Here is a 45,239-nt window from a genome sequence, read left to right as displayed (position 1 = left end):
CGCGGCCGAGCTCCTCGGCGGTGCGCCGAGCCCCCACGACGACCGCGCGCACCGCGTCGGACCCGCACCGCGCGCATCGCAGCGCCGGTTCGGCGCGGCCACACCAGCGGCACACGGCACCCAACCCGCGTTCCTGCAACGACAGCGGACCCGTGCAGTGCCGGCAACGGGCGATGGTGCGGCAGCGCCCGCAGGCGAGCGAGGGGACGTACCCGCGCCGCGGCACCTGAACGAGCACCGGCGCACCGGCCTCCAGCGACGCGCGGGCCGCGCCCAGCGCGATGGACGGTATGCGTGCGGTGCGGGCCGCCGGGTCGCGCTCGTCGGCGTAGCCGCTGTCGTCCAGGGCCACCACCCGGGGAGTGCGGGCGCGCACCACCGGCCGGGCCGCCACGATGTCGTGCGCCCATCCGCTGCGCACCAGCGCCTGCGCCTCGGCGGTGCGGGCATAGCCCCCGATTAGCGCCGCGCATCGCGCCTGATGCGCGCGCAGCATCGCCACCTCGCGCGCATGCGGGTACGGCGCCCGCGGCTCGGCCAGGCTGTCGTCGGCGTCGGCCCAGACCATGACCAGGCCCAGGTCGGACAGGGGTGCGAACACCGCGCTGCGGGTGCCGATCACCAGCCGGGCGCTGCCCCGCAACGCGGCGAGCCAGCGCCGGTAGCGCGCGGCCGGCCCGAGGCCCGCCGACAGCGCGACCACGCAGTGTTCGTCGATCCGGGCCGTCGCGGATCGCCACAGCGCGTCCAGATCGCCCTGGTCGGGCACGATCGCCAGCACCGCGCGCCCGGCGCGGATGGTCTGCGCGGCGGCCTCGGCGAACCGGTCCGACCACGACTCGCCCGGCAACGCCTGCCACACCGCGCGCGCCGCACGCGACTCGGCCAGGGCCGCCAGGAATTGCCCGCCGCGGGCGTAGAGCTCCCACCCCGACGGGTCGACCGGTGCCGGGGGCGCCGGGTGCGGGGGCGCCGCGGTTTCCCGCTCCACCCTGGCGTGCCTGGCCGGAATGGCCAGGCGCAGCACGTCCGGCCGGGTGCCGGCGTACCGCGCGGCCACCGCGTCGACCAAGCGACGGATCTCCGCGGTCAGCACCGGCTCGGGCGACACGACACGATCGAGCCAACCCAGCTTGCCGGCGTGATCGGTGTCGTTGCGGCGCTCGAGCAGGAACGCGTCGACCAGCCGGCCGTGAAAACGCCCCCGCACCCGGACCCCCGGCTGCGCATCGTCGGACTGCTCGGCCGAGACCAGGTAGTCGAATTCGCGATCCAGGTGCGGGACCGACAGCATCGGCAGCACCCTGGCGATGGGCTCCACCTCGACGGGTGTGCGCGGTTTGGCAGTCACGCTGCCTCGCGAGACGTGTTGCTACCCTTGGCTTTCAAGGTCCTCGGGGCTGTCATCGGCGGGTTGTTCTCGACCGAAAAAGAAACCGGCGGTGATCAGGATCTGGGCCGCGGCGTACGCCCACCAGATCGGCACCGCGAGCGCCTCGTTGCCCAGGATGAACCGGCCGATGCCGATCATCGCGTCCGACACGGCGAAACACACGGCCCCCACTGCGGTCCATATCGTCGGCAGCTCCGCCAGCAGTGCCGCGCACACCATGGCGGTCAGCACGACGATGTAGGCCGTGACCGCAAGCTTGTCCTTGCCCAGATGCGGCCACAGCCATGCCAGCAGTGACGTCGCCGCCACGCACATCACCGCGGCGGCGGCGAGGCGCGGCCGTGATCGTGCGCGCGCCAGTGGAAGCAGCGCGCCCAGAAAACACAGGTGCGCCAACAGGAACGCGGCCAGCCCGCCGACGAAGGACGGCCCCCACCACGGGATCGCGAGCAGCCAGTCGCCGACGGCCGACAGCAGCAGCGCCGGCATCAGCCAGCGCCGCTCGCGCACGATGGCGTGAACCACCGCGGCGACCGTCAGCAACAGCGCCATCGATGCCTTGAACGGCGGCTGCAGCACCCAATGACCGGTCAGCTCGATGCCCGGGGGCGAGCGCAATGCGATCACCGTCAGGTAGATGCCGTAGGCCAGTCCCGCCCAGCCGGCCACCACCCAACACCCGGCCACCAGGCGGGATGCGTACGGTACCTCCATGCCCGACTTGGAGAAAAAAGCCGACGAGATCGACCCCATCCTGCTGAAGGTACTGGATGCGGTTCCGTTCCGGCTATCGACCGACGACGGCATCGATGCTGCGCGCCAGCGGTTCCGCGACCTGCCGCGCCGCTCCTTCCATCCCGAATTGCGGGTCGAGGACCGGACCATCGACGGCCCGGCGGGCCCCGTCGGCATCCGGATCTATTGGCCGCCAACCGATTCCGAAGCCACCCCGCCGAGCATCGGCTGGCCGGTCGTCGTGTTTTTTCATGGCGGCGGCTTCGTCGTGGGCGACCTCGACACCCACGACGGCGAGTGCCGGCAGCACGCGGTGGGCGCGGACGCGATCGTGGTGTCCGTCGACTACCGGTTGGCGCCCGAGCACCCGTACCCGGCCGCGATCGAAGACGCTTGGGCCGCAACGCTTTGGGTCGCCGAGCACGGCACCGAGATCGGCGCCGACCGTGCCCGGATGGCGGTGGCCGGCGATTCGGCGGGCGGCACCATCTCGGCGGTGATGGCCCAACGCGCCCGCGCCGGCAAGGGCGGACCGGCGTTGGTTTTTCAGCTGCTGTGGTATCCGTCCGCGATGTGGGACCCCTCGCTGCCGTCGTTCACCGAGAACGCCTCGGCGCCAATACTCGACACCCGCGCCGTCGCCGCGTTCTCCCGGTGGTACGCCGGCGAAATCGACCTGTCCGATCCGCCTCCCGGGGTAGCGCCGGGCCGGGCGAAAGACCTGACCGGCGTGGCGCCCGCCTACATCGGTGTCGCCGGCCACGATCCGCTGCGCGACGACGGCATCCGGTACGGCGAGCTGCTGGCCGCCGCCGGTGTGCCCGTGGAGGTGCACAACGCCGAGACGATGGTGCACGGCTACCTCGGCTACGCCGGCGTGGTCCCCGCGGCCACCGCCGCGCTGGAGCGCGGCCTCGCGGCGCTGCGCAATGCGCTGTACAGGTAAATCCCTGGCGTATGTTGTACCAATGATTGAGCCCACCATCGCCCGACCAGGCATCGATCCGACGTTCAAGGCGCTGCTCGACGCCTACCCGATGACCTTCAAGGCAACCGACGGCGTGGAGGTCGCCCGCGCGCGGCTCAAGCAGCTTCAGGTGCCGGTGGAAATGCTTCCGCAGCTGCGGGTCGAGGAGCGGACGGTCGGGCACGGCGAGCTCGGCGACATTCCCGTTCGGATCTACTGGCCGGCCGGGGTGGATACGCCGTCGCCGATCGTCGTCTTCTATCACGGCGGCGGATTCGCGCTGGGCGACCTGGACACCCACGAGCCCGTCGCCCGCGCGCACGCCGTCGGCGCCGACGCCATCGTGGTGTCCGTCGACTACCGGCTCGCGCCGGAACATCCGTTCCCCGCCGCCGTCAACGATTCCTGGGCCGCGCTGCAGTGGGTCGCCGAGCACGCCGCCGAGCTGGGCGGCGACCCGGACCGAATCGCCGTCGCCGGCGACTCGGCGGGCGGCAACCTCGCCGCGGTCATGGCGCACCTCGCGCGCGAGAACGCCGGGCCCCAGCTGGCGTTCCAGCTGCTGTGGTACCCCGTTGTCACCGCCGACCTGTCACTGCCGTCGTACACCGAGAACGCCACCGCGCCGATCCTGGACCGCGACGTCATCGACGCCTTTCTGCCCTGGTACCTGCCCGGCATCGATATCAGCGACCCCACGACGCTGCCGGTAACCCTCGCCCCGGCCAACGCCCCCGACCTGTCCGGTCTGCCGCCCGCCTACATCGGGACCGCCGAACACGATCCGCTGCGCGACGACGGCGCCCGCTACGCGCAGCTGCTCAACGCCGCGGGCGTGCCCGCCGAACTGAGCAACGAGCCGACCCTGGTGCACGGCTACGCCAGCTTCGCCCTCGTGATCCCCGCGGCCGCCGAGGCCACCAACCGCGGGCTGGCGGCGCTGAAGAAGGCGCTGCACCCCTAAGGCGCTTAGCCCTGGCGTGAATACGCGCTGGGCGCAACGCCATACCAGCGTTTGAACGCGTGCGAAAACGTCGAGACTTCGGTGTAACCCAGCCGGGTGGACACCTCCTCGACCGTCAGCCCGACATTGCGCAGCAAGTCCACGGCCACGGTGGATCTCGCTTCGTTGAGCAGCGCGCGGAACGACGTTCCTTCCTCGGCGAGCCGCCGGCGCAGCGTTCGCGGGTGCACGTCGAGCTCCTCGGCGACGTCGGGAAGCGTTGGGAACACACCGGAATCGCGGAACAGCTTGCTGCGCACGAGCGCGGTGATCCCTCGCCGGCCCTGGCTGTTCTGCATCAGCACGTCGCACTGCGCCATGCACATTTCCAGCGTGTGCCGGTCCGCCTGCGGCAGCGGCTCGTCGAACATGGCGCGCGGAATGCGCACCCGGTTGTGCGCCCGGCCGAACGCGACGTCGTGCACGGGGACGACGTCGAGCAGCGGCCGCAGCAGTTCCTCGTCGACCGCCAGTTCGGCTGATACCTGGTCGGCGTATTTCTCCGCGACCGGCAGCACGAAAGTGTTTGTGGTCGCTAGGATTCCAGCGATGTCGCGCTCGATGAAGAAGCCCCGCACATCCGCGGGCAGGTGGCCGGCGTCAAGCTCGATCACGCACTCCTCGGCGGTTTCGAACAACGCGAGGTTGATCTGCATCGTGGTCAGCGCGAAATAGCGCATCGCGATGGAAAACAGTTCCCGAAGGGTGCCGCACGACATGACGGCAAACCCGAACAATCCCAAATGGGTAAGCGTGGACCGGCTGCCCACATCGACGCCGATGCCGGCCTCGCCCGGAAGTCGGGCGAGCACGCGGCGCACCGCCTCGATCTCGTCGAGGGCGCTGACCATGGTGTCGGGGTTGTTCAGGTCGGCAGGGCCGATGGCGGTGCCCGCCAGCACCTCGCTGGTCGGCACCCCGTGTTCGTTGGCCACCTCGCACAGCACCCGGGTCGCGTGCACGGTGTGACTCAGCGTCGGCGGCTGGTCCATGCGATGTCCTAAACTCCCAACTCCTTGTCCGATAATCTCATTACTCGGCGCCGGCGTCACCCCTACAGTTGAGTCATGGCGACCCTCACCGCTGAGCGGCCGCTGGCGGGCCCCGCCAGACGCCTGAGCTTTTGGACGATGACGCGCGAGGCCCTCACCGTCGGATTCGACGTGGGCGACGGATTCATGAGCCGGATATCCGGCAGCGATATCGTTCGATTCCGCTGCGCCAGTAGGCGTTTCGTCTCGATCAGTCACCCCGACTACGTCGATCACGTGCTACACGAGGCGCGGCTGAAATACGTCAAGTCATCCGAATACGAGCCGATACGCGCCACCGCCGGCATCAACCTGCTCACCGACGAGGGCGATTCCTGGGCGGCGCACCGCGGCCAGCTGAACCCGACCTTCGCCCGGCGCCACCTGAACGGCATCGTCGACCTGATGATCGACCCCATCGCGGCCGTCACCGACGAGCTGCCGACGGGCACCCGCTTCGACATCCACCAGACGATGGTCGAGGCGACGCTGCGCGTGGTCGCCAATTCCCTGTTCAGCCAGGACTTCGGGCCGCTGGTGGAAGGCATGAACGACCTGGCGAGGCGCGGGCTGCGGCATGCCGAGCGGCTGCAACGACTCGGGCTGTGGGGCCTGATGCCGCCCCCCGTCTACGACGCGCTGCACTGGCTGGCCTTCTCCGGCGTCCGCATGCCGCCGCCGCTGCGCGACATGCAGGACATCACGCTGACCCTCGACCGCGCGGTCAACGCCGTGATCGATCACCGGATGCTGCACCCGACCGACTCCGCGGACCTGCTCAACGTGCTGCTGCGCGCCGACGGTGGGCGCTGGCCCCGTCAGCGGATCCGCGACGAGGCCCTGACGTTCATGCTCGCCGGCCACGAGACCACCGCCAACGCCATGTCCTGGTTCTGGTATCTGATGGCGCAGCACCCCGACGCCCGCGACCGGATGCTCGCCGAGATCGACGACGTGCTCGGCGCTCGCCGACCTACTGCCGACGACCTGGGCAGGCTGCCGTGGACCACCGCGTGCCTGCAGGAATCGCAGCGCTACTACTCGGCAGTGTGGACCATCTCGCGGCGGGCCATCGAGGAGGACGTGATCGGCGGCCACCACATCCGTCGCGGCACCACCGTCCTCATCCCGATCCATCACATTCACCACGACCCGCGCTGGTGGCCCGACCCAGAGACGTTCGATCCCAACCGTTTTTGCACACCATCCGACCGGCCCCGCTCGGCGTACCTGCCGTTCGGCGGCGGCCGGCGCATCTGCATCGGGCAGAGTTTCGCGATGATGGAGATGGTGCTGATGGCGGCGATCATGAGTCAGCGCTTTACCTTTGACCTCGCGCCAGGCCCGCCCGTCGAACTCGAGGCGACGCTGACGCTACGACCGAAGGACGGAGTGCACGTGATCGGAAAGCCACGCGCATGAACCTCGACTACGATGCCCTGATCGTCGGCGCCGGGTTCTCCGGTATCGGCGCCGCGATCAAGCTCGACAAGGCCCGGCTGCCCAATTACCTCGTGGTCGAGGCCGGCGACGGTGTCGGCGGCACCTGGCACTGGAACACCTATCCCGGTATCGCCGTGGACATTCCGTCGTTTTCCTACCAGTACTCGTTCGAGCAGAGCCCGCGCTGGTCGCGAACCTACGCCCCGGGCCACGAGCTGAAGGCCTACGCCGAACACTGCGTGGACAAGTACGACATCCGGTCGCGGATCCGGTTCAACACCAAGGTGCTTTCCGCCGAGTTCGACGACGAGCGATCGCTGTGGCGGGTGCAGACCGACCCCGGCGGCGAAATCACCGCCAGGTTCTTGATCAGCGCCAGCGGCGTGCTGACCGTGCCGAATCTGCCCGATATCGACGGCGTGGACTCGTTCGCCGGCATCACCATGCACACCGCGCGGTGGGATCACGCGCAGGACCTCACGGGCAAGCGCGTTGCGATCATCGGCACCGGCGCGTCGGCGGTGCAAGTCATCCCCGAGATCGCCCCAATCGTCAAGCAGCTCACCGTGTTTCAGCGCACCCCGATCTGGTGCTTCCCGAAGTTCGACGTCCCGCTGCCCGCACCGGCGCGCTGGGCGATGCGCATCCCCGGCGGCAAAGTCGTGCAGCGGCTGATCACCCAGGCTTTCGTCGAGGTGACCTTCCCGATCGCGGTGCAGTACTTCACCGTGTTTCCGGTGGCCAAGAGGATGGAGTCGGCCGGGCTGCGCTACCTGCGTCAGCAGGTCCACGACCCGGCGGTGCGCGAGCAACTCACGCCGCGCTACGCCGTGGGCTGTAAACGGCCGGGCTTCCACAACACGTATCTGGCCACCTTCAACCGCGACAACGTTCGGCTGGTCACCGAACCGATCGACAAGATCACCCCTGCGGCGGTGGCCACCACCGACGGCGAAAACCACGAGGTCGACGTGCTGATCCTGGCGACGGGCTTCAAGGTGATGGACACCGACAACGTCCCGACCTTCGCGGTCACCGGAAGCGGCGGCCGGTCGTTGAGCCGCTTCTGGGACGAGCATCGCCTGCAGGCCTACGAGGGCGTCAGCATTCCCGGTTTCCCCAACATGTTCACCGTATTCGGCCCCTACGGCTACGTCGGCTCGTCGTATTTCGCGCTGATCGAGACCCAGACCCACCACATCGTGCGGTGCCTGAAGCACGCGCGGCGCAAGGGCGCGACGCGGGTCGAGGTCACCGAGGAGGCCAACGACCGCTACTTCGCCGAGATGATGCGCAAGCGACACCGGCAGATCTTCTGGCAGGACAGCTGCCGGCAGGCCAACAGCTACTACTTCGACAAGAACGGCGACGTGCCGCTGCGCCCGGCCACCACGTTGCAGACCTACTGGCGCAGCCGGCGTTTCGACCTCGACGACTACCGATTCACCGGCTAGACCGCAAATTCGGTTGCGGCCTTGCATTAAGCTTCGACGCGTGGCGAAAGAGTTTTCGCGTATCGACGAGTCGCTGCGGGAGTTCATCGGCGAGCAGGCCGTGTTCTTCGTGGCCACCGCTCCGTCCGAAGGCGGCCGAATCAACCTCTCCCCCAAGGGGTATCGGGACACGTTCGCGGTGCTGGACGACCACACCGTGGCCTACCTGGACATGTTCGGCAGCGGCGTGGAAACCATCGCCCACCTGCGCGACAACGGCCGCATCACCATCATGTTCTGCTCGTTCACCCGCAACTCGCGGATCCTGCGATTGTTCGGCACCGGCCGCGCGATCCGGCCCGATGACGCCGAATTCGAGGGCCTGCGAACGCATTTCGATGGCGAACATCCCGGCGTGCGGGCCATCATCGTGATCGACCTCGAGCGCATCGCCGACGCCTGCGGGTTCGCGGTGCCCTACTACGACCTGGTCGACGAGCGGCCGGTGCTCGACGCGCATCACGCCAAGGCGCCCGCCGAGTCCTATGTTCGCCTGGTCGAACGCAATCGGCGCAGCATCGACGGCCTGCCCGCGTTAGAGCCCGACCACCCGCTGCCTAGATAGCGCGCTTGAGCTCGTCGACCATGTTCAGCTGCTCCCACGGCAGCTCGACGTCGGTGCGGCCGAAGTGCCCGTAGGCGGCGGTCTGCGCGTAGATCGGGCGCAGCAGGTCCAGGTCGCGGATGATCGCGCCGGGCCGCAGGTCGAACACCTCGGGCACGATCTTCTCGATCTTGACCGGGTCGACGATCGCGGTGCCGAACGTCTCGATGAACAGCCCGACCGGGGCGGCCTTGCCGATGGCGTAGGCCACCTGCACCTCGACCCGCTCCGCCAAGCCGGCGGCGACGATGTTCTTTGCCACCCAGCGCATCGCGTACGCCGCCGAACGGTCCACCTTGGACGGATCCTTGCCGGAGAAGGCGCCGCCGCCGTGGCGGGCCCAGCCGCCGTAGGTGTCGACGATGATCTTGCGGCCGGTCAGGCCGGCGTCCCCCATCGGGCCGCCGAGGACGAACTTCCCCGTCGGGTTGACCAGCACCCGGGTCGCCGACGAGTCCAGCGTCTCGTGTGCAAGGTCCGCCAGCACGGTCTTCAGCACGTGCTCCCGGATGTCGGGATCCAGCTTCTTCTCCAGGTCGATGCCGTCGGCGTGCTGGGTGGACACGACCACGGTGTCCAGCCGGACCGGCACGTCGTCCTCGTACTCGATGGTGACCTGCGTCTTGCCGTCCGGCCGCAGGTAGGGCAGCGTGCCGTTCTTGCGGACCTCGGTCAGCCGCCGCGACAGGCGGTGCGCCAACGCGATGGGCAGCGGCATCAGCTCCGGGGTGTCGTTGATCGCGTAGCCGAACATCAGGCCCTGGTCGCCGGCCCCCTGGAGGTCCAGCGGATCCTGCTCGCCCTCGACGCGGGCCTCGTAGGCGGTGTCGACGCCCTGCGCGATGTCGGGCGACTGCGCGCCGATGCCGATGTTCACGCCGCACGACGCGCCGTCGAAGCCCTTGTCCGACGAGTCGTAGCCGATCTCCAGGATGCGCGCGCGCACCGTGTTCGTGATGTCCGCGAACGCCTCTTTCGCCGTCGTCGTCACCTCGCCCACGACGTGCACCTGCCCGGTGGTCACCAGGGTCTCGACCGCGACACGTGAGCGGGGGTCCTCCGCCAAAAGCGCGTCGAGGACCGAGTCGCTGATCGCGTCACAGATTTTGTCGGGATGTCCCTCGGTCACCGACTCACTGGTAAACAGCCGACCCTTCTCGCTCACTCTGTCATCCTTCCAGTCACCCTCACCCAAAACTTAGTTAGACAAATTATTTTAACGCCCTAGGCTCAACCGGCCCAGCCGGGCGCATGCAACCGTATCGCTAGCCCGTGTGGTGCAGAAACGCCACGATCGCATCAACGATACGACTGGCCATCAGCGTCTTGGAACCGTGCTGCAGCGCGGACTCGGCGCCGTCGGACGCCAGCAGCCAGCCGTCGTTGCTGTCCACCTCGAACGCCCTGCCGTCGCCCACGGCGTTGACGACCAACAGGTCACAGCCCTTGCGCCGCAACTTCTCTCGGGCATGAAAGAGCACATCGCCGTTGGCGTCGCCGGTCTCGGCGGCGAACCCCACGATGGCCCGCATGTTGGGCAGCTCGCCGTGGGCGCGCGCGCGCACCGCGCCGGCCAGCACGTCGTCGTTGCGCACCAGCTCGATCGTGGGCGGGTCGTCGCCACCCTTTTTGATCTTGGCGGCGGCAACCTGCGCGGGCCGGAAGTCGGCCACCGCGGCCGCCATCACCAGCACGTCGGCGTCGGGGGCGTGCTTGGACACCGCCTCCCCGAGCTGCTGCGCCGAACTGACGTGGACGACGTGGACGCCGGCGGGGTCGATGAGGCCGGCGGTGTGCCCGGCGATCAGGGTGACCTCGGCGCCGCGCTGCGCGGCGACCCGGGCGACTGCGTAGCCCTGCTTGCCGGAGCTGCGGTTGCCGACGAAACGGACGGGATCGATCGGTTCGCGGGTGCCACCGGCGGTCACCAGCAGCTTGCAGCCGGCGAGGTCGTAGGGCAACGCGTCGTGGCGCTCCAGCAGCAGGTGGGCAAGTGTGGTGATCTCCTCGGCCTCGGGCAGCCGTCCGGCCCCGCTGTCGGCGCCGGTGAGGCGCCCGGATGCGGGTTCCAGCACAACTGCCCCGCGGCGGCGCAAAGTCGCCACGTTGTCGACGGTGGCCGGGTGCAACCACATCTCGGTGTGCATCGCGGGTGCGAACAGCACCGGACATCGCGCCGTGAGCAGCGTCGCGGTCAGCAGGTCGTCGGCGCGGCCGTGCACGGCCCGGGCCAGCAGGTCGGCGGTGGCGGGTGCGACGACGACCAGGTCGGCCTGCTGCCCCAGCCGCACATGCGGCACCTCGGGAACGTCGGAGAAGACGCCGGTGTGGACCGGCTGTCCGGAAAGCGCCTCGAAAGTGGCGGCCCCGACGAAGCGCAACGCGGATTCGGTGGGGATGACGCGGACCTCATGACCGGCCTCGGCGAGCTGACGAACGACGGTGCACGCCTTGTAGGCGGCGATGCCACCGGAGACGCCGACGACGATCCGCTTGCGGTCCACAGCGCGCCCGGCCTGTTACTCGCCCTCGGTGTGTTCGAGCAGGTCGGCGTGGATCTCGCGCATCGCGATGGACAGCGGCTTTTCCTGCAGCCCGGGCTCTACCAGCGGACCCACGTACTCGAGGATGCCTTCGCCGAGCTGGTTGTAGTAGTCGTTGATCTGCCGGGCCCGTTTGGCCGCGTAGATCACCAGCGCGTACTTGCTCGAGACGCGGTCCAGCAATTCGTCGATGGGCGGGTTGGTGATGCCCAACGGGGTGTCGTAGGCGCCCTGCCCAGTTGACGACGGATCGAACTGATCCAGGGCGGGCACGGCGGCTAGCGACGCGTCGGACTGCGGAATGCTCACTTAAGAAAATCTCCTGGCGGCGTAGAAGCGGTGGGAAACTCGATGCGTGATCGGTTTGGGTCCGGCGCTGACCAGGCGGCTCAATCCGGGCCAGGCGCGGTTGCCACCAGCAAGGATACCAATTCCGCGCACGCAGACTCCAATCGACTGTTGACCACGACCTCGTCGAAGTCGTCCTGTGCCGCCAGCTCGACGCGGGCGGTGTCCAGCCGGCGCTGGATCACCTCGGGCGTCTCGGTGCCGCGGCCCACGAGCCTGGACTCCAGGTCCTCCCAGCTGGGTGGCGCCAGAAACACCGCAATCGCTTCGGGCATCGCCCGCTTGACGGCCCTGGCCCCGGCCAGATCGACCTCGATGAGCACCGGGCGCCCGGACGCCGCGGCGGCGCGCACCGGCTCGGCCAAGGTGCCCGATCGGTGCAGCCCGCCGTGGATCTCGGCCCACTCCAGCAGGGCGCCCTCGTCGATGAGTTCTTGAAAGCGGGCGGGGCTCACGAAGTGGTAGTCGACGCCGTCGACCTCCCCGGGCCGCGGCGCCCGCGTCGTGGCGGAAACGCTGAAATGCAGGTTGGGGATCCGCTCACGCAGGCAGCGGACCACCGTGGACTTGCCGACCGCGGAGGGACCGGACAGCACGACCACGCGTCCGTTGCCGATCGGCTCGGGACGCGCCCCGTACTCGACGTCCGGTCCCCCGCTCGCGCTCATCGGCGCTCCTGGGTCGGTGCCCGCACAGGCCGTTCGGCCTGCATCGCGCGGCCGGGTTAGGAGCCGAACTTTTCCAGCAGGGCCTTGCGCTGACGGTCGCCGAGACCACGCAGACGGCGAGTCGGCGCGATTTCCAGCTCGGTCATGATTTCCTGCGCCTTGACCTTGCCCACCTTCGGCAAAGCCTCCAACAGCGCAGAAACCTTCATCTTGCCCAAGACTTCGTTGGTCTCGGCGTCCTTGAGCACCTGGGTCAGGCTGGTGCCACCGCGCTTCAGCCGGTCCTTGAGCTCTGCTCGCGCTCGACGTGCGGCAGCCGCCTTCTCCAACGCGGCCGCGCGCTGCTCGTCGGTCAACTGGGGAAGGGCCACGATTCCTCCGTATCTGATCAATCTCTCGATCTTGTGTCTCTGCCGGGTACTTCAGCCAGCGGAGACGACCGTACTCAGGCTTCCTGACGAAATCTAACCCGACCCCCCTGGTTATTGGGGTAAATGGGCAGGTCGACCCGCCGTGCGGGTCAGGCCGGGGGTCCCTTTGGGGGCCCGGAAACCGGCTGGACACGGCGCCATTTCGGGGCCATCGGCCCGGCGATTTTGCGCCATTTTCGGCCCTCTACCTGGGATTTTGTGGCGCCGCACCGCCGTCGGGCGCCGAGCCGCCGGGACTCGCGGCCGGCGGCGCCGACGGTCGCGAGAACTCGTGCGGCGGATCTCGCAATTTCGCATGGCGTGTCGCGCGTGTCGCGCCACGGTCAGCGGCAGGTCGGCGACCCCGCGACGGCGATTTCGGCCGCGTTTCCGCCCGCCGAAGCGCCGGTGGCCCGGCCCGGAATCGCTGCTTTCGCGGCCCTTCGGCCGCCTTCCCGGGCGCGCCGGGCGCACCCCGACCCGCCCGACCGCGCGATCGAAATGCCGGGACCCCGGCCCGAGGGCCGGCCGCGGCGGCAGCCGCATTCGTCGCCGGCCACCGGGCCGGGCCGCGGCTTTGCGCCTCGGACCCAGCAAACAAACTTGGGGCCGGTTGATACGATCGGGCCGTGCCGAGTCTGCGCATCCGTCAGGCGGCCGAGCTGCTGGGAGTCAGCGACGACACCGTCCGGCGATGGATCAACAACGGCACGCTGGCGGTGGGTCTGGACGCGGCCGGGCGCAAGGTGATCGCCAGCGAGGACCTCGCCGAGTTTGCCCGGACCAACGCGCCGACGCCGCCGCCGGATCCGCTGAGCATCGGCAGCTCCGCCCGCAACCGGTTCGTCGGCCTGGTCACCGAGGTCACCCGCGACAAGGTCATGACCCAGGTCGAAATGCAGTGCGGTCCCTTCACCGTCGTGTCGCTGATGAGCACCGCTGCCGCCGACGAGTTGAAGCTGCAGCCGGGCAGCGTCGCCGTGGCCGTCGTCAAGGCCACGACAGTCATCGTCGAAACCGCGAGACCCGGCACGGCGGTGGCGTCGGACTGAGGCAGCGCCTACAGCGTGGACAGGTACGCGACGGCGTCGAGCATCCGTTCGCCCGCCGCCCGCAGGTCCCCCACGCTCGGTCCGGCCCGCAGCACCTCGCGCGCGACCGCGGGCAGCAGCTGGCCGGGCGCCGCCCCGCCCAGGCCGGCGAGCGCCTCGGGGCGCCCGCCCTGCGCCCCTAGCCCGGGCACCAGCACCGGTCCGCCCAGCTCGCTGACGTCGGGCGCCTCGAACACTGTCGCGCCGAGCACCACGCCGACGTATCCGGGCTCGGGCACCGTGGCGGAACGGTTGACCACCGCCGCCTGGTCGACGATCAGCTGCGCCACCGTCCGGCCGTCGAAGGTGGCGCGCTGCACCGTGCCGCCCTCCGGGTTGGAGGTTGCCGCCAGCACGAACACCCCGCGGTCGTGCGCCGCGGCGGCTTCCAGCAGCGGCCGCAGCGAGCCGAAGCCCAGGTACGGCGAGGCCGTCACGGCGTCGGCGGCCAGCGGCGAATCGCCCGCCCACGCCTCGGCGTAGGCGGCCATCGTCGTCCCGATGTCGCCGCGCTTGGCGTCGGCCAGCACCAGCACTCCCGCGGAGCGCAGCGCTGCGATGGTGCGCTCGAGGACCGCGAATCCCGCGGCGCCGTAGGCCTCGAAGAACGCCACCTGCGGCTTGACGACGGCGAAGCCGGCGTAGGCCTCGATGCAGATGTCGCAGAACGCGGCCAGCCCGTCGGCGGTGGTCGGCAGGTCCCAGGCCCGCAGCAGCTCGGGATGGGGGTCGATGCCCAGGCACAGCGGCCCGCGGGCCAGCTTGGCCGCGGCCAGCCGGGCGCCGAACCCCGTCACTTTGCGCCACCCGGACCGATGACGCTGTGCAGTTCCTGCAGCGACCGCACGCCGATGTCGCCACGGATCCCCGCTTCGATGCCCTGCACGGCGGCCGACGCGCCCTGCACCGTCGTGACGCACGGGATGTTCACGGCCACCGCGGCCGAGCGGATTTCGTAACCGTCGATGCGCGGGCCGGAGTTGCCGTAGGGGGTGTTGATCACCATGTCGACCTCGCCGGCCTTGATCGCGTCGACGGCGGACGCCGCGGGCCGGTCCGGCTGCGGCGGCTCGAAGTGCTTTCGAACCTCGTCGCAAGGAATCCCGTTGCGGCGCAACATCTCCGCGGTGCCTTCGGTGGCGAGAACGCGGAAGCCCAGATCGGCCAGCCGCTTGACGGGAAACACCAGCGACCGCTTGTCGCGGTTGGCGACCGAGACGAACACGGTGCCCTCGGCCGGTAGCGATCCATAGGCGGCGGTTTGGCTCTTGGCGAAGGCGCTGCCGAAGTCGCGGTCGATCCCCATCACCTCGCCCGTCGACTTCATCTCCGGGCCCAGCAGCGAATCGATGGCCGCCCCGTCCGCGCGGCGGAACCGGTGGAACGGCAACACCGCCTCCTTGACCGCGATCGGCGCGTTCAGCGCCGCGTGGGCACCGTCCCCGTCCGGCACCAGCATTCCCTCGTCGCGCAGCTGGGAAATGGTGGCGCCCAGCATGATCCGGGCGCACGCCTTCGCGAGTGGAATCGCCGTGGCCTTCGACACGAACGGAACCGTGCGGCTGGCACGCGGGTTGGCCTCCAGGACGTAGAGCACGTCGTCCTTGAGGGCGTACTGCACGTTGAGCAGACCCACCACGCCGATGCCGTGCGCGATGGCCTCGGTGGCGCGGCGGACCTTCTCGATGTCGCTGCGGCCCAACGTCACCGGCGGCAGCGCGCAGGCCGAGTCCCCGGAGTGGATGCCGGCCTCCTCGATGTGCTCCATGATGCCGCCGATGTAGACCTCGGCGCCGTCGCACAGCGCGTCGACGTCGATCTCCACCGCGTCCTCCAGGAAACGGTCGACGAGCACCGGGTGCTCGGGCGACAGCTCGGTGGCGCGGGTGATGTAGCCGCGCAGCGTCTCCTCGTCGTAGACGATCTCCATGCCGCGCCCGCCCAGCACGTACGACGGCCGCACCAGCACCGGGTAGCCGATGTCCGCGGCGATCCGGCGGGCCTGGTCGAAAGTCGTTGCGGTGCCGTATTTCGGCGCGGGCAGCCCGGCGGTACGCAGCACGTCACCGAACGCGCCGCGGTCCTCGGCCAGGTCGATGGCCTCCGGCGGGGTGCCCACGATGGGAACCCCGGCGTCGAAGAGCCGCTGGGCCAGTCCCAGCGGCGTCTGCCCGCCGAGTTGCACGATGACCCCGACCACCCCGGGGCCGCCCGCCGCGGACTGGGATTCCGCACGGAATACTTCCAGCACGTCCTCGAAGGTCAGCGGCTCGAAGTACAGCCGGTCGGCCGTGTCGTAGTCGGTGGACACCGTCTCCGGGTTGCAGTTGACCATCACCGTTTCAAAACCGGCCTGGCTCAACGTGGTTGCCGCGTGCACACAGCTGTAGTCGAATTCGATGCCCTGGCCGATCCGGTTCGGCCCCGAACCCAGGATCAGCACCTTGGGCCTCTCGGCCTGCGGCGCCACCTCGGTCTCGGCGGCCGGGTCCAGTTCGTAGCTGCTGTAGTGGTAGGGCGTCTTGGCCTCGAACTCCGCGGCGCAGGTGTCGACCGTTTTGTACACCGGGTGGATGTCGAGGCGCTCGCGCAGGGACCGGACACCGTCCTCGCCGGCCAATTCCGGTCTCAGGGCCGCGATCTGGCGGTCGGACAGCCCGCTGTGCTTGGCCCGCCGCAGCAGGTCGACATCGAGCACCGGGGCGGCGACCAGCTCGGCGCGCAGCGTTCCCAGCTCGCCGATCTGCGCGACGAACCACGGGTCGACGCCGCTGGCCTCGGCGACCTGCTCGACCGACGCGCCCAGCCGCAGCGCCAGTTCGATGTCGTAGAGCCGGCCTTCGGTCGGAGTCTGCAGGCGGGCCAGCACCTCGGCCACTGTTCCTTCTGGGCCGTCGGGATCGGGTTTCGTCCAGAAGCCGGCACGGCCCGTTTCCAGCGACCGCATCACCTTGCCCAGCGCCTCGATGAAGTTGCGGCCCAGCGACATTGCCTCGCCGACGGATTTCATCGTCGTGGTCAGCGTTGGATCTGCGCCGGGGAATTTCTCGAACGCGAACCGCGGCGCCTTGACCACGACGTAGTCCAGTGTCGGCTCGAAGCAGGCGGGCGTTTCCTTGGTGATGTCGTTGACGATCTCGTCGAGGGTGTAGCCGATGGCCAGCTTGGCCGCGATCTTGGCGATCGGAAAGCCGGTGGCCTTGGAGGCCAGCGCACTCGATCGGGAAACCCGCGGATTCATCTCGACGACGATCAGCCGGCCGTCGCGCGGGTTGACCGCGAATTGGATGTTGCACCCGCCGGTGTCCACCCCGACCTCGCGCAGGATCGCGATGCCCAGATCGCGCATCCGCTGGTATTCGCGGTCGGTCAGCGTCATCGCCGGCGCGACGGTGACCGAGTCGCCGGTGTGCACGCCCATCGGGTCGACGTTCTCGATGGAGCACACCACCACGACGTTGTCGTGGCCGTCGCGCATCAGCTCGAGCTCGAATTCCTTCCAGCCGTAGATCGATTCCTCGATCAGCACGTTGGCGCTCGGGCTCGCGGCCAGCCCGGCACCGGCCATCCGGTCGACCTCTTCGGCCGAATGCGCCATGCCCGAGCCCAGGCCGCCCATCGTGAAGCTGGGCCGCACCACCACCGGCAGGCCGAGATCCTCGACGGTCTCGCGGACCTCGTCCATCGTGAAACACACTCGGCTGCGGGCGGATTCGCCGCCGACCTTGGCGACGATGTCCTTGAACCGCTGCCGGTCCTCGCCGCGCTGGATCGCCTCGAAATCCGCGCCGATCAGTTCGACGCCGTAGCGCTCCAGCACGCCGTTCTCGTAAAGGGCGACGGCCGTGTTGAGCGCGGTCTGCCCGCCGAGGGTGGCCAGCAGCGCGTCGATCTTGTTGCCGCGCTCGGCCTGCTGGGCGATCACCCGCTCCACGAACGACGGGGTGATCGGTTCGACGTAGGTGTGATCGGCGTACTCCGGGTCGGTCATGATGGTGGCCGGGTTGGAGTTGACGAGGCTGACCTGCAGCCCGTCGGCGCGCAGCACCCGGCAGGCCTGGGTGCCGGAGTAGTCGAATTCGCAGGCCTGCCCGATGACGATCGGCCCCGAGCCGATCACCAGCACGTGGTTGAGGTCAGTCCGCCGCGGCACTAGCGGCTTCCTTCCATGAGGTCGACGAATTGGTCGAACAGATAATTCGCGTCGTGGGGACCCGCGGCGGCCTCCGGGTGGTATTGCACCGAAAATGCCTTTCCGTCGGCGAGTTTGACGCCCTCGACCACCCCGTCGTTGGCGCAGGTGTGGCTGACGACCGCGGGCCCGAACGGCGTGTCGAACGACTGGCCCGCCTCGCCTTCCAGCGCGAACCCGTGGTTCTGCGCGGTCACCGCGACCCGGCCGGTGGCGTGGTCGATGACGGGGACGTTGATGCCGCGGTGACCGAACACCATCTTGTAGGTGGACAGGCCCAGCGCCCGGCCCAGGATCTGGTTGCCGAAACAGATTCCGAACAAAGGGATTCCGGCGCCGATCACCTCCCGGGTGAGCCCGACGACGTGGTCGGCCGTGGCCGGGTCGCCGGGCCCGTTGGACAGGAACACGCCGTCCGGCTTGAGCTCGGCGATCTGCTCGAAGGTCGCCGATGCGGGCAGCACATGGCTGCGGATGCCGCGACGGGCGAAGTTGCGTGGGGTGTTGGTCTTGATGCCGAGGTCCAGCGCGGCCACGGTAAACCGCTGCGGCCCTTCGGGTTCGACGATGTAGGTGCCGTCGGTGCTGACCTCGCCGGCCAGATCGGCGCCCAGCATCGACCGCTGGCCCCGCACCCGCTCCAGCAGTTCGGCGGGCTCGGCGAGCGCGTCACCGGAGAACACCCCGGCCTTCATCGAGCCGCGGCTGCGCAGGTGCCGCACCACCGCGCGGGTGTCGATGCCGGCGATCCCGACGATGTTCTGCCGGACCAGCTCGTCGTCCAGCGTGCCGGTGGCGCGCCAGTTTGACGCACGCGGCGACGGGTCGCGCACCGCGTAGCCGGCGACCCAGATCTTGTCGCCGCGGCTCTCGGCGTCCTCCTCGTTCCAGCCGGTGTTGCCGATCTGCGGCGCCGTGGCCACCACGATCTGCCGGTGATAGCTGGGGTCGGTGAGCGTCTCCTGATAGCCGGACATGCCGGTGGAAAACACCGCCTCCCCGAGGGTTTGGCCGATCGCGCCGAACGGCGTGCCGGTGAAGACGCGGCCGTCCTCGAGCACCAGTAGGGCCTTGCTCACGCGGCTCCCTCCTGCGGGTCTGACAGCCAGGCGTCGTAGTCGGCGCGGTGGTCCGCGCGGAATCCGGTGTCGATCTCGCCGCCCGACGGCAGCCGCCAACGGATCGCCAGTATCCCAATGCGCGCCACCACCTTGGCTCCGATGGCGCGCTCCATGCGGATGGCCACGATCGACTCGTCCGGAATCCAAATCGGTTTGGCGCGAACGCGTTCCAACAGGATCCCCTCGGGGTAGCGGGTCAGCACCGCCTTGCTCCGATAGCCGAGATCGCCGGCGACGATGCGCTCGTTCCAGGCCGGTGCGACCGCGCAGCCGCAGTAGAGGCCGCGGGTCGTCAGGGTCGCGGAGCTCACCTCGTCGGGCATGTCGGGCAACTCCCCGATCACCGCCTGCTGCCGTTGCGCGCGGCGCTGCCAGGAACGCATCATCACCTGAATCACCACGGCGATCACCACCACCAGCACGGCCGCGAAGATCAGCGACCCCACCAGCGTTCCCGAATTCATGCCGGACTCTTCCCGTCGCGGGCAGTGATCTTGCCGCGCAGCAGGGTCGCAGTCACGGTGGCGGGCAAGGTCATCGCCTCGTATGGCGTGTTGGCCGACCGGCTGGCCAGGTCGCCGCCGGCGACCGTCCAGGTGGCGTCCGGGTCCACCACGGTCAGGTTCGCCGGCTCCCCCACCTCGAGTGGCCGGCCGTGGTCGGGCAGGCCGACGATGCGCGCCGGGTTCTCGCTCATCACCCGGGCGACGTCGCGCCAGGTCAACAACCCGGGCGTCACCATCGTGCTCGCCACCACGGACAGGGCCGTCTGCAGCCCCAGCATGCCGGGGCGCGCCGCGGAGAACTCGACGCACTTTTCGTGCTCGGCGTGCGGGGCGTGATCGGTGGCCACACAGTCGATTACCCCGTCGGCGAGCGCCTGACGCAGCGCGACCGCGTCGGCGGCCTCGCGCAGCGGCGGGTTGACCCGGTTGACCCCGTCGTAGCTGGCCAGTCTTGCGTCGTCGAGGAGCAGATGATGCGGCGTGACCTCGGCGGTGATCGAAATGCCCTGCGCCTTGGCCCATTTCAGGATTTCGACGGTTCCCGCGGTGGAGGCGTGGCAGATGTGCACCCGGGCGCCGGCGTCGCGGGCCAGCAGCGCGTCGCGGGCGACGATCGATTCCTCGGCGGCCCGCGGCCATCCCGCGAGTCCCAGCAGCGCGGCCGTGGGCCCCTCGTGGGCGACCGCGCCGACCGTCAGCCGGGGCTCCTCGGCGTGCTGGGCGATCAGCACCCCCAGCCCGGTCGCATACTCCAGGGCGCGGCGCATGATCAGCGGGTCGTGCACGCAGATGCCGTCGTCGGAGAACATGCGCACCTGCGCGGCGCCGGCGGCCATCATGCCCATCTCGGTGAGCTCGGCCCCGGCCAGCCCGACGGTGACGGCGCCGACGGGATGCACGTCGACGAGGCCGACCTGCTGGCCGCGGTGCCACACGTGGTCGGTGACCACCGGGCTGTCGGCGACGGGGTTGGTGTTGGCCATCGCGAACACGGCCGTGTAGCCGCCCAAAGCCGCGGCCGCCGAACCGGTTTCGATGTCCTCGGCGTATTCGCGGCCGGGCTCGCGCAGGTGGGTGTGCAGGTCGACGAACCCGGGCAGCAGCACGTGGTCGGTGGCGTCGATGACGTCGGCGGTGTCCGGAATGGCAAGACCCGGCCCGATCTCGGCGATCTGGCCGTCATCGACCAGGACGTCGACCCGGTCACCCTCGCCGTACGGGCGCACGCCGCGGATCAGGACGCTCATGCCGCGATCTCCTGCGCGCCGACCAGCACGTGGAACAGGACGGCCATCCGGACGTGGACACCGTTGGAAACCTGTTGCAACACAGCCGATTGCGACGAATCGGCCACCGAGGACGCGATCTCCATGCCACGCACCATCGGCCCCGGGTGCAGCACCACGGCATGGCCGGGAAGCATCGCCTGGCGCCGATCGGAAAGCCCGTAGCGCACCGAGTACTCGCGCACCGAGGGGAAGAAGCCGCCGTTCATCCGCTCGGCCTGCACCCGCAGCATCAGCACGGCGTCGGCCGCGGGCAACTCGGCGTCGAAGTCATACGAGACGGTGGCCGGCCAGCCGTCGACGCCGACCGGCAGCAGCGTCGGCGGCGCCACCAGCACCACCTCGGCGCCCAGGGTGTCCAGCAACACGACGTTGGAGCGCGCGACCCGGCTGTGCAGGATGTCGCCGACGATCACGATGCGCCGGCCCTCGATGCCGCCGAGCCGCTGGCGGATGGTCAGCGCGTCGAGCAGCGCCTGCGTCGGGTGTTCGTGCGTGCCGTCGCCGGCGTTGATGACCGACGGCCCCTCGCCGTCCGCCGGCGCCGTCCAGTCGGCGAGCAGGTGCGCGGCACCGGAGGCCGGGTGCCGGATGATCAGCGCGTCGGCGCCAGCGGCCCGCAGCGTCAGCGCGGTGTCGCGCAGCGACTCGCCCTTGCCCACCGACGATCCGGCCGCGCTCACGTTGATCACGTCGGCGCTCATCCACTTCCCGGCCACCTCGAACGACACCCGGGTGCGGGTGGAGTTCTCGTAGAACATCGTGATCACGGTGCGGCCGCGCAGCGTCGGCAGCTTCTTGATCTCGCGGCCGACCAGGGCCTGCGCGAAGCGGTCCGCGTCGTCGAGGATGGCGGTGGCGTCGTCGCGGCTGAGGTCGCCGGCGGTCAGCAGGTGGCGGGTCATCGGGAGATCACCACCCCGTCGCGGCCGTCGTGCTCGGCGAGTTGCACGTGCACGCTCTCGGTGCGTGAGGTCGGCACGTTCTTGCCGACATAGTCGGCGCGCAGCGGTAATTCGCGGTGGCCGCGGTCGACCAGCACCGCCAGCTGCACGGCGCGCGGCCGGCCCACGTCGCGCAGCGCGTCCAGGGCCGAGCGCACCGAGCGCCCGGAGTACAGCACGTCGTCGACGAGGATCACCAGCGCGTCATCGACGCCGCCGGCCGGGATCGCCGTGGCCTCCAGCGGGCGGGGCGGCTTTTGCATCAGGTCATCGCGGTACAGCGTGATGTCGAGGGCGCCGTGACCGACCTCGACACCGCTGTATTCGCCGATGTTGGTGGCCAGGCGCTGGGCCAGGATCACACCGCGGGTCGGGATGCCGAGCAGCACCACCCGTGGCGCGTCGGGACTGTCGAGCGCGGTCTTTTCGATGATCTGATGCGCGATGCGCGAAATGGTGCGACCGACGTCGGCCGCAGACATCAATTCCCTGCCGGTGGCGGCATCACCCGCGGCACCCATGCGAGACCTTGACCTCCTTCTCCGCCTCTCTGGACGGATCGTTAAAGGATGTCGACTGCCCGGCAGCGTAGCATTCCGCGCTACCCTGGCAAAAATGACAGGCGCGCCTTCCCCCTCAAATCCCTCTCGTTTTCCGGTTCTCGATTTCGATGCCCTGTATCGCGGCGAAAGCCCGGCCGAGGGCCTGCCCGCCATGGCCACGCCGCCGTGGGACACCAAGGCGCCCAAGGAGACTGTCGTCGCGTGGCAGGACGGCGGCTGGGTCCGCGGCGACGTCCTCGACGTCGGCTGCGGGCTGGGCGACAACGCCATCTACCTGGCCAAGAACGGACACCACGTCACCGGTCTGGACATCTCCCCGACCGCGCTGAAAACCGCCGAGCGGCGCGCCGCGGACGCCGGGGTCGAGGTGACGTTCGCCGTCGCCGACTCCACCACGCTCGAGGGCTACACCGACGCGTTCGACACCATCGTCGACAGCGGCATGTTCCACTGCCTCGACGACGACGGCAAGCGCAGCTACGCGGCCGCGGCGCACCGCGCCACCCGGCCGGGCGCCACCCTGCTGCTCAGTTGTTTCTCCGACGCCCAGCCGCCCGACGAGGAGCGGCCGCGGCCCGCGGTGTCCGAGCGGACGCTGCGCGACGTTCTCGGCGGCGCGGGCTGGGAGATCGAATCGCTGGAGCCTGCGACGGTGCGCCGGGAACTCGACGGCAACGACATCGAGATGGCGTTCTGGGTCGTGCGCGCGCAACGGCGCTGACCGGCCGCGGGCTGTGATGTCGAATAATCGCTAGCTCGTAGACCCGGTTATCTGTTGGCTGGACGCCATGGAGGCCGCCGCGAGCCTGCGCGACGAAGCCATGCGCGCGCTCATTTCGAGCTTGTCCCGCTTACAGCCGACGGCGCCCACGTGGTGCTCCGCCTGGAGCGCCCACGAGCTCGCCGCGCACGTCGCGGCCGCCGCCGAGGAGCGAGCCAACCTGATCGAGGAGCACCTCGCGGGTGAGCCCACAAGGGCGACGCGGTCATGGGAAGAACGCGAGCCGCCATTTCGGGCAATGCCCGACGCCGTGCTTCGAGAACGGCTGGTGCAGCACGCCGTTCGCTTCGAGTCCGCTGTGGCAGGCCTCGATGAGGACGACACGATCATGTACACGGGGTGGGCCATGACCGGCGAACGGCTTCGCATGCACAGCCATAGCGAAGCGGTGCTGCACCGATGGGATCTGGTCGGCGACGACGATGTCAGCATCCGCTCGCTCTCCGATCCGGCGATGGTTACCCATGCGCTTGCGGTGTTCGATGCGATGTCCACGTTGGCGGAAGCGCGGCGATGGCGCAGATCTGACTTGGTCTCGCGGCCAATGGTTCTGCGGAGCGCTGGTCGGCCCGGGGTGGCTGTGACACCAGGGGAAGAACTTTCGATGGCCCAGGACGGCACCGACGTAGCGATCGAGCTGCAGCCCCACGAGCTGCCGCTGCTGCTGTGGGGGCGCTGTCCGGCGCGGCTGCGCGATCCACACGCGAACGCAGAAACGATCGAGGACGTCCTTTCGCGTGCCTGCCGTCCGGCCGGCGCTTAGGCCCAGCGACCGCCACATTAGTCTCGACGGGGTGAATCTTGACGGCAATGCGGCCTCCCTCCGCGAGGCCTGCGACGCCGGCCTGCTCGCCGGTGCGTTGACGGTGGTGTGGCAGCGCGGAGAAGTGCTGCAGCTCAACGAGATCGGATACCGCGACGTCGACGCGGGCCTGTCGATGCAGCGCGACACCCTGTTTCGCATCGCGTCGATGACCAAGCCCGTCACGGTGGCCGCGGTGATGAGCCTGGTCGACGACGGCAAGCTGGCGCTGAAAGATCCGATCACGCGCTGGGTGCCGGAGTTCGCCGACGTGTGGGTGCTCGACGACCCGCACGGTCCGCTGCACCGGACGCATCCGCTGGGCCGGGCCATCCTGATCGAGGACCTGCTCACCCACACCAGCGGCCTGGCCTACGGCTTCTCGGTGTCCGGGCCGATCGCCAAGGCCTACGTGCGGCTGCCGTTCAACCAGGGCCCCGACGCCTGGCTGGCCGAGCTGGCCAAGCTGCCACTGGTCCACCAGCCCGGTGACCGATTGACCTACAGCCATTCCATAGACCTGTTGGGAGTCATCGCTTCCCGCATCGAGGGGAAGCCGTTCCACCAGGTGCTAGACGAACGGATCCTGGGCCCGGTGGGCATGCCCGACACCGGGTTCTTCGTGTCCCCCGAAGGGCGCCGGCGCGCGGCGACCATGTACCGGCTCGACGGGCAGGGACAGCTGCACCACGACGCGATGGGGCCGCCGCACATCAAGCCACCGTCCTTCCCCAACGCCGGCGGCGGGCTGTGGTCGACCGCCGACGACTACCTGCGCTTCGTGCGGATGCTGCTCGGCGAGGGGACCGTCGACGGCGTGCGGGTGCTGTCGCCGGAGTCGGCCCGCATGATGCGCACCGACCGGCTCACCGACGACCAAAAGCGGCACAACTTCCTGGGCGCGCCCTATTGGGTGGGCCGCGGCTTCGGGCTGAACCTGTCGGTGGTGACCGATCCGGCCAAGAGCGCGCCGCTGTTCGGGCCGGGCGGGCTCGGCACCTTCAGCTGGCCCGGCGCCTACGGCACCTGGTGGCAGGCCGACCCGACCGCGGACCTGATCCTGCTGTATCTGGTCCAGAACCTGCCCGACATGTCCGCGGACGTGGCCGCGGCGATCGCCGGCAACACGTCGCTGGCGAAACTCCAATCGGTGCAACCGAAATTCGTCCGCCGCACCTATCAGGCGCTCGGGCTCTGACGCGATGGTCGACTACCCGCCTGACCGCATCGCCGGGCCGCGGCTGCTGCTGCGCCCGCCCGTGCTCGACGACGCCGGCGCGCTCTACCAACGGGTCGCCCGCGACCCGAAGGTCACCAAGTACCTGAAGTGGACGCCGCACCAGGACGTGGCGGCGACACGGCGGGTGATCGCCGAGAAGCTCAACGTCAGCGACGACGAACGGACGTGGGCCATCGCGTTGCGGCACAGCGACGAAGTCATCGGACTCACCAGCTGCCGGCGCCCGGTGCCGCACTCGGTCGAGATCGGCTACTGCATCGGCCGGCGGTGGTGGGGCAAGGGATTCATGACCGAGGTGCTCGGCCTGCTGATGAACGCGCTGCAGGCCGATCGGGGCGTGTACCGCGTCTGGGCCACCTGCCATGTCGACAACGAGCGGTCGGCCCGGGTGCTGCTGCGGGCCGGGTTCGAGCTGGAGGGCCGGCTGACTCGGTACGCCGTGTACCCCACCATCGCCCCCGAGCCGCTGGACGCCCTGCTGTACGCCAAGGCCTTGCGGTAGATGTTTCTTCGGACGAAAAACGGGCATTCGACACGTGTTACGGATGCTAACGATGACGACCGATGCCCATACCGGGCCCCTGCGCACTGTGGGCCGCCACGAATGGCCCGCGGGCAGCCATGAATTGACTGGCGGCCGCCACGAAACACCGCGACCACACCGGTCACGTGGGGTGCTCTGGCTGCGATCTCGGTTCGGGTTCCTCCTCGGCGCCGCGGCGCTTGCCCTGTTCTCGGGCGCCGTCGGCGCCTTCAGCGTCGTCGAACTCCGCCCAGCCGCGCCCACCGTCAGCGCCCCGGCAGCGCCCACCCAACCGCCGGCCGGTACAGCGGCCGCAACCGTCGAGCAGGCGGCGGCCAGGGCGATTCCCAGCGTGGTCAAACTGGAGACGGCGATCGGCGATCAGACCGAGGAGGGCTCCGGGGTAGTCCTGAGCGCCGACGGATTCATTCTCACCAACAATCACGTTGTGGCAGCGCCCGATCCGCGCCAAACCGGTATGGCGGTCCAGACCGCCGCGACTTTCGCCGACGGCCGCTCCGCGCCGTTCGCCATCGTCGGCGCCGATACCTCGACCGACATCGCAGTCGTTCGCGTGCAAGGCATTTCGGGTCTGCGCCCGATCACGATGGGAACGTCGGCCGGGCTTCATGTGGGCCAAAACGTGATCGCCATCGGCGCGCCGCTCGGGCTGGACGGCACCGTCACCACCGGGGTCATCAGCGCGCTGCACCGCCCGGTGTCGGGCATCGTCGGCCCCGGTAGCGGTAATGCCGTGCTTGACGCGATCCAAACGGACGCCACGATGAGCCCCGGCAGCTCCGGAGGCGCATTGATCGACACAACCGGTGCGTTGATAGGGCTCAATTCTGCGATCGCAACGATGAACGCGACTCATCCGGGCGGTCCGACGGGCTGGATCGGCGTGGGCTTCGCCATCCCCGTCGACGAGGCCAAAGTTGTTGCCGACCAACTGATCGCGGCCGGCACGGCGCCGAACGTATCGCTGGGCCATCGCTGAGCGACGACGACGCCTTATCCCTCCTCCAGGGCCCGGCGTGCGTAGGCCCGCACGTCGGCGTCGCCGTCCTTGAGCGCGATCCCGAGCGCATCGCGGGCGGCGGGTTCGCCGGCCCACCGGGTGAGGCTGAGCACCGCGGCCTTGCGCACATCGAGGTGGGCGTCGGCGAGCGCCTCGGCCAACCGGGGGACGGCGAGTTCGGCTGATGCGCCCTTGAGCGCCCGGGCCGCGCCTTCGCGCACCTGCCAGGCAGGTGCCCGCAACGCCTTTTCGACGGCGGCGAAATCACCTTCGCCGCAGCCTAATTCGCCCAGCGCGGCCAGCGCCGCCGCGCGCACCAGCGGATCCGGGTCGCCGACAAGCACGGCCACCGCGTCGTGGCCGCCGCGCAGCGTGGCCAGGCCGGCGGCCGCCGCGATGCGGACCTCCCGGCTCTCGTCGCCGGTGGCAGCGACGACCCCGGCCACGTCGTCGACCGACACCAACGCCCGCACCGCCTCGATGCGCACCCGATGGTCGGGATCCTCGAGCGCGCGGCGATATTGGCCGGCCGCACCGGCGCGGCGCGCCGCGAGCAGATACACCGACGCCGCGCGCACCACCATGTCGCGGGAGGACAGGTGCGCGCGGGCCGTGGCCGGGTCGGGCAGCACTTCGACGAGCTCGCGAATGCCCTCGGCGGCGGTGCGGCGCACCCCGGCATCGGCGTCGTCCAGCGCGGCGAACAGCGCCGGCGCGTATCCGTCGGGCATGTGCTCGGTGAGCGTGGCCACCGCGGTTCGGCGCACCCCTGGATCCCCGTCGCGCAGGTAGGGCTGCAGGTCGGCGATCGTCGGCTCCTCCAGCGCGAGGACCTCGGCGATGCGCGGCGACGGCGGTTCGAATACCGTTGCCGGCGAAACGATTCGGGAGACGGCGGTGGCCGGGGCTTGACCACCCACGAGCGGCGGCTGCTCCACCTCGTGGACCGTCTGATCCACCGGCGGCAGGCCGTCTAGCTCGGGCACCGACACGAAATACGGGGCCACCGGGCGCTTGAGGAACACCATCGCGCCGTCGGTCCCCTTGCGCAGGTTGAGGTGATAGCCCCATTGGCTGTCGTCGCGCCCGGGCAGGTCGGCGCGGTCGTGGTAGAGGCCCCACCGCGACTCGGTCCGGGTCAGCGACGACCGCGCCGCCATCTCGGCGCAGTCGCGGATGAACGACACCTCCACCGCGCGCATCAGCTCATGGGGGTTGTGGGCGCCGATCTCGGCGATCTCGCCGCGCATCCGGTCGAACGTGCGCACCGCGATGGACAGCTTGGCCGCCGTCTTCGGGGGCGCGACATAGTCGTTGACGAAGCGGCGCAGCTTGTATTCCACCTGCGGCTGCGGAGGCCCGTCCGGGTGCCGCAGCGGCCGGTAGATCAGCTCGTGGGCGTCGGCCAGCTGATCGTCCGGGAGGTCCTGTGGCGCAGGGACTTCGCCCAGCGTCGATGCGGCGTGCGTGCCGGCGAGGTCGCCGAACACGAACGCCCCGATCATGTAGTTGTGCGGCACGCAGGCCAGGTCCCCCGCGGCGTACAACCCGGGCACCGTGGTGCGTGCGTGTTCGTCGACCCAGACCCCGGACGCGGAATGGCCGCTGCACAAGCCGATTTCGGAGATATGCATCTCTACGTCATGGGTGCGGTAGTCATGCCCGCGGTTAGCGTGGAACGTGCCGCGGGTCGGCCGTTCGGTGGTGTGCAGGATGTTCTCCAGCGCGGTCAGCGTCTCGTCGGGCAGGTGCGACACCTTGAGGTAGATGGGCCCGCGCGCGGAGTCGATCTCGCTCTTGACCTCGGCCATCATCTGCCCCGACCAGTAGTCGGAGTCGACGAACCGCTCCCCCAGGGCGTTGACCTGGTAGCCGCCGAACGGATTGGCCACGTACGCGCAGGCCGGGCCGTTGTAGTCCTTGATCAGCGGATTGACTTGGAAGCACTCGATTCCCGACAGCTCCGCGCCCGCGTGGTAGGCCATCGCGTACCCGTCGCCGGCGTTGGTCGGGTTCTCATACGTGCCGTACAGGTAACCCGAGGCGGGCAGACCGAGCCGGCCGCACGCCCCCGTCGCCAGGACGACCGCCCTGGCGCCGATCGCGTAGAACTCACCGGTGCGCGTGTGCAAGGCGGCGGCGCCGACGGCCCGGCCGTCCTGCACCAGCACGCGCACCGGCATCAGGCGGTTCTCGATGCGGATCCTCTCGCGCATCGACCGCTGCCGCAGCACGCGATACAGCGCCTTCTTGACGTCCTTGCCCTCGGGCATGGGCAGCACGTACGAGCCCGAGCGGTGCACCCGGCGCACCGCGTACTCGCCGTGCTCGTCCTTCTCGAACTTCACCCCGTAGCGCTCCAGGCGCTGCACCATCGCGAACCCGCGCGACGCCGTCTGATAGACGGTGCGCTGGTTGACGATTCCGTCGTTGGCGCGGGTGATCTCGGCGACATAGTCCTCCGGTTCGGCCTTGCCCGGGATGACGGCGTTGTTGACCCCGTCCATGCCCATCGCCAGCGCTCCGGAGTGCCGCACGTGCGCCTTCTCCAGCAGCAGCACCCGCGCGCCGTGCTCCGCGGCGGACAGTGCCGCCATCGTGCCCGCGGTGCCGCCGCCGATCACCAGCACGTCACAGTCGAGGCGGACCGGCGCCAGATCCGGAACCTGCATCAGGCCGCCGCCGAATGGTTCAGGGCGGCAATGATTTCCGCGCGCAGCGCGGGGCGCGGCAGGTCGGCGCGGGGCTCCGGCACCTTGAGCACAGCGCGCGTTGGCTCGCCGGCCCGGCCCAGCACCACGATCCGGTCCCCCAGCGCCAGCGCCTCGTCCACGTCGTGCGTGACGAAGACGATCGTCGTCGGGTGGGTGCGCCAGGTTTCGATGAGCAATCGCTGCATGGCGGCGCGGGTTTGGGTGTCCAGCGCCCCGAACGGCTCGTCCATCATCACCGCGCGCGGGGCTCCGGCCAGGCCGCGGGCCAGCTGGACGCGCTGGCGCATGCCGCCCGAGAGGCTCTTGGGCAGGTAGTCGCCGAAACCGCGGAGCTCGAGCTCGTCGATCCAGCGCTCGGCCGCCGCGCGCCGGGTGGCGCGTGGTTCGCCGCGCAGCCGCAGCGCCAGTTCGATGTTGGACCGCACGGTGCGCCACGGCAGCAACGCGTTGTCCTGGAACACCATGCCGCGGTCGCCCGAGGTGGTGGTGACCGGTACGCCGTCGGCCAGCACCCGTCCGTCGTCGGGTGACAGCAGGCCGGCCAGCGCGCGCAGCACCGTCGACTTGCCGCAGCCCGAGGGCCCGGTGAGCACCAGGATCTCCCCCGGCCGCACCGCCAGGCTTAACCCGTCGATGACCGGGGTTCCGGTGTAGGACAACCGAACCCGATCCAGCTCGAGGCTCATGCCCCGATTTGTCGCGGTCACCGCGACTGCGCCTGTGCACGCGGCAGCCAGCGCGTCACCCGCCGGCCCACCAGTTCGACGGCCGCGGCCGTCGAGAAGCCCAGCACCCCGATGGTGATGATGCCGACGAAAACCTGGGGGTAGGCCAGCACGGTGTACTCCTGCCAGGTGCGATAGCCCACCCCGAGGCGGCCGGAGATCATCTCCGCGGAGATCACGCAGATCCAGGCGACGCCCATGCCGACCGACAGCCCGCCGAACACTCCGGGCAGGATGCCCGGCAGCACGACCTGCCGCAGCACCTCCCACCGGCCGCCGCCCAGGGTTCGCACCGAGTCCTCCCACAACGTGGGCAGCGCGCGCACCGCGTGCCGGGTGCTGACCATGATCGGAAAGTAGGCCGCGAGAAAGGTGATGAACACGATGCCGGCCTCGTCGGTGGGGAACAGCAGGATCGCGACCGGCACCAGCGCGATGGCGGGAACGGGCCTGGCCAGCTCCGCCAGCGGGCCGAACAGGTCGGCGAACAACCGCGAGCGGCCCAGCAGTACACCCGTCGCGACGCCGATCACCGCGGCCAGCCCGAAGCCGGTGAGGATGCGGATCAACGACTGCGCCAGGTCGAGCCAGTACTCGTAGGCGCCGAGCCGGCGGTGCAGCGCGGACATGATCTGGGTGACGGTCGGCAATGTGTCGAATCGCAGCAGCAGCCGCACCTTGCCGGCGGTGAGCACCTGCCACACTCCGACGGCGGCTGCCACCGACGCCACCTGCAGCAGCCGCGACCGCCATGGCGAGGCGATCCGCCGCGGCCGCGCGAATGTCGGCAACGTGGCCGCCCCGACAACCGGTTCGATCAATGTCGGGCTTGCATCTAAGGTCATACCGAACCTCCCAGTGCCTCTTGGTAATTCACGGTCACGCTGCCCGGGTGCGCGGCGAGGTAGCGACGCGCCCCGGCCGGGGTGCCGAAGGGCAGGAATTTCTGGCCGTCGCGCACCCAGGCCGCCTTGTCGGCGAACCAGCGGGTGCCCAGCTCGGCGTCGGGAACGTAGGCGGCCCGGACCTTGGCGCCGCGCGCGGTGGCGTCCCGGACCGCCCGCAGCAGGCCGGTCGGGTCGGCGAACGTTTGCGTCGCGTCGGATCCGTCCAGCCACAATTCGCTCGCCCGGGCGGGATCGCCGCGCAGCGCCGAGGGGTTGGCGGTGGCCGCCCGGGCCGCGTCGTAGTTCAGGCCGCGGGCCGCGAACACCGCGCGCAGCGCCTCGTCTTGGACGAACCCGGCAACGTCGAGGTCGGCGAAGTCGCCGATCGACTTCAGGTAGGGCACATCGTTTTTCAGCGCGTCGGCCAGCGACGGTTTCAGGGTGGTGTCGAACGACGTGCCGCCGGGACCGTTGTAGAGATAAACCACTTCCTGCGCAAGCCCGGCCGCTTGGGACACAATGCGGGCCGCCTCCAGCGGCTTGGCGTTGAGGAAATCGGTGGCGTCCAGCTGGGCCTGCAGGAAGGCCGCCAGCACCTCCGGATGCGCCGACGCGTAGGAGCGCCGCACCACCACGCCGTGCAGGGTGGGCACGTTCAGCTCGGCCCCGTCGTAGAGCAGCTTGGCCTTGCCCTGGAAGACGAGCAGCCCGGGCCAGGCGACGAACTGCGAAAGCGCCTGTACCTGACCGGATTCCAGAGCGGACGCACCGATCTGAGGCTGCTGGTTGAGCACCTCGACGCCGTTGATCCGGGCCTTGTCCAGCGCGCGCACCAGGGTGCCGTGCCCGGCCGAACCGACGCTGGCCGAGACCTTCGCACCGGCCAGGTCGGCTAGCCCGGTGGCAGGCGAATTGGGCGCGACCACCACCATGTTCAGCGCGCCCTTGGGGTTGTAGCCGGTGACGGACACCATCTCGGTGCGGGCCAGCGGATTGGCCTGCGTCTTGGAGCCGTTGATCAGCATCGGGTAGTCACCCATCGAGCCGATGTCGATCTTCTCGGCGAGCATCTGCGCGGTGATCGGGGCGCCGGTGTCGTAGTCCTGCCACCGCACCGCGTATTTGGTGCCGGTGCGGGTGGTGATGTCGGCGAGCCGGCGCTCCAGGTAGCCCTGGGCGCGCAGCAGCGTGCCCGCGGTCACGGTGTTGATGGTCTTGGACTGATAGCCCACGACGACGTTGACCACGCCGGATGACTGCGACAGCGATTCCAGCGAGCAGCCCGAGACGGCGGCGACGATAACGGCTGCCATCGAGATCAGCCGTGTGGCTTGGCGTTTCATCAGCGTAGGAGGTAGGGCATGTTGACGGTGACGGCGCCGGTCGGGCAGCGGGCCGCGCACGGGCCGCAGTACCAGCATTCGTCGACGTGCATGTAGGCCTTCCCGGTGTCGGGGTTGATGGCCAGCGCATCAAGCGGACAGATCTCCACGCACAGGGTGCAGCCGTCGATGCACAGCGATTCGTCGATCGTCACGGGCACGTCGGCGCGGTGGTTGACCAGGGTCATGGATTGCTCCTTATCAGGTTGCCGCGCATGGTGATTCGATCGCCTCGCATCCGGATGTACTCCAGGTCGACGGGCCTGCCGTCGTCGAGGCTGGTGAGCCGCTCCAGCATGAGCAGCGCGGCCCCGTCGGGCACCTGGAGCGCGGCCGCCGAGTGCGCGTCGGCGGGGATGGCTTCCAGCGCCAACGACGCCGAACCCAGCCGCTGCCCGCTCACCTGCTCGATGAGGGCGAACAGGTCGTTGGTTTCCAGGTGATGGCCCAGGATGCGGCTTCCGATGTCCGGGGCGAGGTAGGTCAGGTCGAGACTCAGCGGCAGGTCTCCGAGGTAGCGCAACCGCTCGACGAACACCGCCTCGTCGCCGGGTTGCAGCCCCAGGCGGCGGGCCACCGACGGCGGCGCCGTCACCGGCATCGCCGCCCGCACCTCGTTGCGAACTTCGCCGAGGTCTTTGAACGTTTCCTTCAGTCCCAGCAGCGCGTCGAGCCGATGGTCGCATTTGCGCTGGGCCACATGCGTGCCGACTTTGGGGCCGCGGTCGATCAGCCCCTCGTTCTTCAGGATGCCCAGCGCCTCGCGAATCGTGTTGCGCGAGACCAGGAATTCGGCCGCCAAGTCGTTTTCGGCGGGCAGCCCGTCGGCGTAGGCGCCCGCGTGAATCTGCTGACGCAACACGTCGGCGGCCCGGCGGGCACGGTTGGCCCGGGAGCCCTCGAGACGCGAGATCGGTATGGCGTCGGCCACGCCGTCACGCTAATGCCGGTCGCGGGCACATTGGGGGCCGGCGAGTGTGGCGCCGGCGGGCGGATCAGTTTATTGCGCCGGTCCGTATTTGGCCGCGACCAGGAAAAACCCTGGCGCGATCGGCTATTGCGCCACCTCGGACGAGACACCGCCTTTGCGATCCCCGTGAGTAGAACCCCCGTTGGGAGAGGTGGTTGCGCCGTTGATGGCCTTGGCATCCGAAGGCAGCTCGAAGACCGGGAACGCCGAACCCACCGCCGCCATCGCCGCGTTACGTTGCGCCTCCATGCGGGCCAGCGCCTCCGGGGTGAACACCGACAACCCGAGTTCCGGGTTGTACCCGTGAATCTCCTTCACGTCGAGCTGGGCCAGGAAGTAGACGATCTCCTTGGAGACCACCTGACCGGGGACCAGCACCGGGAAACCGGGCGGGTAGGGCACCACGAACGTGGTGGACACCAGGGTCTTGCCCTCGGCCAGACGTCGCCCGGCAGTGCCGATCAGTACGTACTCGCGGTCGGACTCCTCGTATCCCGCGTAGAAAGCCGACCGCGTGTCACCGAACGCGCAGGCGTCGACGGGACGGAAGGCGATGTCGAACTCGCTGAAGTCCGGCAGGTGCGGCAGGTCCTGGGTGATCTCCTCGACGTGGCGGTCGTGCAGCGACCAGTCGGCGGCGCTGGCGGCGTTCTGGATGTGGTCGAAATCGGTGGCGATCCGGCGCAGCACGTCGAGCAGATAATGCACGCTGGACCACGTCACGCCGATCGTGAAGATCAGCAGCACGCTGTTGATCGACGTCTTGTTGATCTGGATGCCGAACCGCTCCATCAGGATCTTCTCGCGGAAGTCGTATCCGTTCATCCCGGTCTTGCCGACGAACAGCGTGACCCGCGTCGGATCCAGCACGAACTCGTCGGAGCGCCACGCCTCGTTCCACTCGGCCTGCGCGCCCTGTACGACCTGGCGGAACGAGCTGACATGGGATGCCCGGAACTCGTCGGGCACCAGGTCCGACTCGTCGAGGATGCGGAACCACTTGCTGATCAGCCGGTCCTTGCGGACCCGGCCTCGGAAGGTCAGCGCCATGTTGTAGACCAGCCGGACCAGTTGGAATCCCTCGATGTCCACCTGCCGGCGCGCCAGGTCCAGCGACGCGAGGAGTTGCTGGTTGGGCGAGGTCGAGGTGTGTGTCAGGAACGCCTCCCCGAACGCGTCGCGGGCGCGCGCGTTGAAATCCTGGTCGCGCACGTGGATCATCGACGCCTGCCGAAGCGCCGACAACGACTTGTGCGTGGAGTGCGTCGCGTATACCCGGACCCGCGCGGCCGCGGGGTCGGGCAGCAGCCGGCGGTGCAGCCACTCGGACCGGTCGACGCCCTGCATGGAGGCGGCCCAATTGCGGTATTCCTCAGCGTATTCCGGCGACGACAGCATCTGGTAGAGGCGATCGGCGGACACCATGGCGGTGCGCTGCCGGGCCCACGGCACGGCGGTGGCGAACGCGTACCACGCCTCGTCCCACAGGAAGCAGATGTCCGGCTTGATCGCCAGCACCTCCTCCATCACGCGGCGCGGGTTGTAGACGACGCCGTCGAACGTGCAGTTGGTGAGCAACAGCATGCGCACCCGGTGCAGCTGCCCGGCCGCCTCGAGGTCCAGCAGCGTCTTCTTGATCGTCTCCAGCGACACCGCCCCGTAAATCGCGAACTGCGGCAACGGATATGCGTCGAGGTACAGCGGATACGCGCCGGCCAGCACCAGGCCGTAGTGATGCGACTTGTGGCAGTTGCGGTCGATCAGGACGATGTCGCCCGGCCGGGTCAGGGACTGCACGACGATCTTGTTGGCCGTCGAGGTTCCGTTGGTGACGAAGTAGGTGTGGTCGGCGTTCCACGTTTTCGCGGCCTTGTCCATCGCCTTCTTGATGTTGCCGTGCGGGTCCAGCAGCGAGTCCAGGCCACCCGAGGTGGTCGACGTCTCGGCCATGAAGATGTTGCGGCCGTAGAACTCTCCCATGTCCTGCAGCGACTTGGAATTGAAGATGCTGGCGCCCCGGGCGACGGGAAGGGCGTGAAACTGACCGACCGGTGCAGCCGCATAGGCCCGCAACGCGTCGAAAAACGGTGTGGCGAACCGGTTCCGCAGACCCGCGAGCACGGTGCTGTGCAGGTCGGTGACGTCGTTGAGCCGGTAGAACGTCCGGTCGTAGACATCCGGCTCGTCAATGTTGCCCGCCGCGATCGACTCGTCGGTGAGCAGGTAAAGGTCGATGTGGGGCCGCAGTTCGCGGATCCACTCGCCGCATTCGACCCAGTCGTCCGGGCAATCGGGTACCACACCGCCCGCCGCCGAATCGTTCGGCCCGAGCAGCGTGTTCATCAGCGGCACCCGGTCGCGCGACCGCAGCGGCAGGTCGTGGCGGATGATCGCGGCCTGGATCTCGCCGTTGAGCGCGACGGCGGTGATGGCGTCCTCGACGCTGGGCACGACCAGCAGCTCGAACTGGACGTCGTCGGACGCGGAGCGCAGCGCCCGCAGACATTCCGCCAGGCTGTCGGGCGCGGTCATCGGGGCGTCGTCGGCGAGCAGCACGGTGTAGAACTGCTGCTGCTTGGCCCGCGCCACCAGCTCCTGGTCGGCCAGCGGGGCGGACGTGTCGAAAAGCCCTGCGCGGTCGCCGTATTCGCACAGCAGCCGCGCGGCCAGCGACACCTCCTCGGACAGCCGCACCGTGGACTTGCTCTCCAGGTGCGCGCGGAAGGTCGCCAGATTCTCCGCGCCCGGATACAGCCAGTACCGCTCGTAGGCGCCGATGCGGTCCATCAAACGCTTCACCCGCGCCATGTCATGGGCGATGTCCAGTCCCGCGAGGTCGACCTCGGCGAGGTGACGGCAGGCGTCGTCGAGCAGGTTCCACGTGTCGACGCGGGTGTACGACGGGTTGGCGACGGCCGCCAGCGCGGAGACGCGAAGTCGCCGCGGATGGGCACTGTCTCGGGTCATGTCGTCACCTTCCGCGGGATCCAGCAAGTGATCCAGCAAGTATTGTCACCCGCCTGCGGTGCGCACGGAATCTTTTCGCCCAGGATTCGGGGGCGGCGGTCAGCTGTCCGACTCGTCGTCACCCTCTATTACCCGCCGGTTGGCGCGGGTGTTGTCCACCCACTTCAGCACCGGAAGCTCCCAGCGGCGGCCCGGGAGGTCGGTGACATCGGTGAGCGAGCGCACCACGGCCTGCGTCAGGCCCATGAGGGCGGCCATCACCGGCAACAGCGGCTGCAGCGGCTTGGCCGCCGAGCGGACCGTGCTGATGCGGCGGGCCACGATCAGGCGCTCGATCGAGTGATACAGCCAGGCCCCGACGCCCAGCGCGTAGATCGAGAGCACCGACGCGACGATGGTCCAGCCGTAGGCGGCACACACCACCGCGCCCAGCACCACCGTCGCGGCCAGGCAGGCGGCGACGACGACGCGCAGCTCCAGCCGGGTCACTTCTCGGGCCCACCAAGGGCCTGGGCGGCCGCCCGGATCTGCGGCGTGACCAGCATGACCTGGCCCAGCACGCCGTTGATGAAGCCCGGCGAATCGTCGGTGGAGAGCTCCTTGGCCAGCTGCACGGCCTCGTCGACGGCGACCGGCTCCGGCACGTCGTCGGCATACAGCAGCTCCCACACCGAGACCCGCAGGATGGCGCGATCCACCGCGGGCAGCCGGTCCAGGGTCCAGCCCTGCAGGTGCGAGCTGATCAGGTCGTCGATGTGCGCCATCTGGTCGCCGACGCCGCGGGCCACGGCCTGGGTGTACGCCGGCAGCGGTGCCACATCCGGTTTCGCCTCGGCCAGCGCGGTGCGGACGTCGACGACCTCGGCCGGGCTCAGGCCGCGGGCCTCGGCCTCGAACAACAGGTCGACGGCGCGTTTGCGGGCCTGATGGCGCCCTTTGACAGGCCGGGCGGGCCTGCTCACGCGTTGACGCGTCCCAGGTAGCTGCCGTCGCGCGAGTCGACCTTCAGCTTGTCTCCGGTGTTGATGAACAGCGGCACCTGGATCTGCGCGCCGGTCTCCAGGGTGGCCGGCTTGGTGCCGGCGCTGGAGCGGTCACCCTGCAGGCCCGGTTCGGTGTGGGTGACCTCGAGCTCGACCGACACCGGCAGCTCGATGTACAGCGGCGACCCGTCGTGGAACGCCACCTGCACCGGCAGGCCCTCCAGCAGGAACCGCGCATCGTCGCCGACCAGGGAATCGGGCAGGTGGTGCTGCTCGTAGTCCTGGCTGTCCATGAACACGAAGTCCGAGCCGTCGCGGTAGAGGTAGGTGGTATCGCGGCGGTCGACCGTGGCGGTCTCCACCTTCACCCCGGCGTTGTAGGTCTTGTCGACGACCTTGCCGGAGAGGACGTTCTTCAGCTTGGTGCGCACGAACGCCGGGCCCTTGCCGGGTTTGACGTGCTGGAACTCGGTGATGGTCCACAGCTGTCCGTCGATTACCAGGACAAGGCCGTTCTTGAAGTCGGCAGTGCTCGCCACGGTCGGTGAATCTCCTCATAAATGGCCGGGATGCTGTGGAACATCCTACGGCCGCAGAAATTTCGGCCGCGCGGGCCGCTCGGCTAGATCGACGTCCAGATGCCGTTGTTGAAGAAGCCCCATTGACCGACGGTCGGGTTCCACATCAGGTGAGCCTGCGGCGCCCACGCCGGTGGCGGTGGTGGCGGCGGCGCCCATGGCGGCGGGGGTCCCCAGGGTCCCCAGCCCGCCGGAGCGGGGCCCTGCCAGTCGTGGCACTGGTTCCAGTCCCAGTGGTAGTTGGTGCCCCAGGCCGGGTCCCACTGCTGGCCCGGGCACCAGTGGTTGGTGGGCGCCGGCGCCGCCTCCGCGATGCCGGCCAGGCCGAGGGCGGACACGGCCAGCCCCGCGGCCAGCGCGCCGGTGGACAGCCGAACCCACGGTCTCGCTTGCTTCACCGTCGTCATGAGAGCACCGCCAATTCCTTGGGGAAGCGGGTCAGCAGCTCCGGAGTCGGGCCGGCGCCGTCCTCCGACGGTCCATCGGCCACCACCAACGTGTCCTCGATGCGAACACCGCCACGGCCGGGCAGGTAGACGCCCGGCTCGACGGTCACGACGGAGCCCGCGCGCAGCGTGCCGGCCGAGGTGGCCCCGATGCCCGGCGCCTCGTGGATCTGCAGGCCCACGCCATGTCCCAGGCCATGGCCGAAGTTCTCCCCATAACCGGCGTCGGCGATCAGCTGGCGTGCCGCGGCGTCGACCTCGCGCAGGCCGGCGCCCGGCCGCAACGCCTCCCGGCCGGCCCGCTGCGCGTCGGCGACCAGCCGATAGATCTCCAGCTGCCAGTCGGCGGCCTTGCCCAGCACGAAGGTGCGCGTCATGTCCGAGTGATAGCCGGCGACCAGCGCGCCGAAGTCGATCTTGACGAAATCGCCGTCGGCCAGCACGGCGTCGGTCGGGCGGTGGTGCGGAATCGCGGAATTCGGGCCCGCGGCCACGATCGTCTCGAACGAGATCGCGTCGGCGCCGTGGTCGAGCATCAGGCCCTCCAGCTCGCGGCTGACTTCACGCTCCGTTCGTCCGGGCCGCAGGCCACCGCGCGCCACCAGATCCTCGAGCGCGGCATCGGCCGCCTCGCAGGCCAGCCGCAGCAGCGCCAGCTCGCCGGCGTCTTTGACCTCGCGCAGTGCCTCGACCGTGCCCGCCGCTCGCACCAGCTCGGTTTCCCCGCCGCGGGTCTCCAGCTCACCGGTGAGCGCGTCGAACCCGTCGACGGTGACCACGTTGCTTTCGAAGCCCAGCTTGCGCACGCCGCCGTCGGCGGCCTGACCGACCAGGTGACGCCCGAGCGCCCGCTCGATCGCGATTTCGAGGTCGGGTGCCTGCTCGGCCGCCTGGGTGCGATAGCGACCGTCGGTGGCCAAAATGGGCACCCGATCGTCGGCGAAGACCAGCAACGCGCCGTTCGACCCGGAGAAACCCGACAGGTAGCGCACGTTGATCAGGTCTGTGACCAGCATCGCGTCCAGCCCGCCGGCCCGGATTTGCGCTTTCAGATTTCCTCGACGCTGGGAATGTGTCACAGGTCTTGACGGTACTCGCTACGCTTTTCCCCCATGAGCAACTGGATGCTGCGCGGATTGGGGCTAGCCGCGGGAATGGTAATCGTTCGCTTGCTGCAGGGGGCGATGATCAACGCTTGGCAAGAATGGGCCGCTTGGATCAGCGTGGTGCTGCTGCTCCTGTTCATCATCGGCACGGCCATATGGGGTGTGACCGACGGCCGGGCCGACGCCACGGCCAACCGGGATCCGGACCGCCGGCAGGACCTGGCGATGACCTGGCTGCTGGCCGGCCTGGTCGCCGGGGTCGTCAGCGGGGCCGTCTCCTGGCTCATCGGCCTGTTCTATAAGGGCCTGTACACCGGGGGGCTGCTCAACGAGCTGACGACGTTCGCGGCGTTCACCGCGCTCGTCGTGTTCCTGTCCGGCATCATCGGGGTGACGATCGGCCGCTGGCGCGTGGACCGGCAGTACGAGAAAGAGCCGGAGAAACACCACGGCCTCGCCGCGAAGGAACGGGACTCCGACACCGACGTCTTCACCGCCGTTCGCGCCGACGAGGCGCCGACCGGCGAGATACCGGCGCAGGCCCAGACCGAGGAGCGGACCGCGGCGGGGGCCCCCGCCGCGCGGGCCGCCCCGACCGAGTCGATCCCGACGGCCGGGCGCGAAGCGCCGACCGAGACGATCCCGACGGCCGGCGACGACGCGAAGACCGAGACGATCCGCACCGACCCGAGGCACGCCAGGCCGGGCTCGGAAAAGGAATAGCGCTCAGTCGCTGGCCAGGTAGCGCAGGGCGAGCAGGTAGCCCTGGACTCCCAGGCCGACGATCACTCCGGTCGCGACCGGACTGATGTAGGAGTGGCGCCGGAACTCTTCGCGCGCATGCACATTGGAGATGTGCACCTCGATCAGGGGTGCGCGCAATTCGGCGCAGGCGTCGCGCAGCGCCACCGACGTGTGCGTCAGCCCACCGGCGTTGAGGATCACCGGTTCACCGGCATCGGCGGCAAGATGGATCCAGTCCAGCAGCTGGCCTTCGTTATCGCTTTGGCGCACAACGGCTTTGAGCCCGAGTTCGGCGGCCTCGCGCTCGATCAGCTCGGCCAGCTGCTCGTGGGTGGTGTCGCCGTAGACGTCGGGCTCGCGCCGGCCCAGCCGGCCGAGGTTGGGGCCGTTGAGGACATGCACCGTCACCGTCATGAGTTATCCAGTCCCGAGTAGGCGGTTACCAGCAGCCCCGGATCCGGCCCCACCAACCGGCCCGGCTTGGCCAGCCCGTCGAGGACCACAAACCGCAGCACGCCGGCCCGGGTCTTCTTGTCACCGGCCATGTATTCCAGCAGCTGCGGCAGGGCGTCGGCGTCGTAGCTGACCGGCAACCCGAGCGACGTCAGGATGGTGCGGTGCCGCTGCGCGGTGGCGTCGTCCAGCCGGCCGGCCAGCCGCGACAGCTCAGCGGCGAACACCAGTCCCACCGACACCGCGGCGCCGTGCCGCCACTGATAGCGCTCGCGGCGCTCGATCGCGTGGGCCAAAGTGTGCCCGTAGTTCAGGATTTCGCGCAGCTCCGATTCCTTCTCGTCGGCGGCGACGACCTCCGCCTTCACGGCGACGGCGCGCCGGATCAGCTCGGGCAGCACCGCACCGGCCGGATCCAGCGCGGCCTGCGGGTCCGCTTCGATGAGGTCGAGGATCACCGGGTCGGCGATGAATCCCGCCTTGACCACTTCGGCCATCCCGGCGGCGATTTCGTTGTGCGGCAACGTTTCCAGCGTCGCCAGGTCGGCGAGGACGGCCAGCGGCTGGTGAAACGCGCCGACGAGGTTCTTGCCGGCGTCGGTGTTGATGCCGGTCTTGCCGCCGACGGCCGCGTCGACCATGCCCAGCAGCGTGGTGGGCACGTGCACGATGTCGACACCGCGCAGCCAGGTGGCCGCCGCGAAACCGGCGACGTCGGTGGCCGCGCCGCCGCCGAGGCTGACCAGTGCGTCTTTGCGGCCGATCCCGATGCGGCCCAACACTTCCCAGATGAATCCCACGACGGGCAGGTCCTTGCCCGCCTCGGCGTCGGGGATTTCGATGCGATGCGCGTCAACGCCCTTGTCGGCCAAGTGACTTCGCATCACCTCCGCGGTCTCCGCCAGCACCGGTTGGTGCAGGATCGCGACGCGATGCCGGTCGGACAGCAGGTCGACCAACTCACCCAGCAGCCCGGTGCCGATCACCACCGGGTACGGCGGATCGACGGCCACCTGCACGGTGACCGGTGCGGGGGTGTCGGTCATGTTGCGGCCCTGCAGGAATCGTGGGCGGGGGCCTGCAGCTGGGAGACGATGTGGCGGACCACCGCGCCGGGATTGCGGCGGTTGGTGTTGACGCGGATGGTCGCGACGCGCCGGTACAACGGCACCCGCTTGGCCATCAGCGCGCGGAATTTCTCGGCGCGGTCCGGCCCGGCCAGCAACGGCCGGACCGTGTTGCCGCCGGTGCGCCGCACCCCTTCCCGGGCGCTGATCTCCAGGTAGACGACGGTGTGCCCGGCGAGCGCCTCGCACACCCCCGGGCTGGTGACAGCTCCCCCGCCGAGCGACAGCACGCCGTCGTGCTCGGCCAGCGCCGCACGCACCACCTCTTCCTCGATGCGGCGGAACTCCTGCTCCCCGTCGGCGGCGAAGATGTCGGCGATGGTGCGGCCGGTCCGCTGCTCGATCGCGGCGTCGGTGTCGAGCAGGCCGACGCCCAGCGCCTTGGCCAGCCGCCGCCCGATCGTGGACTTGCCGGAGCCCGGCAATCCGACGAGTACCGCCTTGGGTGCCATGCAGGCCTACCCCCCTAACAATCGAGCGTGGGCCGCCGGCGCCTCCCGATCGGCGACCGCGCGCTGGTACGCGTCTATGTTGCGGCGGGTTTCGGTCAGCGAATCGCCGCCGAACTTCTGCAGCGCCGCGCGCGCGAGCACCAGCGCCACCATGGTCTCGACGACGACCCCGGCGGCCGGCACCGCGCACACATCCGAGCGCTGGTGGATCGCGACGGCCTCGTCGCCGGTCGCCATGTCGACGGTGGCCAGCGCCCGCGGCACGGTGGAGATCGGCTTCATCGCGGCGCGCACCCGCAACGGCTGCCCGTTGGTCATGCCGCCCTCGATCCCGCCGGCCCGGTTGGTCGAGCGGACGACGCCGTCGGGACCCGGGTACATCTCGTCGTGGGCGCGGCTGCCGCGGCGGCGGGCGGTTTCGAAACCGTCGCCGATCTCGACACCCTTGATCGCCTGGATGCCCATGACCGCGGCCGCGAGCTGGCTGTCGAGCTTGTTGTCGCCGCTGGTGAACGACCCCAGCCCGACCGGTAGCCCCAGCGCCACGACTTCCACCACGCCGCCGAGGGTGTCGCCGTCCTTCTTGGCCGCCTCGATCTCGGCGATCATGGCCTGCTCGGCGGCCTTGTCGAAGGCGCGCACCGGGCTGGCGTCGATCGCGGGCAGGTCTTGTGGCCCCGGCGGCGGGCCGTCGTAGGGCGCCGACGGCCCGATCGTGATGACGTGCGAGAGCACCTCGACACCGAGGGCCTGGCGCAGAAACGCCCGGGCGACCGTCCCCGCCGCGACGCGGGCGGCGGTCTCGCGGGCGCTGGCCCGCTCCAGCACCGGCCGGGCGTCATCGAAGCCGTACTTGAGCATGCCGGCGTAGTCGGCATGGCCGGGCCGCGGCCGGGTCAGCGGTTCGTTGCGGGCGCTGTTTTCCAGTTCCGCGGGGTCGACGGGGTCGGTGGCCATCACCGTTTCCCACTTCGGCCACTCGGTGTTGCCGATCTCGATGGCGATGGGACCGCCCAGGGTCACGCCATGGCGTATCCCGGACAGGATGGTCACCTCGTCGCGCTCGAACTTCATCCGCGCGCCGCGGCCATAGCCCAGCCGGCGGCGGGCCAGCTGGTCGCCGATTTCGGTGGACGTCACTTCGACGCCGGCGACCATGCCTTCCACCACGGCCACCAGCGCGCGGCCATGCGATTCCCCGGCGGTGATCCAGCGCAACACCCGTCCATCTTCCCATGGGCTCAACCCAGAAAAGCCAACCCGGCCGCGCCGGCGGCGGCCACGCACATCGACGGACCGTGCGGCACGGAACGCCTGCCACGCACCGCGCCCCACAGCGCGGTGAGCAACGGCGCGGCCAGCGCCGCGACAAACCAGACCCCCGCGCCGAAGCATCCGGTCAACCCGCCGACGCCGATCGCCAGCTTGACGTCGCCCGCCCCCATTCCCGCTGGAGCCATCAGGTGCACCAGCAGATACAGCCCGGCCAGCGCCGCCGCCCCGGCCAGCGCGGGCAGCCCGTGCCCGGCGACGGCGGCGGTCAGCAGGATCGCACCGGCCCCGGGCAGGGTCAGCAGGTTCGGCAACCGGCGCTCGCGGACGTCGTAGCAGCTCAACACCACCAGCCAGGCCAGCACCAGCGCAGCCGTCGCGATCCGCATGCGCGGCAGGCTAATCCAGCGCCTCCGCGGCGCAAGTCATCGCCTCGCGCGGCGCCGGTAGCCCAGTGAACTGCTCGACCTGCGCGAACGCCTGATGCAGCAGCATCTGCAACCCGCTGATGACGCGGCCGCCGGCGGCGGCCACCGCGGCGGCCAGCGGCGTGGGCCACGGGTCGTAGACGGCGTCCAGCAGCACCGGGATCGGGGCGAACGTGTCGGCGTACCGCGCGGCCACGTCGGCGGGGATCGTGCTGACCAGCACCTCCGCGGCTGCCACCTCGTCGGCCAGCGCTTGAACGTCGGGGCCGTCCAGCCCGCAGAACCGCGTCGCCACGCCGACCGTGGCGCCCAGCTCCACCAGCCGCGCCGCCTTCTCCGGATCGCGCGCGACGACGGTGATGCCGGGCACGCCGAGTTCGGCCAGCCCCACGACGGCCGCCGGCGCGGTGCCGCCCGATCCACAGACCAGAGCCCATCCCGAGGCCGAGCCGACCGCCCCGCTCACGCCGTCGATATCGGTGTTGTCCGCCCGCCAGCCCCGCGGCGTGCGGACCAGTGTGTTGGCCGAGCCGACCAGGGCCGCGCGGTCGGTGTGCTCGTCGGCGAACCGCAGCGCGGCGAACTTGCCCGGCATGGTCACCGAGACGCCGACCCACTCCGGACCCAACCCGCCGACCACGCCCGGCAGCTCGTCGGCGCCGCACTCGATGCGCTCATAGGTCCACCCGTCGAGGCCCAGTGCGTGGTACGCGGCCAGGTGCAGTTGGGGGGACTTCGAATGCGCGACCGGCGAGCCGAGCACGGCCGCCTTTCTCGGGCCCGCGCTAGCGGGGCGTGCTGTCGAGGACACCGTTGTGCTTAGCCAGCTCGATGTTGGCCAAATGCTGCTTGTAGTCCCTGGTGAACAGGGTCGTCCCCTGGGCGTCGATGGTGACGAAATACAGCCAGTCCCCCGGCTCGGGATGCTCGGCGGCGCGCAGCGCGTCGAGCCCGGGCGAACAGATCGCGGTGGCGGGCAGGCCCTGGGAGACGTAGGTGTTCCACGGCGTCTTCTGGGCCCGGTCGGCGTCGCTGGTGGCCACCTCGCGGCGGTCCAGCGGATAGTTCACCGTCGAATCGAATTCCAGCGTGTGGTGTGCGTTCAGCCGGTTGTAGATGACCTGGGCCACCTTCGGGAAGTCCTGCGAGTTGGCTTCCTGCTGTACCAGCGACGCCACCACCAGGATGTCGTAGGGCGACAGGTGCATGGCCTGGGCGGTGTCCACCAACCCGGATTTCGTGTATTCCACCGCGCCGGCGCTGATCAGTTCGCCCAGGATGTTCTCGGCCGACGCCG

Annotated in this window: 45 protein-coding genes and 1 pseudogene; 12 read left to right on the top strand and 34 right to left on the bottom strand. The window is 69.7% G+C overall.

The features are described 5' to 3' along the window. Both A5736_RS25060 and A5736_RS25055 read right to left on the bottom strand, forming a co-directional pair. A pseudogene (locus tag A5736_RS25060) lies at positions 1-1,294 on the bottom strand (primosome assembly protein PriA); the annotation flags it as partial. Between the two features lie 78 nt (positions 1,295-1,372). Then, positions 1,373-2,107 (bottom strand): lysoplasmalogenase, encoded by a 735-nt coding sequence (locus A5736_RS25055; RefSeq protein ID WP_076249156.1) that lies wholly within the window; start codon positions 2,105-2,107, stop codon positions 1,373-1,375. Between A5736_RS25055 and A5736_RS25050 the strand changes: the two genes are divergently transcribed. Together A5736_RS25050 and A5736_RS25045 are read left to right on the top strand one after the other, a co-directional pair. Further along, positions 2,106-3,074 (top strand): alpha/beta hydrolase, encoded by a 969-nt coding sequence (locus A5736_RS25050; RefSeq protein WP_076249155.1) that lies wholly within the window; start codon positions 2,106-2,108, stop codon positions 3,072-3,074. The genes A5736_RS25055 and A5736_RS25050 overlap by 2 nt on opposite strands. A 22-nt stretch (positions 3,075-3,096) precedes the next feature. After that, positions 3,097-4,059 carry an alpha/beta hydrolase gene (locus A5736_RS25045; protein ID WP_076249154.1) on the top strand — a complete coding sequence of 321 codons (963 nt, stop codon included), beginning with the start codon at positions 3,097-3,099 and terminating at the stop codon, positions 4,057-4,059. A 5-nt stretch (positions 4,060-4,064) separates the two neighbouring features. Here the strand turns inward: A5736_RS25045 and A5736_RS25040 are convergent, their stop codons facing one another. Then, complete coding sequence (locus A5736_RS25040) at positions 4,065-5,090, bottom strand: AraC family transcriptional regulator (RefSeq protein ID WP_076249153.1); 1,026 nt, start codon at positions 5,088-5,090, stop codon at positions 4,065-4,067. A 75-nt stretch (positions 5,091-5,165) separates the two neighbouring features. Between A5736_RS25040 and A5736_RS25035 the strand changes: the two genes are divergently transcribed. Genes A5736_RS25035 through A5736_RS25025 form a run of 3 tightly spaced genes read left to right on the top strand, consistent with a single transcriptional unit; the run spans position 5,166 to position 8,630 of the window. Then, entirely contained in the window at positions 5,166-6,551 is a 1,386-nt protein-coding gene (locus A5736_RS25035; protein ID WP_076249152.1) for a cytochrome P450, read from the top strand. Next, the gene (locus A5736_RS25030) at positions 6,548-8,026 is read left to right on the top strand and encodes an NAD(P)/FAD-dependent oxidoreductase (RefSeq protein ID WP_076249151.1); all 1,479 of its coding nucleotides are present in this window, start codon (positions 6,548-6,550) and stop codon (positions 8,024-8,026) included. Before A5736_RS25035 ends, A5736_RS25030 begins: the two co-directional genes overlap by 4 nt. 40 nt (positions 8,027-8,066) lie before the next feature. Further along, positions 8,067-8,630 (top strand): pyridoxamine 5'-phosphate oxidase family protein, encoded by a 564-nt coding sequence (locus A5736_RS25025; protein WP_076249150.1) that lies wholly within the window; start codon positions 8,067-8,069, stop codon positions 8,628-8,630. Here A5736_RS25025 and metK read toward each other — a convergent pair. The 5 genes from metK to mihF all read right to left on the bottom strand — a co-directional run bounded on the left by metK (position 8,623) and on the right by mihF (position 12,599). After that, the gene (metK, locus tag A5736_RS25020) at positions 8,623-9,834 is read right to left on the bottom strand and encodes a methionine adenosyltransferase (protein WP_076125012.1); all 1,212 of its coding nucleotides are present in this window, start codon (positions 9,832-9,834) and stop codon (positions 8,623-8,625) included. The two genes, A5736_RS25025 and metK, sit on opposite strands and share 8 nt — an antisense overlap. A gap of 100 nt (positions 9,835-9,934) precedes the next feature. Continuing rightward, positions 9,935-11,173 carry a bifunctional phosphopantothenoylcysteine decarboxylase/phosphopantothenate--cysteine ligase CoaBC gene (gene coaBC, locus A5736_RS25015; RefSeq protein WP_076249149.1) on the bottom strand — a complete coding sequence of 413 codons (1,239 nt, stop codon included), beginning with the start codon at positions 11,171-11,173 and terminating at the stop codon, positions 9,935-9,937. Between the two features lie 15 nt (positions 11,174-11,188). Next, the gene (gene rpoZ, locus A5736_RS25010; RefSeq protein WP_076125007.1) at positions 11,189-11,521 is read right to left on the bottom strand and encodes a DNA-directed RNA polymerase subunit omega; all 333 of its coding nucleotides are present in this window, start codon (positions 11,519-11,521) and stop codon (positions 11,189-11,191) included. A gap of 80 nt (positions 11,522-11,601) precedes the next feature. Then, positions 11,602-12,228 carry a guanylate kinase gene (gene gmk, locus A5736_RS25005; RefSeq protein WP_076125005.1) on the bottom strand — a complete coding sequence of 209 codons (627 nt, stop codon included), beginning with the start codon at positions 12,226-12,228 and terminating at the stop codon, positions 11,602-11,604. A gap of 56 nt (positions 12,229-12,284) precedes the next feature. After that, a complete protein-coding gene (mihF, locus tag A5736_RS25000; RefSeq protein ID WP_076063029.1) occupies positions 12,285-12,599 on the bottom strand; it encodes an integration host factor, actinobacterial type in 315 nt (104 codons plus the stop codon). 668 nt (positions 12,600-13,267) lie between these two features. On the opposite strand from mihF, the gene A5736_RS24995 reads away from it, so the two are divergent. Further along, positions 13,268-13,690 carry a molybdopterin-binding protein gene (locus A5736_RS24995; protein WP_076125003.1) on the top strand — a complete coding sequence of 141 codons (423 nt, stop codon included), beginning with the start codon at positions 13,268-13,270 and terminating at the stop codon, positions 13,688-13,690. Between the two features lie 8 nt (positions 13,691-13,698). On the opposite strand, the gene pyrF is transcribed toward A5736_RS24995, so the two are convergent. Genes pyrF through pyrR form a run of 7 tightly spaced genes read right to left on the bottom strand, consistent with a single transcriptional unit; the run spans position 13,699 to position 22,299 of the window. Beyond that, complete coding sequence (gene pyrF / locus A5736_RS24990) at positions 13,699-14,526, bottom strand: orotidine-5'-phosphate decarboxylase (protein ID WP_076125001.1); 828 nt, start codon at positions 14,524-14,526, stop codon at positions 13,699-13,701. Beyond that, complete coding sequence (carB, locus tag A5736_RS24985; protein WP_076249148.1) at positions 14,523-17,882, bottom strand: carbamoyl-phosphate synthase large subunit; 3,360 nt, start codon at positions 17,880-17,882, stop codon at positions 14,523-14,525. Before carB ends, pyrF begins: the two co-directional genes overlap by 4 nt. Then, positions 17,882-19,000 carry a glutamine-hydrolyzing carbamoyl-phosphate synthase small subunit gene (gene carA, locus A5736_RS24980; RefSeq protein ID WP_175611379.1) on the bottom strand — a complete coding sequence of 373 codons (1,119 nt, stop codon included), beginning with the start codon at positions 18,998-19,000 and terminating at the stop codon, positions 17,882-17,884. The genes carB and carA overlap by 1 nt, the downstream gene beginning before the upstream one ends. After that, positions 18,997-19,506, bottom strand: a complete 510-nt coding sequence (locus tag A5736_RS24975) for a transporter (protein ID WP_076249147.1) — start codon at positions 19,504-19,506, stop codon at positions 18,997-18,999. Before A5736_RS24975 ends, carA begins: the two co-directional genes overlap by 4 nt. Beyond that, positions 19,503-20,795 carry a dihydroorotase gene (locus A5736_RS24970; protein WP_076249146.1) on the bottom strand — a complete coding sequence of 431 codons (1,293 nt, stop codon included), beginning with the start codon at positions 20,793-20,795 and terminating at the stop codon, positions 19,503-19,505. The genes A5736_RS24975 and A5736_RS24970 overlap by 4 nt, the downstream gene beginning before the upstream one ends. Next, positions 20,792-21,739 carry an aspartate carbamoyltransferase catalytic subunit gene (locus tag A5736_RS24965; RefSeq protein ID WP_076064758.1) on the bottom strand — a complete coding sequence of 316 codons (948 nt, stop codon included), beginning with the start codon at positions 21,737-21,739 and terminating at the stop codon, positions 20,792-20,794. The genes A5736_RS24970 and A5736_RS24965 overlap by 4 nt, the downstream gene beginning before the upstream one ends. Next, a complete protein-coding gene (gene pyrR, locus A5736_RS24960; protein ID WP_076249145.1) occupies positions 21,736-22,299 on the bottom strand; it encodes a bifunctional pyr operon transcriptional regulator/uracil phosphoribosyltransferase PyrR in 564 nt (187 codons plus the stop codon). The genes A5736_RS24965 and pyrR overlap by 4 nt, the downstream gene beginning before the upstream one ends. Before the next feature lie 94 nt (positions 22,300-22,393). Between pyrR and A5736_RS24955 the strand changes: the two genes are divergently transcribed. The 5 genes from A5736_RS24955 to A5736_RS24935 all read left to right on the top strand — a co-directional run bounded on the left by A5736_RS24955 (position 22,394) and on the right by A5736_RS24935 (position 26,687). After that, the gene (locus tag A5736_RS24955; RefSeq protein WP_076249144.1) at positions 22,394-23,062 is read left to right on the top strand and encodes a class I SAM-dependent methyltransferase; all 669 of its coding nucleotides are present in this window, start codon (positions 22,394-22,396) and stop codon (positions 23,060-23,062) included. 67 nt (positions 23,063-23,129) lie between these two features. Next, positions 23,130-23,885: a maleylpyruvate isomerase N-terminal domain-containing protein gene (locus A5736_RS24950; protein WP_076249143.1), complete on the top strand. Its 756-nt coding sequence runs from the start codon at positions 23,130-23,132 to the stop codon at positions 23,883-23,885. A 31-nt stretch (positions 23,886-23,916) separates the two neighbouring features. Next, complete coding sequence (locus tag A5736_RS24945) at positions 23,917-25,122, top strand: serine hydrolase (RefSeq protein WP_076249142.1); 1,206 nt, start codon at positions 23,917-23,919, stop codon at positions 25,120-25,122. 4 nt (positions 25,123-25,126) lie between these two features. Continuing rightward, positions 25,127-25,666: a GNAT family N-acetyltransferase gene (locus A5736_RS24940; RefSeq protein WP_076124982.1), complete on the top strand. Its 540-nt coding sequence runs from the start codon at positions 25,127-25,129 to the stop codon at positions 25,664-25,666. A gap of 52 nt (positions 25,667-25,718) precedes the next feature. Further along, positions 25,719-26,687: a S1C family serine protease gene (locus tag A5736_RS24935; RefSeq protein WP_076124979.1), complete on the top strand. Its 969-nt coding sequence runs from the start codon at positions 25,719-25,721 to the stop codon at positions 26,685-26,687. A 14-nt stretch (positions 26,688-26,701) separates the two neighbouring features. Here A5736_RS24935 and A5736_RS24930 read toward each other — a convergent pair whose 3' ends face one another. The 12 genes from A5736_RS24930 to A5736_RS24875 all read right to left on the bottom strand — a co-directional run bounded on the left by A5736_RS24930 (position 26,702) and on the right by A5736_RS24875 (position 39,439). After that, positions 26,702-29,380 carry a fumarate reductase/succinate dehydrogenase flavoprotein subunit gene (locus tag A5736_RS24930; RefSeq protein ID WP_076249141.1) on the bottom strand — a complete coding sequence of 893 codons (2,679 nt, stop codon included), beginning with the start codon at positions 29,378-29,380 and terminating at the stop codon, positions 26,702-26,704. Beyond that, on the bottom strand, positions 29,380-30,108 hold the full coding sequence (locus A5736_RS24925) for an ABC transporter ATP-binding protein (RefSeq protein WP_076249140.1): 729 nt from the start codon (positions 30,106-30,108) through the stop codon (positions 29,380-29,382). Before A5736_RS24925 ends, A5736_RS24930 begins: the two co-directional genes overlap by 1 nt. 17 nt (positions 30,109-30,125) lie before the next feature. Further along, a complete protein-coding gene (locus A5736_RS24920; protein ID WP_076249139.1) occupies positions 30,126-30,992 on the bottom strand; it encodes an ABC transporter permease in 867 nt (288 codons plus the stop codon). Continuing rightward, entirely contained in the window at positions 30,989-32,377 is a 1,389-nt protein-coding gene (locus A5736_RS24915) for an ABC transporter substrate-binding protein (RefSeq protein WP_076249138.1), read from the bottom strand. The genes A5736_RS24920 and A5736_RS24915 overlap by 4 nt, the downstream gene beginning before the upstream one ends. Next, on the bottom strand, positions 32,377-32,604 hold the full coding sequence (locus A5736_RS24910) for a ferredoxin family protein (RefSeq protein WP_076124966.1): 228 nt from the start codon (positions 32,602-32,604) through the stop codon (positions 32,377-32,379). The genes A5736_RS24915 and A5736_RS24910 overlap by 1 nt, the downstream gene beginning before the upstream one ends. Then, a complete protein-coding gene (locus A5736_RS24905; RefSeq protein ID WP_371328413.1) occupies positions 32,601-33,335 on the bottom strand; it encodes a GntR family transcriptional regulator in 735 nt (244 codons plus the stop codon). The genes A5736_RS24910 and A5736_RS24905 overlap by 4 nt, the downstream gene beginning before the upstream one ends. A 135-nt stretch (positions 33,336-33,470) precedes the next feature. Further along, positions 33,471-36,353: an aminotransferase class I/II-fold pyridoxal phosphate-dependent enzyme gene (locus A5736_RS24900; RefSeq protein ID WP_076125090.1), complete on the bottom strand. Its 2,883-nt coding sequence runs from the start codon at positions 36,351-36,353 to the stop codon at positions 33,471-33,473. A 99-nt stretch (positions 36,354-36,452) separates the two neighbouring features. Next, positions 36,453-36,842: an antitermination protein NusB gene (locus A5736_RS24895; protein ID WP_076124962.1), complete on the bottom strand. Its 390-nt coding sequence runs from the start codon at positions 36,840-36,842 to the stop codon at positions 36,453-36,455. Beyond that, positions 36,839-37,315 (bottom strand): transcription antitermination factor NusB, encoded by a 477-nt coding sequence (gene nusB, locus A5736_RS24890; protein WP_076124960.1) that lies wholly within the window; start codon positions 37,313-37,315, stop codon positions 36,839-36,841. Before nusB ends, A5736_RS24895 begins: the two co-directional genes overlap by 4 nt. Then, complete coding sequence (efp, locus tag A5736_RS24885; RefSeq protein ID WP_076124957.1) at positions 37,312-37,875, bottom strand: elongation factor P; 564 nt, start codon at positions 37,873-37,875, stop codon at positions 37,312-37,314. Before efp ends, nusB begins: the two co-directional genes overlap by 4 nt. Before the next feature lie 83 nt (positions 37,876-37,958). Further along, positions 37,959-38,321 (bottom strand): hypothetical protein, encoded by a 363-nt coding sequence (locus A5736_RS24880; RefSeq protein WP_076124955.1) that lies wholly within the window; start codon positions 38,319-38,321, stop codon positions 37,959-37,961. Continuing rightward, positions 38,318-39,439, bottom strand: a complete 1,122-nt coding sequence (locus A5736_RS24875) for a Xaa-Pro peptidase family protein (protein ID WP_076124953.1) — start codon at positions 39,437-39,439, stop codon at positions 38,318-38,320. Before A5736_RS24875 ends, A5736_RS24880 begins: the two co-directional genes overlap by 4 nt. 33 nt (positions 39,440-39,472) lie before the next feature. Here A5736_RS24875 and A5736_RS24870 point away from each other — a divergent pair, with 33 nt between their 5' ends. Beyond that, the gene (locus A5736_RS24870) at positions 39,473-40,189 is read left to right on the top strand and encodes a B-4DMT family transporter (protein WP_076249136.1); all 717 of its coding nucleotides are present in this window, start codon (positions 39,473-39,475) and stop codon (positions 40,187-40,189) included. A 3-nt stretch (positions 40,190-40,192) separates the two neighbouring features. On the opposite strand, the gene aroQ is transcribed toward A5736_RS24870, so the two are convergent. The 7 genes from aroQ to A5736_RS24835 form a co-directional block, all read right to left on the bottom strand. Further along, positions 40,193-40,624, bottom strand: coding sequence for a type II 3-dehydroquinate dehydratase (gene aroQ, locus A5736_RS24865; RefSeq protein WP_076064777.1), 432 nt, complete (start codon positions 40,622-40,624; stop codon positions 40,193-40,195). Next, the gene (aroB, locus tag A5736_RS24860) at positions 40,621-41,709 is read right to left on the bottom strand and encodes a 3-dehydroquinate synthase (protein WP_076124947.1); all 1,089 of its coding nucleotides are present in this window, start codon (positions 41,707-41,709) and stop codon (positions 40,621-40,623) included. Before aroB ends, aroQ begins: the two co-directional genes overlap by 4 nt. Then, the gene (locus A5736_RS24855) at positions 41,706-42,242 is read right to left on the bottom strand and encodes a shikimate kinase (protein WP_076124945.1); all 537 of its coding nucleotides are present in this window, start codon (positions 42,240-42,242) and stop codon (positions 41,706-41,708) included. The genes aroB and A5736_RS24855 overlap by 4 nt, the downstream gene beginning before the upstream one ends. Before the next feature lie 6 nt (positions 42,243-42,248). Then, on the bottom strand, positions 42,249-43,463 hold the full coding sequence (aroC, locus tag A5736_RS24850; RefSeq protein WP_076249135.1) for a chorismate synthase: 1,215 nt from the start codon (positions 43,461-43,463) through the stop codon (positions 42,249-42,251). Positions 43,464-43,483: 20 nt separating this feature from the next. After that, positions 43,484-43,903 carry an A24 family peptidase gene (locus tag A5736_RS24845; protein WP_076249134.1) on the bottom strand — a complete coding sequence of 140 codons (420 nt, stop codon included), beginning with the start codon at positions 43,901-43,903 and terminating at the stop codon, positions 43,484-43,486. A gap of 10 nt (positions 43,904-43,913) precedes the next feature. Further along, positions 43,914-44,753: a shikimate dehydrogenase gene (locus A5736_RS24840; protein ID WP_076124937.1), complete on the bottom strand. Its 840-nt coding sequence runs from the start codon at positions 44,751-44,753 to the stop codon at positions 43,914-43,916. Next, on the bottom strand, positions 44,728-45,239 hold a 512-nt coding region (locus A5736_RS24835), incomplete at its 5' end, for an endolytic transglycosylase MltG (RefSeq protein ID WP_175611378.1). The genes A5736_RS24840 and A5736_RS24835, both read right to left, overlap by 26 nt.

Source organism: Mycobacterium sp. SP-6446 (assembly GCF_001954045.1).
In the GTDB taxonomy this organism is placed as follows: Bacteria; Actinomycetota; Actinomycetes; order Mycobacteriales; family Mycobacteriaceae; genus Mycobacterium.
The sequence above is the reverse complement of the archived record's forward strand: the minus strand, read 5'-3'. Positions and strand labels throughout refer to the sequence as shown.

Coding starts and splice junctions, on each gene's coding strand:
- A5736_RS25050 (WP_076249155.1), top strand. CDS start 2,106: ATGCCCGACTTGGAGAAAAAAGCCGACGAGATCGACCCCATCCTGCTG.
- A5736_RS25055 (WP_076249156.1), bottom strand. CDS start 2,107: ATGGAGGTACCGTACGCATCCCGCCTGGTGGCCGGGTGTTGGGTGGTG.
- A5736_RS25045 (WP_076249154.1), top strand. CDS start 3,097: ATGATTGAGCCCACCATCGCCCGACCAGGCATCGATCCGACGTTCAAG.
- A5736_RS25040 (WP_076249153.1), bottom strand. CDS start 5,090: ATGGACCAGCCGCCGACGCTGAGTCACACCGTGCACGCGACCCGGGTG.
- A5736_RS25035 (WP_076249152.1), top strand. CDS start 5,166: ATGGCGACCCTCACCGCTGAGCGGCCGCTGGCGGGCCCCGCCAGACGC.
- A5736_RS25030 (WP_076249151.1), top strand. CDS start 6,548: ATGAACCTCGACTACGATGCCCTGATCGTCGGCGCCGGGTTCTCCGGT.
- gmk (WP_076125005.1), bottom strand. CDS start 12,228: ATGAGCGCGAGCGGGGGACCGGACGTCGAGTACGGGGCGCGTCCCGAG.
- A5736_RS24975 (WP_076249147.1), bottom strand. CDS start 19,506: ATGAATTCGGGAACGCTGGTGGGGTCGCTGATCTTCGCGGCCGTGCTG.
- A5736_RS24970 (WP_076249146.1), bottom strand. CDS start 20,795: ATGAGCGTCCTGATCCGCGGCGTGCGCCCGTACGGCGAGGGTGACCGG.
- A5736_RS24965 (WP_076064758.1), bottom strand. CDS start 21,739: ATGACCCGCCACCTGCTGACCGCCGGCGACCTCAGCCGCGACGACGCC.
- pyrR (WP_076249145.1), bottom strand. CDS start 22,299: ATGGGTGCCGCGGGTGATGCCGCCACCGGCAGGGAATTGATGTCTGCG.
- A5736_RS24955 (WP_076249144.1), top strand. CDS start 22,394: ATGACAGGCGCGCCTTCCCCCTCAAATCCCTCTCGTTTTCCGGTTCTC.
- A5736_RS24950 (WP_076249143.1), top strand. CDS start 23,130: ATGGAGGCCGCCGCGAGCCTGCGCGACGAAGCCATGCGCGCGCTCATT.
- A5736_RS24940 (WP_076124982.1), top strand. CDS start 25,127: ATGGTCGACTACCCGCCTGACCGCATCGCCGGGCCGCGGCTGCTGCTG.
- A5736_RS24935 (WP_076124979.1), top strand. CDS start 25,719: ATGACGACCGATGCCCATACCGGGCCCCTGCGCACTGTGGGCCGCCAC.
- A5736_RS24930 (WP_076249141.1), bottom strand. CDS start 29,380: ATGCAGGTTCCGGATCTGGCGCCGGTCCGCCTCGACTGTGACGTGCTG.
- A5736_RS24925 (WP_076249140.1), bottom strand. CDS start 30,108: ATGAGCCTCGAGCTGGATCGGGTTCGGTTGTCCTACACCGGAACCCCG.
- A5736_RS24920 (WP_076249139.1), bottom strand. CDS start 30,992: ATGACCTTAGATGCAAGCCCGACATTGATCGAACCGGTTGTCGGGGCG.
- A5736_RS24915 (WP_076249138.1), bottom strand. CDS start 32,377: ATGAAACGCCAAGCCACACGGCTGATCTCGATGGCAGCCGTTATCGTC.
- A5736_RS24910 (WP_076124966.1), bottom strand. CDS start 32,604: ATGACCCTGGTCAACCACCGCGCCGACGTGCCCGTGACGATCGACGAA.
- A5736_RS24900 (WP_076125090.1), bottom strand. CDS start 36,353: ATGACCCGAGACAGTGCCCATCCGCGGCGACTTCGCGTCTCCGCGCTG.
- A5736_RS24880 (WP_076124955.1), bottom strand. CDS start 38,321: ATGACGACGGTGAAGCAAGCGAGACCGTGGGTTCGGCTGTCCACCGGC.
- A5736_RS24870 (WP_076249136.1), top strand. CDS start 39,473: ATGAGCAACTGGATGCTGCGCGGATTGGGGCTAGCCGCGGGAATGGTA.
- aroQ (WP_076064777.1), bottom strand. CDS start 40,624: ATGACGGTGACGGTGCATGTCCTCAACGGCCCCAACCTCGGCCGGCTG.
- aroB (WP_076124947.1), bottom strand. CDS start 41,709: ATGACCGACACCCCCGCACCGGTCACCGTGCAGGTGGCCGTCGATCCG.
- A5736_RS24855 (WP_076124945.1), bottom strand. CDS start 42,242: ATGGCACCCAAGGCGGTACTCGTCGGATTGCCGGGCTCCGGCAAGTCC.
- A5736_RS24845 (WP_076249134.1), bottom strand. CDS start 43,903: ATGCGGATCGCGACGGCTGCGCTGGTGCTGGCCTGGCTGGTGGTGTTG.